This window comes from Pseudoflavonifractor sp. 60, assembly GCF_009911645.1.
Lineage (GTDB): Bacteria > Bacillota > Clostridia > Oscillospirales > Oscillospiraceae > Lawsonibacter.
Map to the genome: position 1 here is coordinate 55555 of NZ_QWKI01000001.1, position 57671 is coordinate 113225.

General features: G+C 58.8%; 56 protein-coding genes and 1 riboswitch (2 of these 57 only partly in view). Of the genes, 22 read left to right on the forward strand and 34 right to left on the reverse strand.

The genetic code is table 11. The annotated features are described in order from the left end of the window. Together queA and D1646_RS00320 are read right to left on the reverse strand one after the other, a co-directional pair. A protein-coding gene (gene queA / locus D1646_RS00315) for a tRNA preQ1(34) S-adenosylmethionine ribosyltransferase-isomerase QueA (protein WP_160634501.1) crosses the window boundary here: on the reverse strand, positions 1-341 show its beginning. It extends 691 nt beyond the left edge of the window; only the first 341 of its 1032 coding nucleotides appear in the window; it begins with the start codon at positions 339-341; its stop codon lies beyond the left edge, outside the window. A 17-nt stretch (positions 342-358) separates the two neighbouring features. Next, entirely contained in the window at positions 359-2137 is a 1779-nt protein-coding gene (locus D1646_RS00320) for a SpoIID/LytB domain-containing protein (protein ID WP_160634502.1), read from the reverse strand. A 72-nt stretch (positions 2138-2209) separates the two neighbouring features. Next, a riboswitch (Lysine riboswitch) is annotated at positions 2210-2391 on the forward strand. Positions 2392-2555: 164 nt separating this feature from the next. On the opposite strand from D1646_RS00320, the gene asd reads away from it, so the two are divergent. The 5 genes from asd (at position 2556) to D1646_RS00345 (ending at position 6902) form a co-directional block, all read left to right on the forward strand. After that, positions 2556-3653 carry an aspartate-semialdehyde dehydrogenase gene (asd, locus tag D1646_RS00325; protein ID WP_160634503.1) on the forward strand — a complete coding sequence of 366 codons (1098 nt, stop codon included), beginning with the start codon at positions 2556-2558 and terminating at the stop codon, positions 3651-3653. Between the two features lie 60 nt (positions 3654-3713). Further along, on the forward strand, positions 3714-4601 hold the full coding sequence (gene dapA, locus D1646_RS00330) for a 4-hydroxy-tetrahydrodipicolinate synthase (protein ID WP_160634504.1): 888 nt from the start codon (positions 3714-3716) through the stop codon (positions 4599-4601). Between the two features lie 42 nt (positions 4602-4643). Next, positions 4644-5399 carry a 4-hydroxy-tetrahydrodipicolinate reductase gene (gene dapB / locus D1646_RS00335; protein ID WP_160634505.1) on the forward strand — a complete coding sequence of 252 codons (756 nt, stop codon included), beginning with the start codon at positions 4644-4646 and terminating at the stop codon, positions 5397-5399. Positions 5400-5520: 121 nt separating this feature from the next. Beyond that, entirely contained in the window at positions 5521-6105 is a 585-nt protein-coding gene (locus D1646_RS00340; protein WP_160634506.1) for a helix-turn-helix domain-containing protein, read from the forward strand. A 53-nt stretch (positions 6106-6158) separates the two neighbouring features. Further along, positions 6159-6902, forward strand: a complete 744-nt coding sequence (locus tag D1646_RS00345; RefSeq protein ID WP_160634507.1) for a tRNA threonylcarbamoyladenosine dehydratase — start codon at positions 6159-6161, stop codon at positions 6900-6902. Positions 6903-7108: 206 nt separating this feature from the next. Here the strand turns inward: D1646_RS00345 and radA are convergent, their stop codons facing one another. Continuing rightward, on the reverse strand, positions 7109-8479 hold the full coding sequence (gene radA, locus D1646_RS00350; protein WP_160634508.1) for a DNA repair protein RadA: 1371 nt from the start codon (positions 8477-8479) through the stop codon (positions 7109-7111). A 71-nt stretch (positions 8480-8550) separates the two neighbouring features. Beyond that, a complete protein-coding gene (locus D1646_RS00355) occupies positions 8551-9261 on the reverse strand; it encodes an N-acetylmuramoyl-L-alanine amidase (RefSeq protein ID WP_160634509.1) in 711 nt (236 codons plus the stop codon). Positions 9262-9407: 146 nt separating this feature from the next. Here D1646_RS00355 and D1646_RS00360 point away from each other — a divergent pair, with 146 nt between their 5' ends. Together D1646_RS00360 and D1646_RS00365 are read left to right on the forward strand one after the other, a co-directional pair. Further along, complete coding sequence (locus tag D1646_RS00360; RefSeq protein ID WP_243153959.1) at positions 9408-9941, forward strand: spore coat protein CotJB; 534 nt, start codon at positions 9408-9410, stop codon at positions 9939-9941. A gap of 1 nt (position 9942) precedes the next feature. Further along, complete coding sequence (locus D1646_RS00365; RefSeq protein ID WP_160634510.1) at positions 9943-10572, forward strand: manganese catalase family protein; 630 nt, start codon at positions 9943-9945, stop codon at positions 10570-10572. Positions 10573-10709: 137 nt separating this feature from the next. Here D1646_RS00365 and D1646_RS00370 read toward each other — a convergent pair whose 3' ends face one another. The 15 genes from D1646_RS00370 to D1646_RS00435 all read right to left on the reverse strand — a co-directional run bounded on the left by D1646_RS00370 (position 10710) and on the right by D1646_RS00435 (position 24091). After that, complete coding sequence (locus D1646_RS00370; protein ID WP_160634511.1) at positions 10710-11423, reverse strand: ABC transporter ATP-binding protein; 714 nt, start codon at positions 11421-11423, stop codon at positions 10710-10712. Next, positions 11416-12258 (reverse strand): ABC transporter ATP-binding protein, encoded by an 843-nt coding sequence (locus D1646_RS00375; protein ID WP_160634512.1) that lies wholly within the window; start codon positions 12256-12258, stop codon positions 11416-11418. Before D1646_RS00375 ends, D1646_RS00370 begins: the two co-directional genes overlap by 8 nt. Then, the gene (locus tag D1646_RS00380) at positions 12255-13457 is read right to left on the reverse strand and encodes a branched-chain amino acid ABC transporter permease (protein WP_160634513.1); all 1203 of its coding nucleotides are present in this window, start codon (positions 13455-13457) and stop codon (positions 12255-12257) included. Before D1646_RS00380 ends, D1646_RS00375 begins: the two co-directional genes overlap by 4 nt. Before the next feature lie 15 nt (positions 13458-13472). Next, a complete protein-coding gene (locus tag D1646_RS00385; protein WP_160634514.1) occupies positions 13473-14348 on the reverse strand; it encodes a branched-chain amino acid ABC transporter permease in 876 nt (291 codons plus the stop codon). Between the two features lie 144 nt (positions 14349-14492). Then, positions 14493-15713, reverse strand: a complete 1221-nt coding sequence (locus D1646_RS00390; protein ID WP_160634515.1) for an ABC transporter substrate-binding protein — start codon at positions 15711-15713, stop codon at positions 14493-14495. A gap of 320 nt (positions 15714-16033) precedes the next feature. Continuing rightward, a complete protein-coding gene (locus D1646_RS00395) occupies positions 16034-16888 on the reverse strand; it encodes an SPASM domain-containing protein (protein WP_160634516.1) in 855 nt (284 codons plus the stop codon). Positions 16889-16938: 50 nt separating this feature from the next. After that, positions 16939-17436 (reverse strand): amidase domain-containing protein, encoded by a 498-nt coding sequence (locus tag D1646_RS00400; RefSeq protein ID WP_160634517.1) that lies wholly within the window; start codon positions 17434-17436, stop codon positions 16939-16941. A 56-nt stretch (positions 17437-17492) separates the two neighbouring features. Beyond that, the gene (locus tag D1646_RS00405; protein WP_160634518.1) at positions 17493-18266 is read right to left on the reverse strand and encodes a helix-turn-helix transcriptional regulator; all 774 of its coding nucleotides are present in this window, start codon (positions 18264-18266) and stop codon (positions 17493-17495) included. After that, on the reverse strand, positions 18263-18388 hold the full coding sequence (locus tag D1646_RS23590) for a hypothetical protein (protein WP_279279898.1): 126 nt from the start codon (positions 18386-18388) through the stop codon (positions 18263-18265). Before D1646_RS23590 ends, D1646_RS00405 begins: the two co-directional genes overlap by 4 nt. Positions 18389-18562: 174 nt before the next feature. Next, the gene (locus D1646_RS00410; RefSeq protein WP_160634519.1) at positions 18563-19405 is read right to left on the reverse strand and encodes an AraC family transcriptional regulator; all 843 of its coding nucleotides are present in this window, start codon (positions 19403-19405) and stop codon (positions 18563-18565) included. A 106-nt stretch (positions 19406-19511) separates the two neighbouring features. After that, positions 19512-20924 (reverse strand): hypothetical protein, encoded by a 1413-nt coding sequence (locus D1646_RS00415; protein WP_160634520.1) that lies wholly within the window; start codon positions 20922-20924, stop codon positions 19512-19514. 65 nt (positions 20925-20989) lie between these two features. After that, positions 20990-21955, reverse strand: a complete 966-nt coding sequence (fba, locus tag D1646_RS00420; RefSeq protein WP_160634521.1) for a class II fructose-1,6-bisphosphate aldolase — start codon at positions 21953-21955, stop codon at positions 20990-20992. Between the two features lie 132 nt (positions 21956-22087). After that, the gene (locus tag D1646_RS00425; protein ID WP_160634522.1) at positions 22088-22795 is read right to left on the reverse strand and encodes an SMI1/KNR4 family protein; all 708 of its coding nucleotides are present in this window, start codon (positions 22793-22795) and stop codon (positions 22088-22090) included. Continuing rightward, the gene (locus D1646_RS00430; protein WP_160634523.1) at positions 22795-23196 is read right to left on the reverse strand and encodes an immunity 22 family protein; all 402 of its coding nucleotides are present in this window, start codon (positions 23194-23196) and stop codon (positions 22795-22797) included. The genes D1646_RS00425 and D1646_RS00430 overlap by 1 nt, the downstream gene beginning before the upstream one ends. Positions 23197-23218: 22 nt before the next feature. Beyond that, positions 23219-24091: a hypothetical protein gene (locus tag D1646_RS00435; RefSeq protein ID WP_160634524.1), complete on the reverse strand. Its 873-nt coding sequence runs from the start codon at positions 24089-24091 to the stop codon at positions 23219-23221. Positions 24092-24270: 179 nt separating this feature from the next. On the opposite strand from D1646_RS00435, the gene D1646_RS00440 reads away from it, so the two are divergent. From D1646_RS00440 to aroD, 9 genes are all read left to right on the forward strand, one after another. After that, positions 24271-25512, forward strand: a complete 1242-nt coding sequence (locus tag D1646_RS00440; protein WP_160634525.1) for a 6-phosphofructokinase — start codon at positions 24271-24273, stop codon at positions 25510-25512. Between the two features lie 382 nt (positions 25513-25894). After that, positions 25895-26908 (forward strand): 3-deoxy-7-phosphoheptulonate synthase, encoded by a 1014-nt coding sequence (aroF, locus tag D1646_RS00445; protein ID WP_160634526.1) that lies wholly within the window; start codon positions 25895-25897, stop codon positions 26906-26908. Between the two features lie 3 nt (positions 26909-26911). Further along, complete coding sequence (locus D1646_RS00450; RefSeq protein WP_160634527.1) at positions 26912-27748, forward strand: prephenate dehydrogenase; 837 nt, start codon at positions 26912-26914, stop codon at positions 27746-27748. A gap of 44 nt (positions 27749-27792) precedes the next feature. Beyond that, entirely contained in the window at positions 27793-28875 is a 1083-nt protein-coding gene (aroB, locus tag D1646_RS00455; protein WP_160634528.1) for a 3-dehydroquinate synthase, read from the forward strand. A 2-nt stretch (positions 28876-28877) separates the two neighbouring features. After that, positions 28878-30047, forward strand: coding sequence for a 3-phosphoshikimate 1-carboxyvinyltransferase (locus D1646_RS00460; protein WP_160634529.1), 1170 nt, complete (start codon positions 28878-28880; stop codon positions 30045-30047). Continuing rightward, positions 30037-31128: a chorismate synthase gene (aroC, locus tag D1646_RS00465; RefSeq protein WP_160634530.1), complete on the forward strand. Its 1092-nt coding sequence runs from the start codon at positions 30037-30039 to the stop codon at positions 31126-31128. The genes D1646_RS00460 and aroC overlap by 11 nt, the downstream gene beginning before the upstream one ends. Next, positions 31115-32251 (forward strand): bifunctional chorismate mutase/prephenate dehydratase, encoded by a 1137-nt coding sequence (locus tag D1646_RS00470; RefSeq protein WP_160634531.1) that lies wholly within the window; start codon positions 31115-31117, stop codon positions 32249-32251. Before aroC ends, D1646_RS00470 begins: the two co-directional genes overlap by 14 nt. Before the next feature lie 3 nt (positions 32252-32254). Beyond that, on the forward strand, positions 32255-33517 hold the full coding sequence (locus D1646_RS00475; protein WP_160634532.1) for a shikimate kinase: 1263 nt from the start codon (positions 32255-32257) through the stop codon (positions 33515-33517). A 36-nt stretch (positions 33518-33553) separates the two neighbouring features. Further along, positions 33554-34333, forward strand: a complete 780-nt coding sequence (gene aroD / locus D1646_RS00480; protein WP_201754495.1) for a type I 3-dehydroquinate dehydratase — start codon at positions 33554-33556, stop codon at positions 34331-34333. Positions 34334-34400: 67 nt separating this feature from the next. On the opposite strand, the gene gltX is transcribed toward aroD, so the two are convergent. Continuing rightward, positions 34401-35885 (reverse strand): glutamate--tRNA ligase, encoded by a 1485-nt coding sequence (gene gltX / locus D1646_RS00485; protein ID WP_160634533.1) that lies wholly within the window; start codon positions 35883-35885, stop codon positions 34401-34403. A gap of 131 nt (positions 35886-36016) precedes the next feature. On the opposite strand from gltX, the gene D1646_RS00490 reads away from it, so the two are divergent. Together D1646_RS00490 and D1646_RS00495 are read left to right on the forward strand one after the other, a co-directional pair. After that, positions 36017-36691 carry a hypothetical protein gene (locus D1646_RS00490; protein ID WP_160634534.1) on the forward strand — a complete coding sequence of 225 codons (675 nt, stop codon included), beginning with the start codon at positions 36017-36019 and terminating at the stop codon, positions 36689-36691. Positions 36692-36810: 119 nt separating this feature from the next. After that, complete coding sequence (locus D1646_RS00495) at positions 36811-38610, forward strand: CvpA family protein (protein WP_243153960.1); 1800 nt, start codon at positions 36811-36813, stop codon at positions 38608-38610. Between the two features lie 40 nt (positions 38611-38650). Here the strand turns inward: D1646_RS00495 and D1646_RS00500 are convergent, their stop codons facing one another. The 12 genes from D1646_RS00500 to D1646_RS00555 form a co-directional block, all read right to left on the reverse strand. Further along, entirely contained in the window at positions 38651-38899 is a 249-nt protein-coding gene (locus D1646_RS00500) for a GIY-YIG nuclease family protein (protein ID WP_160634535.1), read from the reverse strand. A gap of 289 nt (positions 38900-39188) precedes the next feature. Further along, complete coding sequence (locus D1646_RS00505; protein ID WP_160634536.1) at positions 39189-40886, reverse strand: M28 family peptidase; 1698 nt, start codon at positions 40884-40886, stop codon at positions 39189-39191. A gap of 14 nt (positions 40887-40900) precedes the next feature. Beyond that, entirely contained in the window at positions 40901-41998 is a 1098-nt protein-coding gene (locus D1646_RS00510; protein WP_160634537.1) for an enolase C-terminal domain-like protein, read from the reverse strand. A 29-nt stretch (positions 41999-42027) separates the two neighbouring features. Next, the gene (locus tag D1646_RS00515) at positions 42028-43701 is read right to left on the reverse strand and encodes a M28 family metallopeptidase (RefSeq protein ID WP_243153965.1); all 1674 of its coding nucleotides are present in this window, start codon (positions 43699-43701) and stop codon (positions 42028-42030) included. A 73-nt stretch (positions 43702-43774) separates the two neighbouring features. Beyond that, the gene (locus D1646_RS00520) at positions 43775-45355 is read right to left on the reverse strand and encodes an ABC transporter substrate-binding protein (RefSeq protein ID WP_160634539.1); all 1581 of its coding nucleotides are present in this window, start codon (positions 45353-45355) and stop codon (positions 43775-43777) included. Positions 45356-45396: 41 nt separating this feature from the next. Continuing rightward, positions 45397-46374, reverse strand: coding sequence for an oligopeptide/dipeptide ABC transporter ATP-binding protein (locus D1646_RS00525; protein WP_160634540.1), 978 nt, complete (start codon positions 46372-46374; stop codon positions 45397-45399). Next, positions 46371-47345, reverse strand: a complete 975-nt coding sequence (locus tag D1646_RS00530; protein WP_160634541.1) for an ABC transporter ATP-binding protein — start codon at positions 47343-47345, stop codon at positions 46371-46373. Before D1646_RS00530 ends, D1646_RS00525 begins: the two co-directional genes overlap by 4 nt. 13 nt (positions 47346-47358) lie before the next feature. Next, the gene (locus D1646_RS00535; protein WP_243153961.1) at positions 47359-48294 is read right to left on the reverse strand and encodes an ABC transporter permease; all 936 of its coding nucleotides are present in this window, start codon (positions 48292-48294) and stop codon (positions 47359-47361) included. Then, a complete protein-coding gene (locus D1646_RS00540) occupies positions 48291-49253 on the reverse strand; it encodes an ABC transporter permease (RefSeq protein ID WP_160634542.1) in 963 nt (320 codons plus the stop codon). Before D1646_RS00540 ends, D1646_RS00535 begins: the two co-directional genes overlap by 4 nt. Positions 49254-49255: 2 nt before the next feature. Next, complete coding sequence (locus D1646_RS00545; protein WP_160634543.1) at positions 49256-50449, reverse strand: M20 family metallopeptidase; 1194 nt, start codon at positions 50447-50449, stop codon at positions 49256-49258. 476 nt (positions 50450-50925) lie between these two features. After that, positions 50926-51861 carry a LysR family transcriptional regulator gene (locus D1646_RS00550; protein ID WP_160634544.1) on the reverse strand — a complete coding sequence of 312 codons (936 nt, stop codon included), beginning with the start codon at positions 51859-51861 and terminating at the stop codon, positions 50926-50928. Positions 51862-52171: 310 nt separating this feature from the next. Continuing rightward, a complete protein-coding gene (locus D1646_RS00555) occupies positions 52172-52756 on the reverse strand; it encodes a hypothetical protein (protein WP_160634545.1) in 585 nt (194 codons plus the stop codon). Positions 52757-52918: 162 nt separating this feature from the next. On the opposite strand from D1646_RS00555, the gene trpS reads away from it, so the two are divergent. From trpS to D1646_RS00575, 4 genes are read left to right on the forward strand one after another with little or no spacing between them, the layout of a single operon-like run. Next, positions 52919-53917: a tryptophan--tRNA ligase gene (gene trpS / locus D1646_RS00560; RefSeq protein ID WP_160634546.1), complete on the forward strand. Its 999-nt coding sequence runs from the start codon at positions 52919-52921 to the stop codon at positions 53915-53917. 30 nt (positions 53918-53947) lie between these two features. Next, positions 53948-55102 carry an MraY family glycosyltransferase gene (locus D1646_RS00565; protein WP_160634547.1) on the forward strand — a complete coding sequence of 385 codons (1155 nt, stop codon included), beginning with the start codon at positions 53948-53950 and terminating at the stop codon, positions 55100-55102. Then, positions 55099-56247, forward strand: coding sequence for a UDP-N-acetylglucosamine 2-epimerase (non-hydrolyzing) (gene wecB / locus D1646_RS00570; RefSeq protein WP_160634548.1), 1149 nt, complete (start codon positions 55099-55101; stop codon positions 56245-56247). The genes D1646_RS00565 and wecB overlap by 4 nt, the downstream gene beginning before the upstream one ends. Before the next feature lie 27 nt (positions 56248-56274). Next, positions 56275-57036: a hypothetical protein gene (locus tag D1646_RS00575; protein ID WP_160634549.1), complete on the forward strand. Its 762-nt coding sequence runs from the start codon at positions 56275-56277 to the stop codon at positions 57034-57036. 6 nt (positions 57037-57042) lie between these two features. Here D1646_RS00575 and D1646_RS00580 read toward each other — a convergent pair whose 3' ends face one another. Together D1646_RS00580 and D1646_RS00585 are read right to left on the reverse strand one after the other, a co-directional pair. After that, positions 57043-57360, reverse strand: a complete 318-nt coding sequence (locus D1646_RS00580) for a hypothetical protein (RefSeq protein WP_160634550.1) — start codon at positions 57358-57360, stop codon at positions 57043-57045. Beyond that, on the reverse strand, positions 57353-57671 hold the 3' portion of the coding sequence (locus D1646_RS00585) for a hypothetical protein (protein WP_160634551.1). The gene runs 80 nt beyond the window's last position; only the last 319 of its 399 coding nucleotides appear in the window; the start codon falls outside the window, past its right edge; its stop codon occupies positions 57353-57355. The genes D1646_RS00580 and D1646_RS00585 overlap by 8 nt, the downstream gene beginning before the upstream one ends.

Sequence of the window (57671 nt, forward strand, 5' to 3'; positions counted from 1 at the left end):
AGCTGTCCGTCTCCAAAAGACACCTGGACTCCCGGTTTCAGCTTGCGTCCAGGACGGACCAGGCACTCCCACAGGTTGTCCCCCTTGTCGGAGAGGAGGAGCACCTCGCAGGCGCCGCCGGTGGGACGGTGGCCGATGAGCCGGGCGGGCAGGACCCGGGAGTCGTTGAGGACCAGGCAGTCCCCAGGCCGCAGGAGGCTGGGCAGGTCGTAAAAATGCCGGTGGGCCGTGACTCCGGTGGTCTTGTCCAATGTGAGCAGACGGGAGGCGTCCCGCCGCTTTAAAGGGGTCTGGGCAATGAGCTCTTCGGGGAGCTGAAAATCAAAGTCAGAAGTTTTCAAGGGAATACATCCTTTATTTAGTAGTGTGTAACTTGGGTACCAGGAAAATAGAAGGTGACAATCTCGTCATAGGCAAAACCACGGCGGGCCATTGCGTTGGCGCCGTACTGGCTCATGCCCACCTGGTGGCCCCAACCGCCGCCGTTGAAGGTGTATGTACTGCCGGAGACGGTCACTGTCCCGCCCACCGGCTGGGTGACCGAGGACGTTCCTCCGCCGGTCTCCCCCGGTGTCTCCGTCTCCAGCTTGGACACTGTTCCAGCGCCAGAAATAGCATAGACTTCTCCGCTTACTTGAGATACCGTTCCAGTGCCAGAAATAATATATTTACCCTCCAGACTGTCTGCTCCGCCAGAGGGCTGGTCCTCAGGGACCGTCGGTGTTCCGGTTCCCGCTCCATTGACCGTAAAGCGGATGGACCTGACGTCAAATCTGCTGCGGATGTAACTGGCGCTGATGGTGTTGCTTTGGCCGTTGGCCCAGTGGACCACTACTTGAATCACATTGCCCAAGGGAGAATAGGTCAGATCCAGCCGGTCCACCGAGGTGCTGGTACCCAGGCCGCTCTTTTGCAGCTGCTTGGTCAGCTGGGCGGTGGTGTAAGTTACGGTCCAGGGGGACATGGCGTTGCGGTCGTCCAGGTCAGCCTCGTAGGGGTCCACAACCCCCCGGAGATAGGGGTACTCGTTGACGGTGTCCGTTCCCCAGATGTTTTTGGCGTCTTCGCTGGCCCCGCCAAAGCTGGAGACATAAAAGACATCTGCGACCCTACCGTTGTATTTGACCACCATCCCAGCCGTCTCGTCCACTGCACGCATACTGGTCTCGCTGGGGCCGTAGTCCTCCTTTCCGCTGCCCATGCCGTGGTAGACCTGGCAGTAGTCAGAGGGACAGATATCAAACCCATAGTCGTTGTGCTTTCCCAAATTGCCCATCACATAGGTGCGAGCGCAGACGGCCTGGGCTTTCAGCGCCTCCAGGGGCCAGTCCCGGCCCATCTCATAACAGACCACACCGTTGATATAGTCCTCCAGCTCCAGCACATTGACTACCGACAGATTTCCGCCGGTGCGCCGGAAGTACTGAAAGCCCCCCCGGTACTTGTACCCGGCGAACCAGGTGCGCACATCCGCCGCCCCGGTGACGTCGGGCAGAATGCCCAGCTTGCCCGAGGCGCCGCAGTCGTACTGGAACAGGATCTGATTACTGCCCGTTCTGACCACGTTCATCCCATAGGCGCTGGTCCACACCACCTGAGCCCCCTCAGGCAGACCGGCCAGCGCGGCCTGGGCCTCCGCATTGGTGCCGTAGGCCCCCACCCGTACCTGATATGCCCCGTCGATCCAGGCCGGAAATCCGCCGCTGTAGCGGTTAGCCTCCGCCTGAACGGTGTCATAGGTGTAGCTGCCGGGGATTTGAACATGGTAGCATCCCACCAGAACATTGCTGGTGATGGAGGAGTAGTAGCCCTGCTTCCCCCCCGAGGTGCCCCAATACAGGTTTTGGGTCTTGAGTACTGCCACCTGGATGACGCTGGGGTCGGTGCGGGCCAGCTCCACAAAGTTCAGGCTGCTGTCAAAATAGCCGAAGCGGTAGCCGCTGCCGTGCCCCTCGCTGTTGTTGCTTTCCAGGTAGGCGGCCTCCAGCTCCCCGGTGGGGACGTGGCTGTTGGAAGAGGCCAGCCCAACCCGTATAACCACCTCGCCGTTCTGGTTGAGGGTTGCCGCACTGGCACAGGTGACGCTGAGACACACCGCCAGGACGGTGGCGGTAAGCTGTATCAATCTTTTGCCCATAATATACTCCATTTCTCCGGTTTCTTCTATGTTTATTCTATTGACAACCCATCAGAGGCCGTGGTACGATATCAAAAAGATAGAGGTTGCGGCTTACATCAGTAAGCATGGTCAGGGTACCGGTCCCCGTTTCAGCCATGCCGAAAGGGAGGGCCGCCGAAGGGTCTGTCCCGCCGGCAGGACGGGTCCTGGTCGTCTGGTGAACAATCAGCCGACTGTCATCAGTACGAAACTGATGGAGCGCTGTCTGTTTTTGTGGATATTTTGCCGGGGCCTCCTCCGACATTATAGTACAAAATCAGCCGCTTGAAAAGCCGCTGATTTATTTTTTTCAATGATCTAAGAATTTGCAACGGAAATCATCTATTTTTGCACCAGGACATAGAATGAACCTGGACAGATTATGGAGGGAATCAAAATGGAAAAATATAAAGTAGGCATTATCGGCGCCACCGGCATGGTGGGTCAGCGCTTTGTTACACTGATGGAGAACCACCCTTGGTTCCAGCTTACCGCTCTGGCAGCCAGTCCCCGCTCCGCTGGAAAGCCCTATGAACAGGCGGTTTCCCACCGCTGGGCCATGAAGTCCCCCATTCCGGAGGAGGCCAAAAATTTGGTTGTCATGGACGCCCAGGCCGATGTGGAGAAGATCGCCGGCATGGTGGACTTTGTCTTCTGCGCAGTGGACATGAAGAAAGAGGAGATCAAGGCCCTGGAGGAGCGCTACGCCAAGGCCGAATGCCCTGTGGTGTCCAACAACTCTGCCAACCGCTGGACGGAGGACGTGCCCATGGTGGTTCCTGAGCTGAACCCCCAGCACATTGAGATCATCCACGCTCAGCGCAAGCGTCTGGGTACCAAACGAGGCTTTATTGCGGTGAAGTCCAACTGCTCCATCCAGAGCTACACTCCCCTGCTCACCCCCCTGATGAAGGCGGGCTATGAGATTGACAGCGTCCTGGCCTGTACCTACCAGGCCATCTCCGGCGCGGGCAAGACCTTTGAGCGCTGGCCTGAGATGGTGGACAACCTGATCCCCTACATCGGCGGCGAGGAGGAGAAGAGTGAGCAGGAGCCCCTAAAGGTCTGGGGTCACATTGAGGGCGGCAGGATCGTCAAGGCCGCTGGTCCCGCCATCACGACCCAATGCCTGCGGGTCCCTGTGTCCGACGGCCATACCGCCGCCGTGTTTGTCCGCTTCAAGGAGGGTAAGAGGCCCACTGAGGAGCAGATCAAGGAGATTTGGAAGAGCTTCAAGGGCCGGGCCCAGGAGCTGGAGCTTCCTTCCGCCCCCAAGCAGTTCATCCACTACTTTGAGGATCCCGACCGGCCCCAGGCCCACACCGAGCGGGAGTTGGAGGGCGGCATGGCTATCTCCGCCGGACGCCTCCGCCCCGACACCCAGTACGACTATAAGTTTGTCGGCCTGAGCCACAATACCCTCCGGGGAGCCGCCGGCGGCGGTGTCCTGCTGGCCGAGCTGCTGTGCGCCGAGGGGTATATCGACCGCAAATAAGATGTTCATCTCCCCTGCGGGTGATGTTGAGTATTGCTATATAGGAAAGGATGCTGATCTATGAGAACACCTGTCTTTACCGGTTCCTGCCCCGCCCTGGTAACCCCCTTCGACGAAAACGGAACCATCAACTACGACGCCTTCGGCAAGCTGATCGACGCCCAGATTGAGGCCGGTGTGGACGCCGTCTGTGTCTGCGGCACCACTGGCGAGTCGGCCACCATGTCCATCCGGGAGCACATCGCTGCGGTGGAGTTCTGCGTTAAGCGGGTTGACCACCGGGTGAAGGTCATTGCCGGCGCGGGAAGCAACGACACCTCCGCCGCCGTCTACCTCTCCCAGCACGCTCAGGACTCCGGGGCCGACGCCCTGCTCCACGTAACCCCCTACTACAACAAGGCCAGCCAAACCGGCCTTATCAAGCACTACGAATACATCGCTGACCGCACCGAGCTGCCTATTATCCTGTACAACGTGCCCGGGCGCACCGGCGTGTCCTTCACCGCCGACACCTACAAGGTCCTCTCCGCAAATCCCAAAATCAACGGCGTGAAGGAGGCCAGCGGCAATTTCTCCCTGCTGGCCCACACCCGCTGCCTCTGCCCTGACGACTTCTACATCTGGTCGGGCAACGACGACCAAGTGGTCCCCATGATGTCCCTGGGAGCCAAGGGCGTTATCTCGGTGGCCTCCAACATCATCCCTGAGGTAATGGTAAAGATGAGCCATCTGTGCCTGGAAAACGACTTTGCCGCCGCCTCCCAGCTCCAGATCAAGTATATGGACCTGATCGACGCCCTCTTCTGTGAGGTCAACCCCATTCCCATCAAGGCCGCTATGAACCTGATGGGCATGGAAGCCGGCTCTCTGCGCCTGCCCCTGTGCGATATCTCTGAAAAGAATTTGGCCGTTCTCCGTGCCTCCATGGAGCGGATGGGCCTGCTGTAATCTGCTTTTCTCCCAAAGTCCCTATGAAACGAGGAATCAATTATGCTAAAGATAATCATCTCCGGCTGCAATGGCCACATGGGCAGAGTGGTCGAGGCGCTGTGTCAGGCTGACCCTGCTGTGGAGGTCTGCGCCGGATTTGACGTGATGGGAAGCGCTGACCGGGATTTTTCTGTGTACACCTCCCCCGCCCAGTTCACCGGCGAGGCGGACGCAGTGATCGATTTTTCCTCCCCTGCCGCCCTGGACGGCCTGTTGGAATTTGCGAAAGAGCGGCATATCCCTCTGGTGCTGGCCACCACCGGCTACTCTCCGGAGCAGGTAGCTCAGGTGGGCGCCGCCGCACTGGAGGTTCCCATTTTTCGGTCCGCCAATATGTCCCTGGGTATCAACGTACTGCTGGAGCTGGTGAAAAAGGCCGCCGCTGTTCTGGGAGACAGCTGCGATATTGAGATTGTGGAGCGCCACCACCGCCGCAAGGTGGACGCCCCCTCCGGCACCGCCCTGATGATCGCCGATGCGGCGGCGGAAAGCTGTGGCCACGAGACGGAGTATGTCTTTGAGCGCCACTCGGTACGTCAACCCCGGGACAAGAAGGAGATCGGCATCTCCGCCCTCCGCGGGGGCACCATCGTGGGCGAGCACGAGATCATTTTTGCCGGTCACGACGAGGTGATGGAGATCAAGCACACCGCCTATTCCCGGGAAATCTTCGCCCAGGGAGCGGTGGAGGCCGCCAAGTTCATCGCCAGTGTGGAAAAACCCGGCCTGTACGACATGAGCTGTCTTGTAAAATGAGCAAAACCGCCTCTGATTATTTTAGCAGAGGCGGTTTTCTCTCCCTGCGTCAGCAAACTCTACGGAGCGGCGATTGCTTTTTCTTTGGAAATCCGTTATTCTCTTTCCAGGAGGTGAGGACATGGACCAAGTAAAAATTGGAAAGCTCATCCGCGCCCTGCGCACCCAGAAGGGGTTGACCCAAAAGGCTCTGGCTGAGGCTGTGGGTGTGGGCGACAAGGCGGTAAGCAAATGGGAGCGCGGCCTTGGCTGCCCGGACCTGTCCCTCCTTCCAGAACTGTCAAGGGCTCTGGATGTAGGACTGGAGGCGCTGCTCTCTGGCGAACTAGATGCCAATGGCCCGGAAAGAGGAAATATGAAGAAATTACACTTTTATGTATGTCCCCATTGCGGCAATTTTATAACTGCCGCCAGCGAGGCGAGCGTGACCTGCTGTGGAAAGACGCTCCACCCCTTAGAATCCCAGAAGGCTGCGGGAGAAGAAAAGCTGTCGGTAGAGAAAATCGACGACAGTTGGTTTCTCTCCTCTCCCCACCCCATGACAAAGGAGCACTATATTTCCTTTGCAGCCCTGCTCACAGGAGATACGCTGTTCCTGCGGCGTCTCTATCCTGAATGGGACTTTCAGACACGCATTCCCTGTCTTGGACATGGGAGCTTGTTGTGGTACTGCACCCGGCATAGGCTGTTCCAACAGAACATTTAGCTTCGCATTTCTTTATTTGGAAGAAATGGCATATTTGAAGGAGTCGATTCAAAATGTCTGACCAATTCATCCGAACCCGGCTGCTGGTGGGAGATGGACCTTTGGAGCGGCTAAAAAGGGCAAGGGTCGCTGTCTTCGGCGTAGGCGGCGTGGGCGGCTACGCCGTTGAGGCTCTAGCGCGGTCAGGTATAGGTGCTTTACACCTTTACGACGACGACACCGTGTCCGAAAGCAATCTGAACCGGCAGATTGCCGCCCTCCACTCCACCTTGGGCCAGCCCAAAGCAGAGGTAATGGCCCGGCGGGTTCAGGATATCAATCCAGACTGCCAGGTCAAGGCCGTTCAGTTGTTTTACCTCCCCCAAACCGCCAGTCAGGTGGACTTGTCCCAATACGACTACGTGGTGGACTGCATCGACACAGTAACCGCGAAATTGGAACTGGTGACAAGGTGTAACGCCTTACAGGCAAAAATCATCAGCGCCATGGGGACAGGCAACAAATTTGACCCCTCTGCTCTAGTGGTCACCGACATCTCCAAGACTCAGGGCTGTCCTCTGGCCCGCACCATGCGCAAGGAACTGCGCAGGCGGGGAATCAACCACCTGAAAGTGGTCTACTCCACTGAGCTGCCAACTCATCCTCTGCGGCCCGCTGAATCGGAGACCCCAGAGACTTCCAAGACGCGCCCTGGCTCCACCGCCCGCCGGGATACGCCGGGCTCTACCCCCTTTGTTCCCGCCGCCGCCGGTCTGCTGCTGGCTGCCGAGGTGACCCGAGAAATTGGCTTAGCTTAAAAAATGATACCGTGCCTGCTGGCACGGTATTTTTTCGCATTTCCAGGAGACACTAGCGTTTTGAGAGGAGAGATATTACAATGAGCCTCATTGCCTGCACTGATCCATGTGTGTATCAAAAGGACGGCTACTGCTCTCTGTCCCGGGCCGCCTCCTCCGGTGAGTTGGGACACTCCGGGTGTGTCAACTTTGTTCCGGTGCGCGGTTCACAGCAAAGCGGCCATAGCTTCCCGGATGTTGGTGACCCGGATCAGCTCTAGCCCATCAGGAACGGTCAGTTTTCCCTGGCTTCTCCTTGGAATCATACACTTTGTAAAGCCTAAACGCTTTACCTCTGCCAGCCTCTGTCCCAGTGCGCTGGCCGCCCGCAGTTCACCGGTGAGACCCACTTCACCGATGGCTGCCAAGTCGTGGGGAACGGGTTTATCACGGAAACTGGAGGCCAGCGCCAAAATAGCAGCTAAATCGGCGGCCGGCTCCTCCAGATACAGTCCGCCAATCACGTTAATGTAGGCGTCGCAGTTCCCCACCATCAGACCGCCCCGCTTCTCCAGCACCGCCAGCAGCAGCATAGAGCGGCTGTAGTCAAAGCCGTTGCTAACCCGCCGGGGATTTCCCAGACTGGAGGGCACCACCAGCGCCTGGATTTCCGCCAGTACCGGCCTGGCGCCCTCCATCACACAGGTGACACAGGTCCCCGGCGTTCCAGTGGGGCGTCCGGCCAGCATAGCTTCGGAGGGATTGGGTACCTCAGTGAGACCGCCATCCTCCATCTCGAAGACGCCGATTTCATTGGTGGCCCCAAACCGGTTCTTGGCCGCCCGGAGAATGCGGTAGGCCATATGCCGCTCCCCCTCAAAGTAGAGAACACAGTCCACCATATGCTCCAGCACCTTGGGGCCGGCTATAGACCCCTCCTTATTCACATGGCCAATGACAAAAACAGTTATATTTTCCCCTTTGGCAAGTTGCATTAGTGTCAAGGTGCATTCCTTTACTTGGCTTACGCTGCCTGGGGCGGAAGCCACATCCCCGTGATAGAGGGTCTGAATGGAGTCCACAATGAGTACGTCGGGCTGGAGCTGGTGGACCGCATCTGTCATATTTTCCAGATTGGTCTCCGCCAGCAGATACAGCCCCTCACCACGCACCCTCAGCCGCTCTGCCCGCAGCTTGATCTGCCGCTCCGACTCTTCCCCGGATACATACAGAACCTTGGCAAAACGGCACAGATTGTCGCAAATTTGCAGCATGAGGGTTGATTTGCCAATACCCGGCGCACCGCCTACCAGCACCAGGGACCCCTTCACTGCGCCGCCGCCCAGTACCCGGTCCAGCTCCCCCATACCGGTGGCAAATCGCAGTTCGTCGGTGGTCTCTACCTCCTTCATGGGCTTAGGACGGTTTACCGCAATCCCCAGGGCAGAACCTCCCTTCGCCGGCGCAGTCCGCTTGGGCGCTTTCTCCGCCGGACGCTCTTCGATGGTGTTCCACGCCCGGCACATGGGACACTGCCCCTGCCACTTGGGAAACTCATTGCCGCACTGGGTACAGTAAAACAGAGTTTTCGATTTCATCTTTTTTCCTCTATCTTATGTAATTTGGTTCTCCTGCATATTGTACCAGCACTGACGAAAAATGTAAAGAACTAGCTTGCAGTTTCCCCCGCAGTCAGCCAGGCGGCGGCAATGACGGCGGCCAATTGACGCTGATAGCTGTCGTCCCGCAGAAGGGCCTCCTCCTCTGGATTGGTGAGAAATCCGCACTCAATGAGGATAGCCGGACAGGTAACATGGTTCATAATGTAGACTGTATCCGGGATTTGTTTGACCGCCCTCTCGTTATCTTGCTGGAGGGCGGCTTTAATGCTGCTCTGAACATGCTCCGCCAGTTCCCTGGAGTGCTCAGTGGGGGCGTAAAAGACATGAGCGCCGTGGTATTTGCCGCTGGGATAGGTGTTCTGGTGGATGCTCAGCAGGGTGCCTCCCTCAACCCCCTCCACAGCCGCCACACGATTTTTCAGGTCGGACCGCTTCTTCTCCCGGAGGGTCTCCGCGCTGCTGTCGTGAAGGGAGATATCCTCCTCCCGGAGCAGGATGGGGTCCACTCCATACAGCCCCAGCACATCCCGCAGCTTCAGTACAATGGCCAGGTTGATCTGGCTCTCTGGTGTGCCGGTGAGGGAAACTGCGCCTCCGTCCTCTCCCCCGTGGCCCGCGTCCAGCACCAGCGGTCTGGTCTGCCGGACCGCCGCCGGTTCCATGGCCGTCTCCATCAGATGGTTCAGCCTGCCCAAAGCCAGAGCCAGCAAAATCATCGTTCCCAGCAGCGCCCCGGCAAGCAGGACTCCTTTTTTCATATGACCACCTCCTCCTTATCCTATGGAGGCGGCGGATTTGGTATGCGTGTACCCATTGGGCGGCAGGCTCATAGAATGGACTGAGGGGGACTCTGTGCGCTCCCCGCGCCCGTCCTCCTTTTATTGAATGAAGGAGGGAATTTCCCTTGTTGATTGAAGGTAACGGCTCCCGACCCGTGAGCGGAACTCTGAACGGAACCGCAAACGGGACTATGAACGGGACCAATAATGGGTCACAAACTACACAGGCCAGCTGTCCAGACGCCAACGGTACGCTTCCGTGCTGTGCGGGCCTGGCGGTGCCCTATGTGCCCTTCCAGCAGAACAACCCCCAAAAATATTCCCAGTCCGAGGCGCTGAGCAACGGAACCCTCTTCCCCGGGTTGAATCTGCCCTTCCGCCTGGCTGTGGATGGCTCCACCCTGCCCTCCACCCCACTGGCTGAGCTCCAGGCTTTGGAGTTTGTGGTGCTGGAGCTGAACCTCTACCTGGACACCCACAAGGATGATACCGAGGCGTTCCGTCTGTTCCAGCAGTTTTCCGCCATGGAAAAAGCGGCCAGAGCAGCCTATGAGGCAAAATACGGTCCCATAACTCAGCAGACCGCCGCCACTGGCGACAGCTATCAGTGGCTGTCCGACCCATGGCCCTGGAATTACGGGCAGAATGAGGTGAATTAGAATGTTTCATTATGAAAAAAAACTGCAATTCCCGGTGAAAATTACCACCCCAAACCCAAAGCTGGCCGCCTTTATCATTAGCCAGTACGGTGGACCTGACGGCGAGCTGGGGGCCTCCATGCGCTACCTCTCCCAGCGTTACTCTATGCCCTTTGCCGAGGCCAAGGGATTGCTTACCGACATCGGTACAGAAGAACTGGGCCATATGGAAATGGTGGCCGCCATTGTCCATCAGCTGACCCGGGACCTCTCCGATGAGGAAGTCCGTGCCAACCCCACCTTCGCCCCCTACTTTGTGGACCACACCACCGGTGTCTACCCCACCGCAGCCTCCGGCTTCCCCTGGACCGCTGCCTCTATTCAGTCTACCGGCGATGTCATCGCTGATTTGACTGAGGACTTGGCGGCAGAACAGAAAGCTCGACTTACCTATGACAATATTTTGCGGCTGTCCGATGACCCAGATGTAAACAATGTGATCCGTTTCCTGCGTGAGCGGGAGATTGTTCACTTCCAGCGCTTTGGCGAATGTATCCGCCTGTGCAAGGAGAAGATGGACGCCCCCAACATTTATCTTTCCAATCCGGCCTTTGACAAGACTCAGCCCGCCAACACCAGATCCCGGGGCTGAACACAAAAAGGAACTGCAAAAACAAGCTCAGGGCCGCTCCAATGAGAGCGGCCCTGGGTTGATGCAGTTCATCCAAAAAATATGGGGCGATCTCTTTTGGAGGCTGCCCCATATATTTTCTGTGGGCTTTCCCCCACTCATTTTTTGTGCTTGCCCAGATAGGCCTCTTTGACCTTCTCGTCAGCCAGCAGCTCTGCGCCGGTCCCGGACAGCGTGATATTCCCTGTTTCCAGCACGTAAGCCAAGTCTGCAATCTTCAGCGCCATATTGGCGTTCTGCTCAATCAAAAGAATGGTGACCCCCTGCTTGTTGATTTCTCTTATGATGGAAAAGATATCCTGAACCACCAGGGGAGCCAGTCCCAGAGAAGGCTCATCCAGCATCATCAGCTTAGGACGGGACATAAGAGCCCGTCCCACCGCCAGCATCTGCTGTTCTCCGCCGGACAGAGTGCCCGCCAGCTGCCAGCTGCGTTCCTCCAGCCGTGGAAAGAGGGAGTATACCCACTGAATATCCTTTTCGATCTCCCCCTTATCCTTGCGGAGATAGGCGCCGATTTTTAAATTCTCCAGCACCGACATATCAGGAAATACCCGCCGTCCCTCCGGACTCATGGCAATGCCAGCACTGATGATTCGGTCGATGGGTTTGCCCAGCAGCTCCTCTCCATTCCATTGGATGGAGCCCGACTGAGCTTTCACCAGGCCGGTGATGGTGCGCAGCGTGGTAGATTTGCCCGCCCCGTTGGCGCCAATCAGGGTTACAATCTTGCCGTCGGGGACCTCCAGAGAGATGCCCCGCAGGGCCTGAATGCCGCCGTAGGCCACATGGAGATTTTCAATTTTAAGCATCTTCTGCAACCCCCAAATAGGCGTCAATGACGCGCTGATTATTCTGAATTTCCTCCGGTGTACCTTTGGCGATCAGCTTGCCGAAGTCCAGCACATAGATACGGTCGGAAATGTCCATCACCAAGTCCATGTGGTGCTCAATGAGGAATACGGTCAGGTGGAAGCTGTCCCGAATTTCCCCGATGAAGGCGGTCAGCTCGTTGGTCTCCTGGGGGTTCATGCCGGCGGCGGGCTCGTCCAGCAGCAGCAGCTTGGGGTCGGTGGCCAGGGCCCGGGCGATCTCTAGCCGGCGCTGCTTGCCGTAGGGCAGCGAGGTGGCCAGCTCGTCCTTCACGTCGTACAGCCCCACCGTCTCCAAAAGCTCCGCAACCCGCTCCCGCTGCTCCTGCTCCTCCTTGTGGTTCATGCGGAGGGATGCGGCCAAAAAATTGGTATGGGTACGGCAGTGCATGGCGATAAGCACATTTTCGAACACCGACTGGCTCTTCCACAGCCGGATATTCTGGAAGGTGCGGGCCATCCCCATCTGCGTAATCTTGTCAGGAGTGGGGGCCAGCACCTGGGTGTACTCCCCTCCGTGCTCCCCTTTGTAGAGCTTCTTCATTCTGCCCTGGGGGTGGTTCTCCACAATCTTCTTCCCCTGAAACCACACCGCCCCGTTGGTGGGCTGGTATACGCCGGTGACCACATTGAAGGCGGTGGTCTTGCCCGCGCCGTTGGGGCCGATAAGGGCCACAATCTCCCCCTCGTTGATCTCAAGGTTCAGATTGTCCACGGCCACCACACCGCCAAACTGCATAGTGGCGTTTTCCACCTTTAAAATGTTCTCGCTCATTTGGCTGCCTCCTTCCTGGTACGCCTTTTCAGCAGGTCGGGCAGCTCCTTGTCGCCCATAATGCCCTTACGGAAGAAGAGCACGATAATCATAATGATAATGGAGAATACCACCATCCGGAAGCCGGCCCGCAGGAAGGGCAGCTTGACTCCGCCAATGACGGTCTCACTGTCCAGAAAGCGCAGCCACCATTCGGAACAGGCCACATAGAGGAAGGTGGCCAGGACGCTGCCGGAGATGGAGCCGATGCCGCCGATGACCACAATCAGCAAAATCTCATAGGTCATAGTGGTGGTGTACACCTTGGCCTGGGCGTTGGTGACAAACATGGCGAACATGGCCCCGCTGACCCCGGCGAAGAAGGCGGAGGTGCAGAAGGAGAGCATTTTGTGCTTGGCCAGATTGATGCCCATGGCCTCGGCGGCGGTCTCATCCTCCCGAATCGCCTTGAAGGCCCGGCCATAGGTGGAGTTGATCAGCAGGCAGATCATGGCGATACAGATGGTCGAGATCAGGAACGGGAAGAAGGTGGCCAGCCGCAGAACCACCTTGCCGCTGGCGTCGGTGATGTTGAAGCTGGAAAAGGTGGGAAAGCTCTTTATCATGTTCGCGCCGTTGGTGACGGGGCCCAGAGCCTGCCACTGGAACACGGCCTTAATGATCTCTGCGAAGCCCAGGGTTGCAATGGCCAGGTAGTCGCTCTTCAGGCGGAGAACCGGCAAGCCAATGAAATAGGCAAACATGGCGGCCACACAACCGGCCAGTATCATGGCAATCATTACGCCCAGCCCCATGCTGACCGCTCCCCCGACCCCCTCGGTGCCGAAGATGGAGCCAAACATATCCTGGAAGGAGAAGTTGACAGCGGAGCCGCCGTAGAGGTAGTACACTGCCGCCCGGTCAGCCACAGGAACGGACAGGATGGCGTAGGTATAGGCGCCCAGCAGCATGAAGCCCGCCTGCCCCAGGGAAAACAGGCCGGTAAAGCCGTTAAGCAGGTTCATGGACACTGCCGCCAGTGAGTAGACCGCCCCCTTCTTCAGCACGGCAAAGAGCTGGCTGGTGGGCTTCAGCACATTGGGCACGCTGTCCTGAGGAAGCATCACGCAGATATTTTCCAGCAGGATGATGCCGCACAACATGACCACGCAGGCCAGCAGGGCCATATATGCGCCCTTTTTATTCTTCTGTTGTACCATAAAAACGCCCCTCCCTTACACTTTGTCGGTGACTTTTTCACCGAAGAGTCCGGTGGGTTTCAGCACCAGAATGAGAATCAGCAGCGCAAAGGTACCGGCGTCGGAGAAAACGGTAAACTCTGTGCTTTTGATGACATTTTCACAGATGCCAATGATGAAAGCGCCCACCACCGCCCCAGGGATGGAGCCAATACCGCCCACCACTGCCGCCACAAAGGCCCGCAGTCCGGGCAGTGCGCCGGCGGTGGGGGTGATGGCCTGGAAGTTGGTGAAGTAGAGCATGGAGCCCACTGCCGCCAGGGCGGAGCCGATGATAAAGGTAATGGAGATGATGGTATTGATGCGGATACCCATAAGCTGAGCGGTTTCAAAGTCCTTGGCCACAGCCCGCATAGCCATTCCTGTCTTGGTGTGGTTAATCAGCTGGGTCAGGGCAACCACCAAAAGCAGCACCAGGAACGGTGTGAGAATGGTAACCCACTTGGTAGAGGTACCGGCGATTTTCACCGTATCCGACAGGAAGGGAATCACCGGGTAGGTCATAGGCTGTCCGCCGGTGATATAGGTGGCGGTATTTTGGATTAAATAGCTGACACCGATGGCGGAGATCATTACCGACATTCTGGGGGCGGAGCGCAGAGGCTTGTAGGCGGCGCGTTCGATACAGAAGCCCAGCAGCACAGTGAACACCAGCACCAGGGGCATGGACAGGTAGAGGGGCATACTGGCGGTCAGGTAGATGCCCAGCAGACCCGCCACCATAAACACATCGCCGTGGGCGAAGTTAATCAGCCGCAGGATACCGTACACCATGGTATAGCCGATGGCGATCAGCGCATACTGCCCGCCCACGGAGATTCCGGAGATCAACACGGAAATGGCAAATTCCAAAGCGGGGTCCTCCCTTGCATAGTTTTTTAAACAAATTGGGCTGTCTTGAAAAGGGCCGGGTGCGACCCCTTTCAAGGCAGCCCATCCGGTTTTCCCCGGCGGAGTACAATGCTCCGCCGGGGAAATATGGGGGTGATTGTTTGCTTAGCCGGCCTGCTGAACGGTCTCCAACTCCCAGGCCCCGGTGTTGGTGGAGTGCTTGATATAGGCAGTGTCGCGGACGGCGTCGCCGCCGTCGTCAAAGGCGATGTCGCCAGACACGCCGGTGTAAGTGACGCTGCCCAGCGCGGCCTTGATGGCGGCGGGGTCGGCGGAACCAGCGGCCTTAATTGCCTCCAGAGCCACATAGTAGGCATCGTAGCCCATAGCGGTCACAGCGGCGATGGTGTCATTGCCGCCGTTGGCGTCCTTGGCAGTGGAGTTGCTGTTGATATAGTTCTTGATGCCCTCGTCAAAGGCGGGAGCGCCGCCCTCCTGATAGAAGGTGGAGACGTACAGCTGAATACTGGTGCCGTTGGCGGCATCCAGAACCATGTTGTCATCCAGGGTGTCGGAGCCCAGGAAGGGAGCGGTGATGCCCAGGGACTCGGCCTGGGTTATGATCTGGGTTGCGTAGGCGATGGACACAGGGGTAAAAATGACGTCTACGTTCTCAGCCTTGGCCTTGTTCAGGTAGGAGTTGAAGTCGGAGTTGTTGGTGGGGAAGGAGTCCTTGATGACCTTGCCGCCGTTGGCGGTAAAGATCTGCTCAAAGAAGGCAATAAGGCCCTGGTCATACTCGTTGCCCGTCTCGCCCAGGCAGTAGGCGGTCTTTGCCCGGAACTTGTCCATGGCGAAATTGGCCAGCACCTGAGCCTGGAAGTTGTCCAGGAAGCAGATACGGAAGTAGTGGTCGTTGCCGGCGGTGACATTGGGGTTGGTGCAGGTCACACCCATAGCGGCGATCCCGGCCTCTTTAAAGGTGTCGCTGGCGGCCATGGACACGCCGGAGCCGTAGGAGCCCAGGACGATGGCCACATTCTGCGCCACCAGATCAGCGGCGGCGGAGGGGGCCTTGTCGGTGGTGGAGCCGTTGTCGGAGAGGACCAGCTGGACGGTATAGGTCTCGCCGCCTACCTCTACCGTGGGAGTCTCGGAGTTGGCGAACTGCATACCCAGAGTCTCCTTCTTGCCGCCGGAAGCGGAGTCGCCGGAGGCGGGCTCAAAGACGCCGATCTTAATCACCTTGTCACCGGCGGGAGCGGGATTGCTGGCACCGGAGGCGTTGCTGCCGCCTCCATTGCTTGAAGCGCCGTTGCCGCCACCGCAGGCGGCCAGGCTCAGGACCATTGCAGAGGCCAGAGCCAGGGAAAGAAGTTTTTTCATTTTATTCCTCCTAATCTTACGAGGACCTTCCGGTCCAGGGTAATATGAAGATTTTACGGGATTTTTCTCTGCTTTTCAAGGCTCATAATTCACAGAAAGTTTTCCTATCCGCCCCGGCTTCAGCCCATTTCAGACCATTTCACTGTTACAAGTGTCCACTGTATATGGACGCGTCCAAAATTATCTCCTATTATTGCGGTCACTTGTCCACTAGACAAGGACATCCCTCTTGGTTATTTTGCCGAAGTCCCCCCGACTCTATTTCGCCTTTTTACTCCTTTTTTGCATAAATTTTCCACTTCCAGCCGGCCGCCTACCCGCTATCTCTGAAAACGCCTGGCAAATCCACACCGGCGGCACAGCTTCTCTTGTGCCCTGCCCTGGGAAAAGCCGTCGTAGATGGCTCGGGCTCGGGGACTGTTCAAGATTTCCTCCAAAGTCTGTTCTTGCAGATTGCCCAGAGGAATGTCTCCCTCGTGGTCCAGACAGCAGGGTACCACTGTCCCGTCACACAATACCCCCACCTGGTCCCGCAGGCCATAACAAAAGGTGGGGCTGTCCTCCTCCGGCGTGGACAAGTCGGGCCAGTCGAATTTCTCCCCCCACTCCAGAAATACGTTGGGAGCCAGCGTTGTGCCCCGGCGGCCCTCCTTCCAGGGTTTGGGAAAAGATGCCTCCAAAGCCGCCAGGATAACTTCATTCTGAGCATTGGCCCCCCAAGTGTCTGCTCCGTCCAGGTTCCACAGCCGCAGAGCGCACTTCTTTCCGGCAGCAGAGGCGTTTCTTCCAAAGCAGATACATTGCTTTAGATAGTCCTCCAACCCCTCTCCCTCGTTGCCCTCGAAGGAGTGGAGGGAAATGCTGACCTTCTCCACCGCCGGGCTGGCATAGAGCAGTTCTCCCCGCCGGGAAAGCAGGGTACCGTTGGTGGTGACCATAACCCGAAATCGGAGCTCCCCTGCCAGGTCCAGCAGCCCGGCCAGTTCAGGGTGCAGCAGGGGTTCCCCCATAAGATGGAGGTACAAATATTCTGTGTGGGGCCGCAGTTTTTCCCCATAACGCTTAAAATCCATGACCGAGAGCAGACCTGCCGGACGCCGGGTCCCAGGGCAAAATGCGCAATTCAGATTACATTGGTTGGTAATCTCCAAATAGGCCTTTTTCAGTTGCCGCACTGGCTTCCCCTCCCTTTTGTACCACATCCTACCACATAAGCTCCCCCCGGTCAATGATTAGCCCCCAGGATGTGGAGAAACCGGGCCTGTGCGATGGGGTAAGTAGACAGGGGCCGGTAGTCGGCGTCCTCCGTGTGTGCGGCTACTAGGATATTGTCCAGAGAGATGGGACTGCCCACCGCCACAATCACTGGGTTGTGGGCGAAGGGACCTGGCACAAAGCGCAATTGGACAAAATCGCCGGGCTGGACCTCCTCCATGGAGGTCTCCACGCCCACCGGACCGGGCCCCTCCTTCTTGCGGGTCAGGAAATTGTAGAAAAAAGGGACCCCTGTCCAGGCGGGGGCGCGGCTGTACTGGCTGTTGTAGTACCAGCCAAAGGTGGGGGTGTAGTTCATCACGCCGGTACCGGCATAGAGACACTGGGAGGCGAAGTTGGTACAGTCGCCCCCCAGTTCATCAAAGTTGTAAAAATCAGGATTCCGATGGTAGGCCCAGCGGTGCGCGTAGGACACCGCCGCCTGGCGGTCGTAGGGCTGAAGTGTCATAGGGAAAACCTCCTTGTTTCCCCTATTCTATGCGGTTTGACAAGGGAAAGTGCTTGTCAGCCTAACACCCACTGGATCAGGTTCCGGACCCACCCCCACATGTGGGGAAACTCCTGTTTCACCAGACCCCAGGTCTCCTCTACCGTATAGCCGCTCCCCGGCAGGATGGAAAACCAACCCGACGCCTCATTCGTTCCAACCCCAATATGTCCGTAGGCAGAGCCGCCAATGGCAAGACCGCCGGACCATGCGCCCCCGCCTACGGCCAGATAGTTGGAGAAGGCGCCGCCGCCCATGGCAAGCCACTGTCCCACAGCGCATCCGCCTACTGCAAAGCCGCCTATAGCCAGACCGCCCAGAGCCGCCAGCCCTACACTGACGCCGCCAACGGCCAAGAGCACTCCCGCGCTGACTCCACCCAGAGAGATCAGTCCTAGGGAACTACCGCCAATGGCCACCGCTCCTACAGCGAAGTTTCCAATCGCAATGACGCCTCTGGCCAGCTGGGGACCAACACCCAGACGGATGTGGATCAGCGGCAGGCCAAATACCTTTACAGGACTGATATACTCATAATACACGCCCAGGAACCGGATGCCGGAGCTTTGATAAGAGACAGTCTGAAAGTTCTCCTCCTCCAGCCCCACCAGCTGGTCGATGGACATTTGGAACAGCCTGGACAGCTCCATCAGCTTCCCCAGCTCTGGTGTACTCTGACCCATTTCCCACTTGGACACCGTCTGCCGGGTCACACCAATTTTACTGCCCAGCTCCTCCTGAGACCAACCCCGCTGCTTGCGCAGGGTCATTAAGTGTTCCGCAAAATTCATGGGATATCCCCCTTAAAATTGATATTATGATTTTCTCTTTTTTGCCCAGCAGCTTTGTTGATCCACAGGTCAAGAAAGATGTCTGCAATATCTGCAAGCATATCAATTATAAAGTCAAACATATGATTACCTCCTAAGGGTCCACCCCCTCTATGCTTCTAACATAGCAGATTTTTCTCCCTGGCGTCAACCCAATGCCCTTGGAAATTTGTCAACTAAAATTAACATAGACGAAAAAGCCCCAGCGGACAAGTCCGCCAGGGCCATTAGGTCAACAAAAACTAGATTTTATTTACCTATTTCTTCTGAATGGGCAGCCAAACTTGAAATGCGGCTTTTTCTGCTCCAGGCTGCGATAGATAGACCTCAATATCCGGCGCCTGGGCCCACTCGTAGCCTGAGTCGGGCAGCCACTCGGTCACAATACGCCGCTCCAACTCCTGAATCGCCATGGGCGCAGGGCCCTCCCCGGAAAACACCGCCCATAGCGCGGCGGGGACGGTCCACTCGCTCATCCCCTCGGAAACCGGCGCGTCAGAAGCCACTGAAATAAAGTAAAAATTCTCCTCCAGATGACAAGTGGAAACACCTAACACCCCTTGCAACTGAGGGCCCATCAGGGGAATCAGTTCTCCCAGCCGGGGGCCCGTCTCCGCCCAAAACTTCGGAACCACCTGAAAGCTCTCCTCCTGCTCCGCAGGAATCGGGACCCGGAACCCGATAATCCGAAAGGCGTCCCGCTGCACAATTTGATACTCCATTTCAACATCTCCTTTGAGCACAAATTTGAAGCGAATACGCGGAAAGACTTTTAGATTTACACCATCTTGTTTTGCAAGGGATGGCGCCACTCCGTGAACTGCTTGAAAGGCCCGGTTGAATGCGGTGGGAGAGTCGTAGCCATAGCGCAGGGCCACATCCAGGACCCTCTCCCCTCCCCGCAGTTCTGCGGCAGCCCAGGTCATGCGGCGGCGGCGGATGTACTCCTTCAGCGGAACCCCGGCCAGATAGGAGAACATCCTCTGAAAGTGGTAGGCGGAGCACCCGGCAAGCCGCCCCAGTTCCTCCGTCCGAATATCCCCATCCAGATTCGCCTCCAGATAGTCCAACGCCTCATTCCAGTTTTGTAACCCATCCATGGTACTCACTCCTTTTCCTCAGGATACCCGATGTTGGTTCCATTGTCCTCTCATTTTCCAGACGGCTTTAACGAGCTTGAAAATCGCGGAACAGCTGCCGCAATCTTCAAAATTCCCCATAGGGCACAAATTGGAAGCTCACATCCCAGGGCTCCTCCCGATAAACCAGATAGCAGATATCCCCCTTCACTGCCTGCTCATTGACCGCCCAGCCAGGAAAGGGCACCAGCGGAAGGGTCATCTCCTTCACTCCCTGGGCCGCTTGAGCCCGGGCGCTGTCCAGCCGCTGGTGGTACACCGCAAAATTGGCGCCATAGACTCCGATCAGCACCACACAGGCCAGCAATCCAGGGACCCAGGCCAGCCGCAGAAACGAAACGCCTCCCACCTCCCGCCACAGCAGGGCGGCGATCACCACCAGTATCACGTAGCTGGGAAAGAGGTTTCGGGACTCCACCGGGGAGACCACCAGCAGCGGCCCGTTGAGGGCACACAGAGCCAGTACCCCGGCGACCACCTGGAACCGGGTCCGCCCGCCCTGCCACAGCGCCAGCATGACGACCCAGAGCCCTGCCAGGAGGCAGGCCAGCAGCAGGCGTTTTGTCGTATAGCTCCCATAGCCCCGGACGCAGTCCCGCAGGGTGTCGGCGATGCACACCAGATGGATGGGGGCCAGCACTGCCGCCCAGGGCTTCCAGGCACTCCCCTGCCGCCGCAGCAGCAACACCAGCAGTACGCTGATAAGTGCTGTCACCGCCGCCGGGCGGATTAGGGCGTCGGTCATAATGACGGTAAGGTTGCGCTGAATCAGCTCCAGCCCCATGGTCCGGGTGTCGCTGTTCACTTGGGCGTAGCCGGGGCTGGTAAACATCACCAAGGTCCCCAGAACCGCCCCCAGCCCAGCGGCCAGGGCGGCTGTCCGGCGGCTCTGGTCCCGGAGAAGTATGCAAAGGAAAAATACTATACAGCTTAGGCACAACAGGATGGTCACCGGCTCCAGAAAGAGACAGCAGCACAGCGTGAGCAAAAAACAGGCCCAGGGCGCGGGCCGCTCTCGGTTCAGCAGCTCCAGCAGAATCAAAATACCAATCATAGGCAAAAGGTAATTCACAAACCCCGCCCCCCAGGAGTAGACCTGCTGCCAGATACCTCTGGGGGCCAGGACCACCAGGGAGAAGGCCAGGGCGACGCCCCCCTCCCCCCTGTCCGAGAACCGGCGTCCCAGCAGCAGGGTCAGCCCCGCCAGCGCCCCTCCAAACAGCAGTCCCCGCAGGAAGCCGAAGGGAGTAAAGTACAGCTTGCCCTGGAGTACGCCCAAAAAATTACCTAGATACCGTCCATTGGCGGGTACCCCTACCACGGGCATTCCCTCTGTAATAGGCCGTGTGAGCAGCATATCCCGCAGGGAGGCGAAGTGCCAGTAAACAAAATAGCAGTCGTCACATTCAGGAACAAAGAGCAGCCCCAGCAAGAAAAAGAATCCCAGCAGCAAAACCGGACGCAGGCGGCAGCGTTTCATATGCCTTTCCTCCTATTAGAAAAAGGTTCCCGCCCCTTGCGGAGCGGGAATCAAAAGTTTTAAAATCAGGCCTTGCCGTCGCAGCCCAACACGTTGATGAGCTTGTGCTTGACCAGCTCCTTGATGTTGGCGCGGGCGGGCTTGAGATACTCGCGGGGGTCGAACTTGTCGGGGTGCTCGTTGAAGAACTGGCGGATGGTGCCAGTCATGGCCAGACGCAGGTCGGAGTCGATGTTGATCTTACACACGGCGCTGCGGGCGGCCTGGCGCAGCTGCTCCTCGGGGATGCCAACGGCGTCGGGCATCTTGCCGCCGTTCTCGTTAATCATCTTCACGAAGTTCTGAGGCACGGAGGAGGAGCCATGGAGCACGATGGGGAAGCCGGGCAGACGCTTGACCACCTCGTCCAGGATGTCGAAGCGCAAGGGCGGGGGAACCAGCTCGCCCTTCTCGTTGCGGGTACACTGGGCGGCGGTGAACTTGTAAGCGCCGTGGCTGGTGCCGATGGCAATGGCCAGAGAGTCGCAGCCGGTCTTGGAGACGAACTCCTCCACCTCTTCCGGACGGGTATAGGAGGAATCCTCAGCGGAGACCTGGACCTCGTCCTCCACGCCGGCCAGGCTGCCCAGCTCGGCCTCTACCACCACGCCGTGGTCGTGAGCGTACTCAACCACCTTCTTGGTGATTTCGATGTTCTCAGCGAAGGGCTTGGAGGAAGCGTCGATCATGACGGAAGTAAAGCCGCCGTCTACGCAGGACTTACAGGTCTCAAAGCTGTCGCCGTGGTCCAGGTGAAGGCAGATGGGCAGGCCGGTCTCAATGATGGCGGACTCCACCAGCTTCACCAAGTAGGTGTGGTTGGCATAGGCGCGGGCACCCTTGGAAACCTGAAGAATCAGGGGGGCGTTGACCTCCTTGGCAGCCTCGGTAATGCCCTGGACGATCTCCATGTTGTTGACGTTGAAAGCGCCGATGGCGTAACCGCCGTTATAGGCCTTCTTAAACATCTCGGTAGTAGTAACAAGGGGCATGGGAATAACCTCCTTATAATTAAGTCTCTTATATTCTACCACATTTTCTTCAAATTGCAACTGCCCAGCGGAAAAAATCTCCAGCCGGACGGGCTGTGCTTTTGTGGAATCTGTGAGGGAAGGGATATATCGTCAGGCGAAATATTCCGCCTCCAGCTCTTCTTTTGTTGGAAATCTGGCCTCGTCCTCGTCCAAATAGTCCCCGGTACACACAAAGCGGAGGAAATCATAGAAATTGTTGCAGATATAGAGCTCGTTCGACTCCATATACCTGCGCACCTCCTCCCTGCTGTTCCAGGTCACCCCGCCAACGATCATCATATCGTAGACGCCCTCCTCGTGGATGGTGACGATGCCGCCGGAGACCAGGTCCAAATAGGTCCAATAGCCATATACCTCCCCCAGCCGGATAAAACCGGCCTCTAAAAAGCAGGGGCACTCCTCCCGGGCCGCCTGCTCCCGTTTGAGCGTCTTTAAAAACTCTGCCCCGGTATTTCCCTGGATCATGTGCCATTCGAACTCCACGGTGGGGCCGATATCCTGGTCGGGCCGGTCCACATAGCCGCTGTATTCCCGGGAATAGGTCTTGGGCCAGGAGCAGGCAAAGGAGTCCCCGCAGAAGGAGACCAGCACAATGAGGTCACCGGGAATTTTGCAGCTCTGCAAAAAATCACGGTAGGGTGCGGGCAGGGCGTAACCCAGTCCCGCCTCAATGTCCGCCAGATCCTGTTCTGTGAGGGAGGAGTTTTCCAGCGGCTCCCTCCAGAGCTGCGGCTCCCGCTCCTTTAAGATGTCCAAATACTGCTTTGCCACGGTCATATGTCCCTCCAGCCTTTCCATCAGTCTTCCTCGTAGGGAACCACACCTAAAAAGGTCACCGGGGCGTTGGGATTGTAAGCCCCTTCTTCCGCCTCATATTCAAAATTATAGACCAGAATCACTCCATTGCAGGGTTTTTCCAGCCCCTTGGGGAGGAGCTCTTTCAGCCCCTCCCCTATGGTCAGCCCCTCAGAAAAGGGAAAAACCAGCGCCTCCACATCGGTGGTGGGGGCCACCATGCCCCGCTCCCAAAAATCGGGGTCGAAGGGCCAGACGTCCTCCCCGCCGAAAAAATCGTGATTAAAGGCGGAAATTTGGGGCTCTCGCTCATCGTCATACCCCTCTTCCGCGGCATAGGCCATCAGGGCCTCCTCATCTTCAAAAACGCCGGCCCACACAGAGACCATACCTTCCTGTTCCATTTTCTGGCACCTCCATCAAATTTTAATCAACCGTCCAGGGCCTTTCTTCCAAAATATTCGGCCACCGCTCCCGCTGCATATCATTAAAAAGGTAGAGCAGGGCGGTTACAGCAAATTTCCGGGCGTAGGTTTCGTCATACCCCTTCTTCCCTCTCTGGAGCGCGGCGGCCAGCTCCTCAATCCAGGCGTTGAGGACGGGCGGCAGCGTTCCATAGCAGAAGTCGTGAAAAAACACCGTCTGAGAGGGGGCGGAAAAGACGTGCTTCTGTCCCCCATACTTCGCCTTGTACTCCTCCGCCAGCTGGTCCACACAGCGGTACACCTCCCAGACGTCCTCCTGGCTCAGCTCGCCCATGTGCTCCCCCAGGAAGCGCCGGACAGGCCGCAGCTCCCGGCACTCCCGGTCCAGAAAGCCCTGCTGCTTGTCCCAGGACTGCTGAATCTCCCCAAGGTGCTCCCGGTACCACTCCTCCAGCTGCTCCAGCGCCCCGCGCAGGCTGTCTGGATTGTTGTCCGCCAGGAACCAGGGGGACTCCACCTGGAACTTGGGCGACAGCTGGGCCAGCTGGCCGTAACGGATGTTGTTCAGCACCTTTCCGGTACACTGGGCCGCGCCCCAGTCGTATTTGAGGTAGCTGACTAAAATGCCGCCCAACTGCAAGTAAATCTTCTCCTGCGCAAAGGCCCGGCGCACCTCCAGACGGCAGAAGCTCCCCTCAGGGCGCTCCTTGACAAAGCGGTAGACCGAACCCTTCAGCTCGCCATACTTGGGGTCAAAGGCGATGTAGTAGTTATCCTGCTTCAGTCCAGGCAGGGGCAGGGTCACCTGAAATCCCTCAAACCGCACCTGGACAAAGTCAATGATGTCCTTTCGGCAGCTGATACAGCGTATCATACCGGAAGTCCTCCTCTTTTTTCCTCAATTATATCACGTCAGTTCGACTGATACAAGCCATTTTCCCCACCGCGACTCGTCGATTTCCCCGTTTACAACAGGGGAATTTTTTGGTATAATACTTCCGTTACGAGCAATTACCCTTTTGCAAAGGATATTTTGAATTGGAGGTAATCAACATGAGCAACACACTGAAGGGCGCCCTCATCATCGGCCAGTCCGGCGGCCCCACTTCCGTCATCAACGCCAGCGCCTATGGCGTCATCCGCACCGCGCTGGACAATCCGGACATTACCGCCGTCTACGGCGCGGCCCACGGCATCAAGGGCGTGCTCAATGACAAGCTTTACGACATGGGCCAGGAGGACGCCAAGGAGCTGGAGCTGCTGCTCAACACCCCCTCCTCCGAGCTGGGCTCCTGCCGCTACAAGATCGCCGACCCCGACGCCGACGACACCGACTACAAGCGCATTCTGGAGATCTTTAAGAAGTACGATGTGCGCTACTTCTTCTACAACGGCGGCAACGACTCCATGGACACCTGCAACAAAATCTCCAAGTATATGCAGAAGGTGGGCTATGAGTGCCGCATCATGGGCGTGCCCAAGACCATCGACAACGACCTGTTCGGCACCGACCACTGCCCCGGCTTCGCCTCCGCCGCCAAATATATCGCCACCTCCTGCGCCGAGGTGTACAAGGACGCCCGGGTGTACGACACCGGCATGGTGACCGTCATTGAGATCATGGGCCGTCACGCCGGCTGGCTGGCCGGAGCCGCCGCTCTGGCCGGTGTGGTGGGCTGCGCCCCCGACCTGGTCTACCTGCCCGAGGTGGACTTCGATATGGACAAGTTCCTGGCCGATGTGGACCGCATCTACAAGGAGAAGGGCAACTGTATCGCCGCCGTCTCCGAGGGCATCCACTACGCCAACGGCACCTTCGTCTCCGAGGCCAAGACCTCCGCCACTGACGGCTTCGGCCACGCTCAGTTGGGCGGCCTGGCGGCTCTGCTGGCCAACGTGGTCAAGGAGCGCACCGGCGCCAAGGTCCGGGGCATCGAGCTGTCCCTGCTCCAGCGCTGCGGCGCCCACGTGGCCTCCCGCACCGACATCGACGAGTCCTTCCTGGCCGGCAAGACCGCTGTGGAGACCGCCGTGGCCGGCGAGACCGACAAGATGGTGGGCTTCGTCTGCACCCGCGAAGGCGGTCAGTACAAGTGCGAGACCAAGCTGTTCAACCTATCTGAAGTGGCCAACTTCGAGAAGAAGGTCCCCCTGGAGTGGATCAACGCTGAGCACAACGGCGTGACTCAGGCCTTCATCGACTACGCTCTGCCCCTGATTCAGGGCGACGCTCAGGCTCCCACCGAGAACTCCCTCCCCCGCTTCGCCCGTCTGAAAAAGGTCCTGGCCAAGTAAGCTCCAAATTCGATGCCCACCTCAGCCGAGGTGGGCACTTTTTTTGTATCGGGAAAAATATTTTCGTCTAACCGTCTTTTATCACAAATAAATTAAAAATTTTCCTTTTATTTTGTAAGAAATGCCATTCACTTTTTCCGGGTAAAGTGGTATCCTGTATACATCAATCATACAAGAGGGATTTTACAATGTCCAACAAGAACCGCAGCTTCAGCTTTGCATACCGTTACTTTAGCTTTACCTATTTTATGGGCAAGGCTTATTTCGGTTTGGCTGAATCTGTGGGGAAGTGAATTGGGTTTGGGAGAACCCTTTGACGGACCGCAGCCGAACCGGCTGCGGTTTTTTGTATGCTTTTTCAAGATTTTAGGAGGAATTTATTATGATTGTCATTCTCAAGCGCGACCACAATCCTGACCAGCTGGAGGGATTGGTCTCCTGGCTCCAGGAGAAAGGAATCACCATCCACACCAGTATCGGCGAGGCCAACACCATCCTGGGCCTGGTGGGCGACACCTCCAAGCTGGACATTGACCTGATCGCCGCCCTGGACATTGTGGAGGATGTGAAGCGGGTCCAGGAGCCCTACAAAAACGCCAATCGGAAGTTCCACCCCGAGGACACCGTGATCCAGGTGCGGGACACCCAGATTGGCGGAGGAAATCTGACCATTATGGCCGGGCCCTGCTCTGTGGAGTCGGAGGAGCAGGTGGTGGCCATTGCCAAGGCGGTGAAGGCCAGCGGTGCAACCATGCTCCGGGGCGGCGCTTTCAAGCCCCGCACCTCCCCCTACGCCTTCCAGGGGCTGGGCCAGAACGGTCTGGAGTTTTTGAAGACCGCCCGGGCAGAGACCGGCCTGCCCATCGTCACAGAGGTGATGGACGTGGCCCAACTGTCCCTGTTTCTGGATGTGGACGTCATCCAGGTGGGGGCCCGGAATATGCAGAACTTCGACCTGCTCAGGGCGCTGGGCCACCAGGAGAAGCCTGTGATGATTAAGCGGGGGATGTCCGCCACCTATGAGGAGTGGCTGATGAGCGCCGAATATGTAATGGCTGGTGGCAACGAGAATGTGATCCTCTGCGAGCGGGGCATCCGCACCTTTGAGAGCTATACCCGCAACACCCTGGACCTGGCCGCCATCCCCGTTTTGAAGAAGCTGACCCACCTGCCCGTCATTGTGGACCCCAGCCACGCCACTGGAAAGTACTGGCTGGTGGACTCCCTGGCGATGGGGGCGGTGGCCGCCGGGACGGACGGCTTGCAGATTGAGGTCCACAACGACCCCGCCCACGCCCTGTGCGACGGGCCCCAGTCCCTGAAGCCGGAGGCTTTCGACCTGCTGGCCAGGAAGCTGCTGGCCCTGCACACCGCTGTGAAAGCACTGGAGGAATAAGCGATGAAAGTTGGAATTGTAGGTCTGGGCCTGATGGGCGGTTCCATGGCCAAAAGTGTAAAAAACCGCACCAGCCACACCGTCTACGGCATTGATTTGGACCAGGAGACCATGCTGCTGGCCCGCCTGTGCGGAGCTATTGACGCCCCCCTCACGGAGGAGACCCTGCCCCAGTGCGATCTGGTGCTGGTGGCCATCCGCCCCCAGGCTGCCGTGGACTGGGTACGCGCCCACGCCGCTCAGATTGGAAAATCTGCCATCCTGGTGGATTTGTGCGGGGTGAAGCGGGTTGTGGTGGAGCAGATCACCCCCATTGCGGAGGAACAGGGCTTCGCCTACATCGGCGGACACCCCATGGCGGGCCGGGAACGGGGAGGCTTCACCTCCTCCTCCGACGACCTGTATGTGGGGGCCTCCATGATCCTCACCCCGGACAAGCGCACCGATATGAAGCTGCTGGAGACCCTTCAGACCTTCTTCCTGGATGTGGGCTTCGCCAAGCTCACCTTCTCCCAGCCGGAGGAGCACGACCGGATCATCGCTTTCACCTCCCAGTTGGCCCACATCGTGTCCAGCGCCTATGTGAAATCCCCTGAGGCTCAGCGCCGCCGGGGCTTCTCCGCCGGGAGCTTCCGGGATATGACCCGTGTGGCCCGACTGGACGAGGATATGTGGACTGAGCTGTTTCTGGACGACGCCGACTATCTGACCAAGGAGCTGGGTATCCTCATCGGCCACCTGGAGGACTACCGCGCCGCCCTGGAGGCCCGAGACGCCCAGCAGCTCCACGACCTGCTGAAAGAGGGCCGGGAGCTGAAAGCCACCGCTGGCGGCAACTAAACCCAGTTCTGTACGGGGTGCGCCCCGCGAAAGGAGCATTTTCTATGTCCATTCAAACCCTCCGGGTCCACACCGCTCCGGAGTACACGGTCACCATTGGGCCCGGCCTGTTAAAGGAGTGCGGCCCCCGGCTGAGAGAGGCGGTGCCCCTGTGTCACATGGCGGTGGTCACCGACAGCACTGTGGCCCCGCTGTACCTGGAAACGGTGAAGACCAGCCTCCAGGAGGCGGGCTACCAGGTCAGCGCCTATATCTTCCCCGCCGGGGAGGCTCACAAAAATCTCGACACCCTGTCCAGCATTCTGGAGTTTCTGGCAGAAGAGCACCTCACCCGCACCGACTGCGTGGCCGCACTGGGAGGCGGCGTCACCGGGGATATGGCAGGGCTGGCCGCCGCCCTCTACCTGCGGGGGATAAAATATGTCCAGCTGCCCACCACCCTGCTGTCCGCCGTGGACTCCTCGGTGGGGGGCAAGACCGCCATCGACCTGTCCGCCGGGAAGAACCTGGCTGGGGCCTTCCTTCAGCCCGCAGCCGTCCTCTGCGACACCGACTGCCTGGAGACCCTCCCCTCTGCCGTCTTCGCCGACGGTGCTGCTGAGGCCATTAAAACCGCTGTGCTGGCAGACCCGGGGCTATTCAACAGTCTGGAGGATGGGATGATTCCGGCGCTGGACCCGGCGGCCTTGATTGCGGGCTGCGTTTCCTACAAGGCCGGCGTGGTGGAGCGGGACGAGAAGGAGCAGGGGGAGCGGAAGCTGCTCAACCTGGGCCACACCGTGGGCCACGCTATTGAGAAATGCAGCAATTTCACCATCCCCCACGGCCACGCCGTGGCGGCGGGACTGGCCATCATAGCCCGGGCTTCCAAGCGGCTGGGCTGGACACTGGAGGACGGGATCAATGCCTGGACAGCGGACCGCATATGCTCCACCCTGAGTCTCACGGGCCTGCCCATCTCCACCGAATACTCCGCCGGCGCCCTGGCCCAAGCCGCTCTTTCCGACAAAAAGCGGGCGGGGGACTCTATCACCATTGTGGTCCCCAGGACAATCGGGGACTGCGTGCTGAAAAAAATCCACGTCACGGAGTTGGAAGCAATAATCCGGACGGGGCTGGAGGTCTGAGTATGGATATCCGCATCACCCCCGGACCCCTGGAGGGGACGGTCACCCCGCCCCCCAGCAAGTCGATAGCCCACCGGGCCATTCTGGCCCAGCTGCTGGCGGGCGGCGGTACTATCTCCACCCTGGAGACATCCCAGGATATTGAGGCCACCCAACGCTGTGCCGCCGCACTGAACGCACAGGGGCCGGAGCTGCCTCTGCTGGACTGCGGCGAGTCCGGCTCCACCCTCCGGTTTCTCATTCCCATTGCGCTGGTCCTCCGGGGGAGAGGCCGCTTTACCGGCCGAGGCCGTCTGATGGAGCGGCCTCAGAAGCCCTATTTCGACATCTTCGACGAGAGGGGCATCTTTTACGAACAGAAGGACGGCGTCCTCACCGTTCAGGGCAAGCTAACGCCGGGAGAATACCGTCTCCCTGGCAACGTGTCCAGCCAGTTTATCACCGGACTGCTCTATGCCCTGCCTCTGCTGGACGGGGACAGCGAGATTGTTCTCACTTCCAGGCTGGAGTCCAAAGGGTATGTGAACATGACGCTGGCGGTGCTGAAGGATTTTGGAATCAAGGCGGAGAACTGGGAGTATCAGCGGCTCCTGGTTCCGGGTGGCCAGCGGTTCCAGGCCAGAGACACCACCATTGAGGCCGACTGGTCCCAGGCGGCGTTCTGGATGGCGGCGGGCTCGCTGGGCAATCCGGTATTGACGGACGGAGTAAATGTGCGCTCTGTCCAGGGGGACCGGGTGATGGATGAACACTTTGCCAGTTTTGCCTGGGGAACGGGACAAAGGGTGGAGATTGACGTCTCCGACTGTCCCGACCTGCTCCCACCCCTGGCGGTGATGGCGGCCTTCCACGACGGGACCACCTGCCTGACCAACGCCGCCCGCCTGCGGCTGAAGGAGAGCGACCGGCTGACCGCCGTGACCTGTATGCTCCGCGCCCTGGGGGGACAGGCGGAGGAGGGGCCCGACTGGCTGACCATCCCCGGAACCCAGTTTTTGAAGGGCGGCACGGTGGATGGGGCCAACGACCATCGAATTGTCATGGCGGCGGCCATTGCCGCTACCCGCTGTACCGGCCCGGTTACTATCCTGGGTGCGGAGGCGGTGAACAAATCTTACCCCACATTCTGGGAGGAATATAAACGGTTGGGAGGGGAATTTGATGTCCTCTGAATTTGGAAAACTGTTAAAGGTCTCCGTCTTCGGCCAGTCCCATGGGAAGGCCATCGGCGTCAACATCGACGGCCTGCCCGCCGGGGAGGAGATCGACCTGAAGGAGCTCCAGCGCTTTCTGGACCGCCGCCGTCCGGGGAAAAGCCCCCTGTCTACCGCCCGGAGTGAGGCCGATGTGCCGGAAATTTTGTCCGGGCTGGAGGGCGGCGTGACCTGCGGCGCCCCCCTGTGCGCCGTCATCCGCAACAGCGACCAGCACTCCAAGGATTACGCAGAGCTGGCCGACGCCCCCCGCCCCGGCCACGCCGACTACACCGCTTGGGTCAAGTGGAAGGGGCACGCCGATATGCGGGGGGGCGGACACTTTTCCGGCAGGCTCACTGCTCCCCTGTGCATTGCCGGGGGGATCGCCAAGCAGATTTTGGTCCGGCGGGGGGTCTATGTGGGGGCCCACCTGTATTCGGTGGGGAATTATCTGGACGCGCCTCTTCCGGAGTATCCCACTCCGAAGCTGTTTGAGTCCGTCGCCGCAAAGCCCTTCCCGGTTTTGAACGACAAGAACGGGGAACTCATGCAGAATCTCATTGAGAGGGCCAGACAGGAACTGGACTCGGTGGGGGGCATCGTTGAGTGCGCCGCCATTGGCCTGCCTGCCGGACTGGGCGACCCCATGTTTGATGGAATCGAAAACCGGCTGGCGGCGGCGCTGTTCGGCATCCCGGCGGTGAAAGGCGTGGAGTTTGGCAAGGGCTTTACCGCCGCCTATCTCCACGGCTCACAGAATAACGATCCCTTTGCTGTGAGGGACGGCAGGATCGTGACCGAAACCAACCATGCCGGGGGAATTTTGGGGGGCATCACCACCGGAATGCCTATTGTCCTGCGGGCTGCCATAAAGCCCACACCGTCCATCGCCAGGGAGCAGCAGACGGTCAGCCTGTCCAGGCAGGAAAACACCGAACTGCAAATTCACGGCCGCCACGACCCCTGTATCGCCCCCCGGGCCGTTCCGGTGGTGGAAGCCGTCACAGCCTGTGTGCTGTTAGATTTACTGTTGGAGGGAAACCATGGAACTTTCTGAAATTCGTACTAAGATCGACGCGGTAGATGACCAGCTCTTGACCCTCTTCCTGGAGCGCATGGCCCTGAGCGAGGAGGTGGCGTCCTACAAGCTCCAGCGCGGTCAGCCCATCCTCAACAAGCAGCGGGAGCGGGAGATTTTAGCAAAAGTCACCCAGCGCACCGGAGACAAGGAGCGCTACGCCTACCACCTGTTCTCGACCCTCTTCGAGCTGTCCCGTTCACGCCAGGCGGAGCTGATCTCCTCCCCCACCAAGGTGGGAGCCCGGGTGAAGGCCGCCCTGGCCTCCAACAGCGAGGTCTTCCCCCAGACCGGCACGGTGGCCTGTCAGGGCGTGGAGGGGGCCAACTCCCAGGTGGCCTGCGACCGGCTGTTCCCCCGTGGCAACCTGGTCTACGTAAAGAGCTTTGACGCGGTGGTGGCCGCCGTGGAGTCCGGCCTGTGTAAATTCGGTGTGCTGCCCATTGAGAACAGCTCCAACGGCTCCGTGCGCAAGGTGTACCAGTTGCTCCTGGAGCATGACCTGTCGGTGGTCCGGGCAACCCGCCTGTGCATCCGCCACGAGCTGCTGGCCCTGCCTGGCGTGAAGCTGGAGGAGATCACCGAAATCCATTCCCACGAGCAGGCCATTGGACAGTGCTCCCAGTTCCTGGGCGGACTGAAGGACGTGAAGGTGGTCCCCTGCGCCAACACCGCAATGGCCGCCAAGATGGTAGCGGAGCGGGGCAGCCGGAACGTGGCCGCTATCTCCTCCCACCCCTGCGCCACGCTGTACGGCCTGGAGTGCATCAACGACCACATTCAGGACAGCGACAACAACTACACCCGCTTCCTCTGTGTGGCCAAGGAGCCGGTGATCTATGCCGGAGCAAATAAAATCAGTCTGACCCTGGCCTTTGAGAACAGGCCCGGCGCGCTGTATGAGATCGTATCCAAGCTGGCCGCTATGGATATCAACATGACCAAGCTGGAATCCTGCCCGGTGGCGGGAAGCGACTTTGAGTTCATCTTTTTCCTGGAGCTGGAGGCCTCCGTTAAGGCGTCCGGCGTGCTGTCCATGCTGGAGGAGATGGAACGCTGCTGCGCCCAGTTCCAATTTTTGGGCAACTACGCGGAGGTGTGACAAATGGAAGAGAAAATTTACGGCCTTCTGGGCCGCAAGCTGGGACACAGCTGGTCCGTCCCCATCCACAAGTCCCTGGGATGTGACAGCTACCGCCTGATCGAGCTGGAGCCCGACGAGCTAGGGCCGTTCCTGGCTCAAAAGAACATCGGCGGTTTGAACGTCACCATCCCCTACAAGCGGGATGTGATGCCCTACTGCGACGTCATCGACGAGGGAGCCCAGGCCATCGGCAGTGTGAACACTCTGGTCCGGAAAGAGGACGGCAAGCTGTACGGCTACAACACCGACATCTATGGCTTTTTGTACATGGCACAGCGGGCCGGAATTTCCTTCGACAAGAAAAAGGTAATGGTGCTGGGCAGCGGCGGCGCCTCCCTCACCGTCCAGGCCGCCGCCCGGCAGGGGGGCGGCCGGGAGGTGGTGGTGGTCTCCCGAACCGGCCCCACCAACTATGGCAACCTGGAGCGCCACGACGATGCGGAGATTCTGGTCAACGCAACTCCGGTGGGGATGTGGCCCGACCTGGGCAGTCAGCCGGTGGACCTGAAGCGCCTGCCCGAGCTGGAGGCGGTCATGGACCTGATCTATAACCCGCCCCGCACCGACCTGCTGCTCCAGGCGGAAAAGCTGGGGCTGCGCCGGGCCGGAGGTCTGTCCATGCTGGTGAACCAAGCGGTGGTGGCGGAGGAGCGGTTTTTCAACCGGGAAATCTCCGACAGCGAGACCGAGCGTATCCTCAACGACTTACAGCAGGAACGGGCCAATCTGGTTCTGGTGGGGATGCCGGGCTGCGGCAAGACCACTGTGGGCATGGAGCTGGCTCGCCTGTCCCATCGGCCCTTCGTGGATCTGGACGACGAGATCGTTCGCCTGGCTGGCAAGTCCATTCCGGAAATCTTCCGGCGGCACGGCGAGCCCGCTTTCCGGGCCCTGGAGCGCAAGGTGCTGGCTGACGTGTGCAGCAAGAGCGGGCAAATCATCGCCACCGGCGGCGGTGCAATTCTTCGGAAAGACAACCGCATTGTGATGCGCCGCACCGGACGGGTCTACTTCATGCGCCGGGACCTGGACCAGCTGGCCGTCATCGGACGTCCTCTGTCAGTAAAGGGCACCATGAAGGAGATGTACCACTTCCGTCTGCCCCTGTACACCGAGGTGGGCGATATCGCGGTGGACAACAACACCACGCCGGAGGAAACCGCCCAAAAAATCTGGGGAGATTTTTGCAAAAACTCCGGCAACGACTACTTGATCCGGTTGTGACCCGGACCGACAAAACGAAAAAGGAGATTACCGACTATGGGAACGATCCGGACTGTAACGCTGCGTAATTTAGAGATTGGGGCTGGGGTGCCCAAAATCATTGTGCCCATTGTGGCAGAAACCGCCGAGGGAATTTTGGACAAGGCCCGTGAGATTATGGGCTACACCTTTGACTTCGTGGAGTGGCGGGTTGACTTCTACGAGGACGCGCTGGATACGCCCAAGCTGCTGTCAACCCTGAAAGCCCTGCGCACCATTTTGGGAGAAAAGCCCATTTTGGTCACCGCCCGGACCAAGGCGGAGGGCGGCGCGCTGGACATTGACATGGACGTCTACACCGCCCTGAACACCGCCGTTGCCCAGTCCGGCGAAGCGGACATCATTGATGTGCAGATCTTTTCCGGCGACGAGACGGTGCGCAAAAACATCGACGCCATCCACGCCGCCGGCTGCCGGGTCGTTGGCTCCTACCACAGCTTCGAAGGCACTCCAGACAAGGCCGACCTGATCCAACGGATGTGCAAGGCTCAGGATATGGGGGCGGATATCCCCAAGGTGGCTGTCATGCCCCACACCCCCGCCGATATTATAACCCTGCTGGACGCAACCCAGGAGATGCACAACAAATACGCAGACCGGCCCATCATCACCATGAGCATGGGCAGCGGGGTCATCAGCCGCCTCTGCGGAGAGTGCTTCGGCTCCGCCGCCACCTTCGGCATGATCGGCCAGGCCTCCGCCCCCGGACAAATCCCCACACAGCAGCTGACTGAGGTGCTGTCCATCCTCCACCAGGCCCTGGTCCCCCAGGCCTGAGCGGCAAAAAACGGAGTCAAAGTGGAAGAAAACGCCCCTTCCTCTTTGACTCCGCAATTTTTTGTCCTTACAGCTTGTCCAGCCCCAGCTTCAGCCGGCGCAAGGTCTCCTCCCTGCCCAGGATACGGCAGATCTCCACTGCGCCGCCGGGGGTCACCGCCTGACCGGCTGCGGCGATTCGTACCGGCCACATGAGGGTTGCATTCTTGACCTCCAACTGCTCCGCCAGGGCCACCAGCCCGCCGTGAATGGCATCCTGGGTCCACTCCGTCACACCCTCCAGCATGGGAATGGCCGCCTCCAGCATGGCCTTGGACACCTCCGGATTGGTTTTGGACTTCTTGTTGGTAAACAATTCCGTGCTGTACTCGGGCAGCTCCTGGAAGAAGGCCACCTTCTCCGGGATGTCGGTGAGCTTCTCGCACCGGGCCTGGAGGAGGGCAGCAATCTCAAAAGCCGACAGGCGTTTATCCTTTACAGTGCTTCTGATATAGGGCTCCGCTGCCCTGGCAAACTCCTCAGGGGACATAGCACGAAGGTAAATTGCATTAAAGTGAATCAGCTTGTCAAGGTCAAAGATGGCGGGAGACTTGGACATACCCGCCAGGTCGAAAGCCTTTGCCAGCTCCTCCAGGGAAAAAACCTCTTGCTCAGCGATGTCCCCTCGGGGGGACCAGCCCAGCAGGGCCACATAGTTCAAGATGGCATCGGTGAGGAAGCCTTGGTCCTTCAAATCCTCATAGGAGGGGTCGCCGTGGCGTTTGGACATTTTATTTTGGGCGTCCCGCATGACCGGGGAGCAGTGGACATAGGTGGGCACCTCCCAGCCAAAGCCCTGGTACAGCAGATTGTATTTGGGGGCGGAGGACAGGTACTCGCTGCCCCGGACCACGTGGGTGATCCCCATCAGATGGTCGTCAATCACGTTGGCAAAGTTGTAGGTGGGCATTCCGTCCCGCTTGATGAGCACCTGGTCGTCCAGGGTCTTGTTCTCCACAGTGATATCGCCGAAAATAGCGTCATGGAAGGTGGTGGTCCCCTCCCGGGGGATCTTCTGACGGATGACGTAGGGCTCTCCCCTGTCCACACGGGCCTGGGCCTCCTCCAGAGGAAGGGCACGGCAGGGGTCCTCTGCCCGGTTGAAGTCGCCAGCGTCCTCCTCGTTCTCTGTCTTCTCGCAGAAGCAGTAGTAGGCCTGGCCCTTCTCCACCAGCAGCCGGGCGTATTTTCCATAGGTGTCCCGCCGCTCCGACTGAATGTAGGGCGCCACAGGCCCACCCACGTCGGGGCCCTCGTCGTGGTCCAGGCGGCACTCGGCCAGGGTTCGGTAGATGACCTCGGTGGCCCCTTCAATCAGACGGCCCTGGTCGGTGTCCTCAATGCGCAAAATGAAGGTCCCCCCGGCGTTCCGGGCAATCAGCCAGGTGTACAGCGCCGTGCGCAGATTGCCCACGTGCATATAGCCGGTGGGGGACGGTGCAAACCGGGTGCGCACCTTACCCCGGGGAATTTTGGCCTCCATCTCCTCAAAATACTTCATGTCTAAAGCCATGCTTCTCTCCTCCAGTACAAAGGTTTTTATTATTATAGTGAATTTTACGCCGTTTGGCAAGTGCGGGTTGTCAAAATCTTCTCAATGTGGTATCATTGAACTACAGTTCTATTTGAGGGGAGGCGCCTCCCTTGCTTCTGATTCAAGAGATCGACCTCACTTGGGCCAAAAATGAGCGGGGCGGCAGCGGCGCTCAGGCACGCCGGCAATTCCCGGAAGCCTATCCAATGGACCCGCTGCCGGCGCAGACTGATGTGGCGGTGCAATACCTCGGCTTCTATCAGAAGGGAGAACATTTTTTGGACGCCGCGCAGGAGGCGCGCTGGTCTCTGGAGCGGTTCCTGCCCAAAATCGGCTTTACTCCGGCGCAAGTTCAACGGGAAATTCAGCAGCGGCTGTCCTGGATCAGGAATAACCGGCTCCGAATCCTTCCCCGTATCAAGGATTTAAATCTGACCAACCTGTCCATCCGCCCTGTCCTGGAGGGCATTTCCGTCTCCTTCTTTTACGACAGCCAGCGCAGCGGAATGCCCTATCGCCGGGGACACAACCAGGACTTTCATAATCCGAACGCGCCTCTGTACGGCAAAGACTGCCTGAACGAGACCGCCTTTGTGCTGGCTCCAGGGCAGTATGGACGGATCATCTGGAACGAGCGCAAAACCGATTACGATGACAGAACATGGTATTATCAGCTGCACATCTGCAATTTGCTGCATCTCTCTGGGGAGACCCCGCTCCAGGAGGACATTTTTCTCTCCAGCGGGCCGGATTTTATATACAAGCAGCTTGCTGTTTTATATTAGGCCCGATGCGGACATTGGCAAAATTTAATCTTCCATTCATTGCTTTTTGAGGCAAAAGCGTATAAACTAACAGCTACACTTTGGCATCCATCCATATGGAAAAGAGAGGAGACCTTATTTTGAAAAAACAACGGACTCGAAAACCCATGGGCCGCGCCGGCAGTCTGCTGGTCAGTCTGCTGATTACGGCGGCGGTGGGCTTTGCGTATTTCTATGTGTCCCTGCCCGCCATCAATCCCCAGTCCGGCGACTTCTACAGATTCCTGCTGCTGCTGTGCGTGGTGTACACCGTCTGTGTCTTTGTGCTGTCCGCAAAGCCCTTGGACCAGGGGGAATACTCCGTGGTACGCACCCCAAGGGAGAGGATTATGGAGTGGTTCCGGTTCGTCAAAAAGAGCTGCCTGCCAGTGCTGCTCCTCTTCGCAGCCATTGTTGCTGTGGCGGTTGTGGGCCAGATCATCTCCATGCCCATCTTCCGGGCCGCCGCCTACCGGGACCTGCTCACCGTCCAGACCGGCGACTTCGCCACCGACATCGCCGAAATCTCCTTCAGCGAAATCCCCACCCTGGACCGGGCCTCCGCCGAGTATCTGGGCGACCGGCAGATGGGTACTCTCAGCGACATGGTCAGCCAGTTTGAATATTCCGGCGACTCCACCCAGATCAACTACCAGGGTCGGCCGGTGCGGGTGGCCCCCATCGCCTACGCCGACCTGATTAAGTGGTTCACCAACCGGGCCAACGGCCTGCCCGCCTACGTGGTGGTGGACATGGTCACCCAGCAAGCCACCGTGACCCGGCTGAGCGAGGGGATGAAGTACTCCTTCTCCGAGCCGCTGAACCGGAACATTATGCGCCACCTCCGCTTCCAGTACCCCACCATGATGTTCGCAACCCCGGAGTTTGAAATTGACGAAACGGGCCGTCCCTGGTGGATCGCCCCCCGGGTTGTGAAGCGCATCGGTCTCTTCGGCGGCACCGACATCCAGGGCGCGGTACTGGTGGACGCCATTACCGGCGAGAGCACCTACCATGAGGAGGTCCCCAACTGGGTTGACACCCTCTATGTCCCTGAGCTCATCATGCAGCAGTACGACTTCCACGGCACCCTGGTCAACGGCTTTATCAACTCCATCCTGGGCCAGCGGGACGTGACCCAGACCACCAGCGGCTACAACTATATCGCCATGAACGACGACGTGTATATGTATACCGGCGTCACCTCAGCCAACGCCGACCAGTCCAACCTGGGCTTCCTCCTCACCAACCAGCGCACCAAGGAGACTCACTTCTACACCGCCCCCGGAGCCACCGAGGAGGCCGCCAAGCTCTCCGCCCAGGGCGTGGTCCAGGACCTGGGCTATATCGCCACTTTCCCCCTGCTGCTGAACATCGCCGGGGAACCCACCTACTTCATCCCTCTGAAGGACGCCACCAATCTGGTGAAGACCTACGCTATGGTCAACGTGGCCCAGTATCAAATCGTGGCCACCGGCGATACCGTCTCTGCCTGTGAGCAGAAATATATCCAGATGCTGGCCGATAAGGGGGTCACCGTGGAAGAGCAGTTGCCTTATGAGCAGGTCAACGGAACCATCACCGAGATCCGCTCCGCTGTCATTGAGGGTACCACCAACTACTATGTCCGTCTGGAGGGCGACACATCAGAGGACGGATACTATGGATTCAGCGCCAGTGAAGTACCTTGGGCTATCCTGCTGAACGTGGGCGACAAGGTGACGATCAGCTACTACCCTGCGGCAGGCGGTATCTGTCAGCCCGCTTTTGAGGTGGAACGCCTCACCGCCGCCCCAGGTCAGGGAACCGCTCCTTTCCTCCCCAACAACGATTTCCAGGCCTCCCTGGACGCTCTCAACGGCCCTCCGGTGACCACCGGTACCGGCCTCCCCAATCCCTGATAAACACAGCAGGACCCTCCACCAAGCACGGAGGGTCCTGCTATATTTGTTCCAGAATCAAACGCTCCTTCTGCTGCTTTGTCAGCTTTTTGAGGGCGTTCTCCCGTTTCAGAGCGGCAGACTTGTCGGGGACCGCCTCCTGATAGACCAGCTCCAGCGGCCCCCTCCCCCGGGTGTACTTGGCCCCCTTCCCTGCCCGGTGGGCGGCCAGACGGCGGGAAACATTGTCGGTGATTCCGGTATACAGGGTTCCGTCCCCACAGCGAAGGATGTAGACGTACCAAATCATATCAAATTCCTATGTCCTCCCCACCGCTGAGATGAAAACGCAGCCCGTCCAAATCTCTGTAGGAAGTGTACTCTGCTGCACAAAGCTTGGGATAATCGCCGTTTAGTTCTCACTAGAGGTGTCAATTCCTCGTCCATCAAGATGCGGCAGCAGCCGACGATGGAAAGGTGTTGGACCCTGCTCCTCTATCGGGCCAAGGCGCTCTCTCTGCCCTGCTTTTACAGAAAGCATTGTACTACCACCGCTGTCCAAAATCAACCCAAATAAATGGCGACAGGGCCCCTCCGCGCTACGACAGCATACGCTCCATCTCCTCCGCCAGCTCCGCCATCTGGCCCTTGATTCGGTTGCAGGCCCGCCGGAACTGGGTCATCTCAAACACATACAGCTCCTCCGGGGTGTTCTCCCATCGCTTCCCCTGAGCCCCGGCCAGAACGCCGAAGGGCTGATAGGGTGTTGAGCGGTCATGCTGGTAGGGGCTTCCACTGGTGTAGACCAGGCGGACCAGTTCACCGGCAACCCGCTTGATAATCCGGTCGCTCTCCCGCGCCGTCATGCTACTCAGCTTCTCCTCCAGGCGGCCGCACAGGGGGACCAGCGCCCGCACTCGGTCAATGGTGCTGGACAGCTCAAAATCCTCACTCAAACCGGCCTGGATATCCCTCAGGAATTCCTCCATCTGTTCCAGAAATTGTCCCATCCGCACCGGCAGGATTTGGGCGTTCAAAATGAGACAGGCCAGCTTTCCGTTGAGGCGGGCGTCCCGCAGGAGGATGTCCCGGTCCAGCTTGTCAATGGTGTCCTGGTCGGTGTGCCACCAGGGACCACCACTGGGGCAGGGCGACACCCGGTCCTCGTCCCGGGGCTCATATTTGAACATGATGTCGATGGGGATGCGAACCCCCCAAAAACTCTGGTCTCCGCCCCGGATCATGGGGATGTAAGGCTTCGCCTGGGCGTCTGTAAACTCCTGAATCAGCCCGGCAGTCAGTTCCTCCCCCTCCATGCAGGTGGTTCTGGCCCTGATCTGTTTGGCCAGCTTGCAGCCGGTCAGGTCCAGATTGATGTTGGCCACACAGTTTCGGTTCAGCTCCTCCCAGTGGCGGTCGCAGTACCAGGCCGAACCGGCGTACCGGGCGTCGGAGTGACCCGACCACCAGGCAATGCGCACCCCTCGCTTCAGGTGCTCCCGGTGGTTCCAAAAGGCCCGGGCCAGCTCCAGCAGAATGGCATCACTGCCAGCGTTGTCGGTAATCCCCTCGTACCAGGAGTCGTAGTGGCCATTCAGCAGCACAAAGCTCTCGCTCGCCCCAGGAATGTGGACCACCGGCATCCGGCTCCTCCGTACCCGTGTATCCATTTTTACCGTCAGTCTTCCGCGGACCCTCCCCTGATCCAGCCAGCGGATCAGCACCTCCCCGTCCTCCAGAGAGATGCCCGCCGAGGGAATACACCCTAAAAACCGGTGTTCCCCGCTGCACGGCGTCCCCCAGGAGGCGCTGATATTGTCATGGTGGATATAGCCCCCCGGACTCCTGCTGATGTGGAGGACACCTCTTCCTCCCGCTCTGCTCACCCGCTCCGCAAAGGCCCCCCCGCTGGAACGGGTGAGTACAATCTTATCCCGAAAGGCAGCGAAGCGCACCTCGTTCTCCTTGTCAGAGCTCCCTTCCGGCCACCTGTCGTAAATCAGTTCCCCCTCCATCCTCTCCGCCTCTCCGCTGAACACGTCGCCGATCAGGCGGATGGGGGTCTCCCCTGGCAGGACCAACTCCGCCGCCAGGGGGAGGCTGGTGTAAGCACAGTACTCCTCTGTGGTATAGGGAATCCCCGATTGGTCCAGTTCCCCGGTGAGATAGTCCACAAACCGCTCTCCCTGGGGAGTCCCCGTATACCGGTGCCAGCCGCCGATGGTTTGTACGCTGGCCTCCATCCGGTCCAGGTCCAGTTCCCCCTCGATTCTCTGATATAATGTTATACTGTCCATTTCTGTGTTCCTCCTTACCGCTGTACCTCCATCGAGTAGTCGCACATTCCCCAAACACCAATGCCCGGTTCACCGCCAGCACGCAGATACATCCCCTCCAGCTCGTGGCAGGTCTGCCCCTGGTCCGGCTGGGTTGCGAAGGTGGTCAGGTCACAGGCCGCCTGGACGTTGGGGAGGGCGCTGGCCAGATGCAGGCAGGCGGAACAGCCAACATGGGTATCGTAGGTGCTGGCCACCACCACCTGCATCCCCGCCGCCTCTGCAGCCCCGGCAATGCGCATAGCGGGGTAGAGACCCCCGCATTTGCACAGTTTGATGGTCACCGCGTCCGCCGCGCCGTACAGGGCGTACTCCATTGCCTCTCGCACCGAGTTCACCGCCTCGTCCGCCAGAATGGGAACACCGAACTCCTTTCGCAGCCTGCCCATTCCCTCCAGGTCCCACCGGGGCAGCAGCTGCTCGTAAAATTCCAGTCCGCAGTCCTCTGTCTTCCGGATCAGACGGACCGCCTCCTGGTAGGAGAAACCGCAGTTTCCATCAATCCGTATCTTGGCCTCCGGCCCCGCCCTGCGGCGAACCGCTGAAATGCGCTCCGCGCAGGCGTCCACATCGCCGCCCACCTTCAGCTTCAGGTTTAGAAAGCCCTGGGCCACATAGTTTTGGGTCATCTCCTCCGCCTCCCGAGTTGAGACAATCCCGATGTGCCGGTTGATGGGGACCCTGTCCCAGCACTTTCCCCCCAGCAGGGTACTGAGGGGCGTTTGCAGCGTCTTGGCCGCCAGGTCATACATGGCGCAGTCCACCGCCGACTTGGCCCCACAGTTGGCCGCGATGGTCTCATCCATCTTCCGGTGGGCGGCGGCAATGTCGAAGCAGTCCACCCCCACCAGAGCCGGCAGCAGGACCTCCTCCAGAATGAGGCGGACCGTTTCAGCGGTCTCTCCGGTAAACTGGCTCAGGGGGGTCGCCTCGCCATAGCCAACCCACCCCTCCTCGTCCCGCAGCGCCACCAGGGCATGGGTGCGCTCTTGCTTCGCTTTGCCGTAGGACGTGGTGAGCACTACATGGGGACGGGTCACGCAGGTCACCGTATAACTTACGATTTTCGCCATTTCAGATTCCTCCCAACCGGCAGAGCCGGTCACAGCGCCCGCTGGAGCAGCCGGATGGCTTGGAGCAGGCTGTGGTTGATATAGTTGACCGCCCGCACCAGGGACAGACGGATGGCCATTTTCTCCCGCTGCTCCGTCCCCTCCGCCGTCAGCGCCCGGATGGGCGACAGGGAAGGCATGGGGTCCACCGGCATAGCAGGCTCCGTCCCATAGAGGTTGCCCCGGGTGAAGTCCAGGGGGACCAGAATGCGGCCCAGGCGCAGCATGGTCTCGTTGCGGGCCTCGTCGTCCAGCTCCGTCCCGTCAAACTGCCGGCAGAGCGCCAGCAGCTGTCTGGCACGCTGGAGCGGCTTGGTCAAATCGAACTCCTCCCCGGCCAGCTCCGCCCAGTCCTCCAGCCGCTGGACAATGTCCTCCGCTGTGCGGGTATAGTAAAGCGGCAGCCGGTCTTCCGTCAGGAAGGTCATCACATATTCACACAAAATTTTCGCGTCCCGCAGCAGGTTTTCCGGGTCGATTTTGTCCACGGTGTCCTGGGGCGTGTGCCAGCCGGGACCCAGCTCCGCGTTCCCCCGGGGGTAGCCCATGCGGCCATCGGGCAGCAGCACCTTTTTCTGCCGGGAGAAGGAGGCAAAGGCATTGGAAAGCCCCACGTTCCAGAAGCTCTGGTCCCCCAGACGGCCGCAGCGAACCCCCTCGAAGGTCTGCCCCGTCTGCTCCCTGACAATCTCCACCGCCAGGTCCCTGGTCTCCGGCATGACGATGGAGTGGGCAATATCGTCCGCTCCCACTCCGCCTGCACTGTCAGTGTTGATGTTGATGACGCAGTTCTCGTGCAGGTCCTCCCAGAAGTGGTCAGCATACCAGGCGGACCCGGCGTAGCGCCCGTGGGAGTGACCGGAGAAGTACACAACCCGGAAGTTCCGCTTCAGCTCCCCCTGATGCTCCCGGACCAGCCGGGCCGCCTCCAGCTGTATGGCGTTGCTGGTGCCGTTGTCAATGGCCCCGAAGTACCAGGAATCCAGGTGTCCCGTGAACTGAACGAAACGCTCCATCTCCGCCGGAGCCCTCAGCTCGCCGATCAGGAGGGGAATCTTCCGCCAGGAGGTGTCCGTCACCGTGGTCAGCTCCCCCAGCATCTGCTGACCCTCCAGCAGCTTCTCCACAATGGGATCCGCGTCGCTGTCCACCACCGAGGCCACCGGAATTTGGGGGAACAGGTCCCAGTCTGCGGGGGTTGGACTGCCCCAGCAGCCGGAGGGGATACACTCCCGAATCACCGCCTCCTGGATAAAAATGACGCCCACCGCCCCCGCCTTCTGGGCGGCAGCCACCGGCCCGAACACCGCCCGGCCCCGGGTCAGAACAATCTTTCCTGCGCAGTCTGTCCTCCCCATATCCCCCTCCCCGGGGCAGTAGACCAGAGAGGCCGCCGCATGGGCGCTGGGGACCATGGAGTGGGTCTGGGCCTGGACCTCCTCCCCGTTGACGCGCAGCCGGCAGCGCACCGGCAGGCTGATGTAGGTGTCGCAGGAGAGCAGTTGGGTCGCATAGCCGTAGTCCTCCAGCCGCTGTTTCAGATAGCGGAAAGCCTCCAGCTCCTCCTCCGAGCCGGACAGCCGTTCCCAGGACGCAATCTTTTGGACCGTCTCCAGCATATTTTCCGTGGAAATCTCCTCCCGGACCACCGAAAAGGTATTCATCACAAACGCGCCTCCTTTAAAAATGGCGCGGACGCCCACCTCCGGGGCAGGCGTCCGGCAAGGTCACTCTGCTTTACTGATAGACAGCCACACTGGCGTACTGGTGGGCGCCCAGGGGATTGAGATGGAAGCCCTCCACATTGCTGTTCAGACCCATAAGGATCTCCTCATAGAAGAAGGCAACCTGGGGGACGTCCTCCGCCATCAGGTCGTAGAACTCATCATAGACCAGCTGGCGCTTGGCCACGTCGGTCTCCGCCCGGGCCCGGGAAATCAGATCATTCATCTTATCATTGAAATAGATCTGTCCGTAGGTGTCGGGCAGCAGCTTCTGCATGATGAAGTCCACGTCGCCGCAGATATTGTTGTAGAAGGAGAAGCGGATGGGTACCTCCTGGCCGCTGTAGACCATCTCGTCAATGGCGTTGGAGTCCAGGGAGATCAGATTGACATTGATGTTGATGGCTTTCATCTGGTCCTGGAAGATGGTGGCAAGCTCCTCGTAGGGCTGGCCGGTGCGGACATAGACGTCCAGGTCAAAGCCGTTGGGGTAGCCGGCCTGGGCCAGCAGGTCCTTGGCGGTGTCCGGATTATACAGATTACCCCGGTCCTTGGACGCGTTGTATCCGGCAGTGGGAGGCGTACTGTACAGGGAGCCCACCTGGCCGTAGCCAGACATAGCGGCGTCCACCATGGCCTGCTTGTCAATGGCATACTCCATCGCCTGACGCACCAGCTTGTTGCTGGTGGGGCCCTGGGAGTCGCACTTAAAATACAGGCCGTAGTACTTATAGCCTGTCTCATGGATCAGGGTCAAATTGGGGGCCTCATCAACCCGGACGGCGTCGTTGGACAGCACGTCGCAGATGATGTCCACCTCGCCGTTTTCCAGCATAATGGTCCGCTGAGTCCCTTCGGGAATAACCTTGAAGATCAGGTTCTCCGTCTTGGCCTTCTCACCCCAGTAGTCCCCAAAGGCCTTCAGGGTTATGGAGTCGGCAATCATGCGGGAGTCAAAGGCGTAGGGGCCGGTACCCACCGGGTGCTGGGCAAAGTCCTCTCCGTACTGCTCCACTGCCGCCTTGGAAACTACCACTGCCGCAGGGTAGGTCAAAGCCTGGATGATCTGGGCGTAGGGCATTTTGATGTGCATGGTGACAGCGTAGTCGCCGTCGGCCTCAACGCTCTCGATATAGTCCACATAGCTGGAGGCAATACCTGTCATAATCCGCTCAAAAGAGCACACTACATCGGCGGAAGTCATAGTATTTCCGTCGTGGAATTTTACGCCCTCCCGCAGAGTGAAGTGCCAGGTGGTCTCATCCAACTGCTCCCACTGGGTAGCCAGACAGGGAACTACCTCTCCCGTCTCAGGGTCCAGACGGACCAGGCCCTCAAAAATCTGGCCGTAGACGGTGAAGGACTTCTGATTGATGGCCAGAGAGGGATCCAGAGAGGCCACGTCCTCGTTCTTAGCCACGATCAGAGTGTCCTTCTGGACGCGGCTGCCCCCTCCGCTGCCGCCGGCATTGCCGCCGCCGCCGTTGTTCCCGCCGTTTCCGCAGCCCGCCAGGGCACAGGTTAACAGCATAGCCGCCGCGAGAATTGCATATTTCAGGCGCTTCACCTTCAGATACTTCGGATGCCTTTTCATAATAAACCTCCATCTAATTGTATTTTGACAAGCCTTCCGGCCTAATCAACGGCTTCTCCCACCATATGGCAGGCCACCACATGGCCCGGCTCCACCTCTCGCAGTGCGCACCCCGTCTGGCTGCACTCCGGTGTGGCGTACACACAGCGCTTGGCGAAGCGGCACCCCGGGCCCACATTAATGGGAGAGGTGAGCTCCCCTTTCAGCTGAATGCGGTCCATCCGCTGGTCTGGATCGGGAATGGGGATGGCGGACAGCAGGGCCTTTGTGTAGGGGTGGCAGGGATGTTTAAAAATCTGCGCGGGGGTCCCCATCTCCACCATCTGGCCCAGATACATGACCATAATGTTGGTGGACAGGTGCTTTACCACCGACAAATCATGGGTTATGAACATATAAGTCAGGCCAAGATGCTCCTGGAGGTCCTGCATCAGGTTGAGGACCTGGGCCTGAATGGACACGTCCAGGGCGGACACCGGCTCGTCGCACACAATAAACCGGGGGTTCAGCGCCAGGGCTCGGGCGATGCCGATACGCTGGCGGCGGCCTCCGTCCAACTCGTGGGGATAGGTGTTGACCAGCCGACGGGCCAGTCCCACCAGGTCCATCATCTCCAACGTCTTCTTCTCCAGCCCAGCCCGGTCACTGGCCTTGTACATCCCCTGGATAATCAGCGGGGCCTGGATGGCCTGGCTCACTGTCAGCCGGGGGTTCAGCGATTCGTAGGGGTCCTGGAAGATGATCTGCATATCCTTGCGCTTGTCCTTCATCTGACGCCTGTTCAGCTTCAGGATGTCCTCCCCATCGAAGAAGACCGTGCCGTCCGTGGGTTCGTGGAGGCGGAGAATAGCCCGTCCCAGAGTTGACTTGCCGCAGCCCGACTCACCCACCACCCCCAGGGTATCCCCCTCCAGAATGGAGAAGTTGATGTCGTCCACCGCGTAGAGCAGTCCCCGGGGCGTGGGGAAGTACTTTTTCAGGTGCTCCGTCCGGATCAGCTCTTTCTTTTCACCCTTCATGTCAGACTTCCTCCCTTCTCCAACCGGAAGCAGCGGGCCGTGTGAATGCCCTCCACCGGGTAAAGCCCCGGGTGTTCCCTCCGGCACCGGTCATCTGCAAACTGACAGCGCGTACAAAACTTACATCCCGCCGGGAGCTGGGTGGGGTCTGGCATCATACCGGGGATGGGGATCAACCGCTTCACATCCGCATTGACCTGGGGAATGGAGGTGAACAGTCCCCTGGTATAGGGGTGGGACATACGTTTAAAAACGTCTCGCACCGTGCCGTACTCCACAATTTCCCCAGCGTAAATCACCGCCACATGGTCGCAGTTCTGGGCCACAACCCCCAGGTCGTGGGTTATCAGCAGCATAGAGGTGTTCAGCTTCTCCTTCAGCGCCTGCATCATCTCCAGCACCTGGGCCTGAATGGTCACGTCCAGGGCGGTGGTGGGCTCGTCGGCGATGAGCAGCTTGGGGTCGCAGGCCAGGGCAATGGCAATCACAACCCGCTGCTTCATGCCGCCGGAGAACTGGTGGGGATACTCCCCTACCCGCTGGGCCGGAATGCCCACCAGCTCCAGCATCTCCTCCGCCCGGCGCATGGCCTCCGCCTTGGAGCAGTGCCGGTGGTTCTCCACCGCCTCGGCAATCTGTTCCCCCACCGTCAGCACCGGATTCAGTGAGGTCATGGGATCCTGGAAGATCATGGCGATATGGGCGCCCCGGATCTTGCGCATCTCCTGGTCACTGGCCTGGAGCAGGTCCTGGTCCTGGTAGATAATTTTTCCGGAATGAATCCGGCCGGTACGCTGGGGCAGCAGGCGCATGATGCACTTGGCCATGGTGGTCTTGCTGGCCCCTGTCTCCCCCACCAGTCCCAGGGTCTCCCCCTGATGGAGCTCCAAATCCACGTGGTTCAGCGCGTGGACCACACCCTCGTCGGTGGCATAGTCCACCTGGAGGTCCTTAATCTCTAAAAAAGCCATAGTTCAACCCCCCTCAGTTCTTCAGCTTGGGGTCCAGCGCGTCGCGCAGACCGTCGCCCACCAGGTTCAGGGACAGCACGGTAAGCATGATGACCAGACCGGGGATGATGGAGATGTGCCAGGCGTCCCGCATATAGGTACGGGCGGCGTTGAGGATGGAGCCCCACTCCGGTGCGGGCGCCTCCACGCCAATTCCCAGAAAGCTCAGGCCGGCGATGTTCAAAATCGCAGTGCCCACGTTGAGAGAGGCCTGGACAATGATGGGAGCCAAGCAGTTGGGAATCACATATTTAAAGATAATGAGGGCATCGCCGGCCCCCACCGCCCGGGCCGCTTCCACAAACTCCCGGTCCTTCACCGACATAACCGAGGCCCGCACAATCCGCGCCAGCCGGGGAATCTGGGGCACCGAGATGGACAGCAGCAGGTTGAAGGTTCCCGTCCCCAGGGCAGAGACGATGGCAATGGCCATAACCATGGAGGGAATGGAGAGGAATATGTCCATCACACGCATAATCAGGTTGTCAATCCAGCCGCTGTAGAAGCCGGCCACAGCCCCCAGCACACCGCCGCAGATCAGGGCGAAGAGGATGGAGACAATGCCGATAAACAGGGAGTACCGCGTCCCCCAGATCAGGCGGAACAGGATATCCCGCCCGTACTCGTCGCAGCCGAAGATGTGCTCCAGACTGGGACCAGCCAGCTTCATGGACAGGTTCTGCTTGATGACATACTGGTCATAAATGGCGTTGTGGGTTGCCCAGTCAATAATCAGCGTGGCAATGGCCACCGCCACCAAAAACAGAATGACTACCAGCCCTACCGTGGCCAGCCGGTCCTTGCGGAACCTCCGCCACGCGTCCGCCCACAGCCCGCGGCTCTGGACACCGGTTACAATCGCGTCCACCGGCTTTTCACACATCGCCGCGCTTGTCTTTTTTTCGCTCATTTTGCGCGCCCCCTTCCCTGTTTATACTGCGCCTTAATCCGCGGGTCCACAAAGGCATAGAGCAGGTCCACCAGCAGGTTGACCACCGTGAACATGACGGACAGTGTAACCACGCAGCCCAGCACACTGGGAATGTCCTTCAACTTGATGGCCTCAATCACATAGCGGCCGATGCCGGGCCAGGCAAACACCGTCTCGGTGAGCACGGAGCCCCCCAGCAGCACGCCGAAGTTCAGCCCCACCGCAGTAATCACGGGAATCAGGGCGTTGCGCAGCATATGGCGCACAGTAATGGTGGATTCCGACACCCCCTTGGCTCTGGCTGTGTCCACATAGTCCTGACGGATGGTCTCCAGCATGGAGGAGCGGGTGGTGCGGGCCGCCATAGCCGTGCTGTGCAGGCTGAGGGTTATGGCAGGCAGGACCAGAGAACGGAGGACGCCGAAGAAACCGCGCCCCATGCCGGATGCGGGGAAAATCCCCAGGTGCAGGCTGAACACCAGCACCAGCACCAGGCCAATCCAGAAAGCGGGAGAGGCCGCACCAAACAGACACAGCACCATGGACACATTGTCAAACAGGCTGTACTGCTTTTTGGCCGCCAGCACTCCAATAGGGATTCCGATGATGACCGACAGAAGAATTCCCGTCCCCGCCAGCAGGAAGGTGTTGGGCAGCCGCTGCATGATTTGGTCGGATACGGCAGTATGGTAGGTGTAGGACTGGCCCATGTCTCCGTGGAGCAGGTCCCAGATATAGCGCCCATAGCGCACCAGGAAGGGGTCGTCCAATCCCAGCTCCTCGTGGAGCTGGGCCACCGTCTCCTCTGTCGCCGCGTCCCCCAGAATGACCCGGGCCGGGTCCACATCGGACAGGTCCATGATGAAATACACCACCAGAATGGTGCCCAGCATCACCGGGATCAGCATGACCAGACGTTTTAAAATGTATCTCCACATACTCAAGCCTCCTGTTCCAGCTGCGCTTTTCGCTCCTTAAACTCTTTCTGAATCGCCTCCATCAGCTCCGGCTTCTCAATCAGCTCACAACAGGTCCCTGCCAGCACCTTCGCCCCTACGATAATCGCGTTGTGTCCGGTCTCCGCTTTCCCGTTGTCCAAAAACTGCTGGGAGTGGGAGGCGGCATCTTTGGGAACAAAGCACACCCGAATGCAGGACCCAGGCATCATTTGCATGACGTTTCCCAAATCAGTGGAGCCGGTTTTCTCCCTGGGCGCCTCACTGAAGCCGGGGGCATTGATCTCCTTGGCGCACCGAAGCAGCACCTGATTGAGTTGGAGCACAGGAATCTTGCTGGCCATCCGGGAACGGACTATAATCTCTGCCTCTGTGTCCGTCATCAGCGCCGCGCCCCGGACAATGTTTTCAAAACGCTTAAAAATTTTCTCCAGGGTGTATGTATTGTAGGAGCGGAGAATAAAGGAACCCTGTGCCCGGTCAGGCACCACGTTGGCAGGCAGACCATAGGTGTCTGTGACGGTGTAGTGCATCCTGGTATCCTCCCGCACGTGCTCCCGGAGAAACTCGACCCCCTGGAAGGTGAGCAGCAGGGCGTCCAGCGCACTGCGCCCCAGGTCCGGATTGATGGCCGCATGGGCGCTGGTCCCTTTGAAGTGGACGTCCACATGGTAGTTGGCCATGGATTTCACATCGCAGGTGGTGGTGGGACTGCCGTGCATCATCAGCGCCACGTCAATATCCTGGAAGCAGCCATCCTGAATCATGGTGATTTTTCCGGAGAGATTTTCCTCCGCCGGGGTCCCGTAGACCACCAATTTGAAGGGCGCCCGGAGGCCTGCCTCTTTCACCGCGTTAGCGGCAGCAATGATACAGGGCCCCTGAAGATGGTGGCCGCAGGCGTGTCCAATACCGGGGAGGGCGTCGTACTCGCACAGCAGACCGATGGAGGGACCGCCTGTCCCCTGCTCATAGACCGCCCGGAAGGCGGTAGGCAGGCTGCCCAGACCACGTTCCACTGCAAAGCCGTACTCCTCCAGCCAATCCTCCAGCAGTGCGCTGGCGTACACCTCCTTTGTCCCCACCTCAGGGTGGTCGAAAATGTCATCTCCCATCCGCCAGAGCTCCTGCTTCATAGCGTCAATTGTCTCATACATGGTCTGCTTGTCCCCATCCATGGCAACTGTTTCTCCTCTCTGTATTTGTCACAGGGATATTTGTCTGTGACTTGTTTTACCGTACTGCTGTATAAAATTTTACTCCAGAATCGGAGCTTTTCCAACTATTTATAACTTATACCAGGTATAAATTGAATTTGTTATATCCTCTTTTTTCATAATCGCCCCAAACATTCTCCAAAACCCGTGAATTTCGCCGGAGGAGTATCTTTTCTTCCACATCTATAAAGAGTCCTATTTTCGTCAAAATTATCTATTAGCCCTTTGTTCTCAGCTTTTTTCGAGTCGAACCGCACAGAAAGTACTGCTGTTGTTGATTCAGACCCGCTATATATAAGAAATACTTATGAAGTCCATTAGATTTATATATGAATTTTCTGCTCTAAAATCCTTCATATTTGTGTTCCAGCCAAAAAATCAGAGCGGGACCTGTCCGCTCTCCCATGCGAACAGGCCCCACTCCAATTGATATTGTCTTACAGCATTCGTTTCTCAAAAATCTCCTTCACCACATCCCGAACGATTCCCACCACACAGGATATCTGCCGGCTGTCCGCCATGTCCTCGTGGTAGATTGCGTAGAGCGGCCGCTCCTCGATTGGCATACCCACCGCAAAAAATTCGGGCTGTTTCAGATACTGGAACTGCACGGCAAAGCTCTCCCGAGTAAATCCAATCCCGAAGCCCTCTGCCGCCAACTGGGTCGCTGTATCAATATGCCCTATTTCTACCACTTTCTTGGGCACAATTCCCGCTTTTTTCAGAATGTGATCGCAGTCTATCCGCAGACTCTGGCCAACCTTGGGCAGGACGACCGTCCGCTCCTCCAGACACTTCATGTCCATCCAGCGGTAAGGACAGTCCGGCAGATAGGTCCCCTTCTCTACCAGCGCGTCCCGCTTACTCATCACCAGCAACACCTTTTCGTTAATCAGGGTGTCCCGCACCGCGTCTCGAATCCCAAGGTACTCATTGTGAATCAGCAGGTCCAGCTTCCGGCGCTGAAACAGATTTTTCAGCTCCTCATCAATGCCCACCTCGAACTCCAAATCAACCTTTGGGTACGCCTCCTGAAACTGGCGGGTGATCTCCACCACCAGGTAGGGAGCCCGACGGCGCTGCAATCCAATGCGCAGCCGGCCCTGAACCCCTTGAAGGATGTCCTCCACCTCCTGGAGGTACTCCTTTTTCATGGCGAGCATCCGTCTCGCTTTTTCCACATAGAGCTCTCCTGCGTAGGTGAGCTGTAAATTTTTCCCCTTCCGGTCAAATAACTCGACACCTAAAGACCGCTCCACGCCGCTGATGTAGGAGCTCAGCGCAGGCTGTGTGATAAAAAGCTGTTTTGCTGCCTTGGTAATCGAGCCAAACTGCGCCAAGGTGCAAATATATTCCTGTTCTTTCAAATTCAAGCTCTCTCCCCCTTTTTCCCGAAACTCACAAGAAGCAAACGCTGCTTCGGGATCTTAATAGCTTGTGGACGGGATTGGACCCACAACTGCATACGGTTCTCAGGAAAACGACTTGATAAACCCCTGCTGAGCGCATTCTAATTTCGCGCTGTGGGCCATCATTGGGGGACGCCCTTCACTTACAGCCTCTTTGTGGGAAAGCCCTTATAATTCACATGTGAATTATTATACAGACCGTCTCCTGGGATTGCAAGCACTATTTTCGAATTGCATCTTAGCACAAGCCACTGATAAATCAATCAATTTTCTCCTAATTCCAGGAAATCTGATCTGTGATATCCGCACCGCTTCGGTTGAACAATGTAAATGTCTCCCAGTCTATGTAGGTATTCTCGCCCAAGGATGTCAACTCCGTATAGACCAGAAAATGATCTCCCTCCGGAACCGCCAGGGTATATTCCTGGCCGCCTACCTCCACCTTCAGGCTGCTAATTCCAAAATAAGTATTCCGCCCGCCTATTACAAAATAGTCCTGTTGGTCAGATGACACCACTGTATCCCGGAAATTGCCGTCTCCCCAGCCCACATGGTCGATCTTATATCGCTCATTGGGCCCCTGCTCCAAAAAAATCATGCCCAAACTGGGTTCTCCTGCCTGTAACAGCTCCATCAGCACATATCTTTCCTTCCCCAGGCTGACCGAGTCATAGATCCTGATCTCCTCCGCTGTGGGGCTGGCTGTTTTGTGCTGCAAAAACCGCGCCGTCTGCTCTGCCAGGTTGCTGTTGTCCGGCTGGACTGTGTAATTGGTCTGAATGCTAATGAAACCCACGCACAAAATCACACCAGCCAGAGCCGCACACAATATGACAGCCCTCACTACGCTTTTTTTCATGTTCTTCCCTCCTAAATCCATCTAATTCTATATTATATTGTATCACACATTCTTTTGTGTTACAAGCGCAATTTTTGTTGCCTTTCTCTTCTTTTGGTGGTACAATGTAGTGATATTATATCGGCGTTGAAAGCAACGCCTGAAACAAAGGAGCAAACGCACATGGATGAAAAGAAGGTAATGCTCTCCGGCATTCAGCCCAGCGGCGACCTGCACCTGGGCAACTACCTGGGCGCCATCAAAAACTGGGCGGCCCGAGCCGAGGAGTTTGACTGCTACTACTTCATGGCGGACATGCACACCATCACCGTCCGCCAGACCCCCGCTGATCTGCGCCGCCGCACCCTGGAGCAGCTGGCCCAGTACATCGCCTGCGGCTTGGACCCGGAGAAAAACACCCTGTTTATCCAATCCCACGTCCCTCAGCACGCCGAGCTGGGCTGGGTTCTCAACTGCTATACCATGTTCGGTGAGCTGTCCCGCATGACCCAGTTTAAGGACAAGTCCGCCAAGCACAAGGACAATATAAACGGCGGTCTGTTTACCTACCCTGCCCTGATGGCGGCAGATATCCTTCTCTATCAACCAGACTTTGTTCCCGTGGGCGAGGACCAGAAGCAGCACGTGGAGTTGACACGGAACATTGTTCAGCGGTTCAACGGCATCTATGACGACGTATTCAAAATGCCGGAGCCCTACATTCCCAAGGCGGGGGCCCGGGTTATGGGACTGACTGCGCCTGACAGCAAAATGTCCAAATCCATTCCCGAGGGCTGTGTCTTCCTGATGGAGAAGCCGGAGGACATTCAGCGCAAGTTTAAACGGGCCATCACCGACAGCGACACCGAACATCCAGTCCGCTACGACCCGGCCAACAAGCCAGGCGTAGCCAATCTGATGAACATCTACTCTGCTATCACTGGAAAGAGCTTCCAGGAGATTGAGACGGAGTTTGCCGGTCAGGGCTACGGCAAGTTTAAGCCCGCTGTGGGCGAGGCGGTTATTGAAACCCTGCGGCCCATCCGCGAGGAGGCCTCCCGCATTCTGGCGGACAAGGCCTATCTGGAAAGTGTGTACAAGGCCGGCGCGGAGAAGGCCTCCTACGTGGCCAACAAGACCCTGCGCAAAGTATATAAAAAAGTGGGTTTCGTCCCCCGGTAATCCTCCAGAGACAAAAAGGGGTTTAAAACTATGCCGATCCAACTTCCTTCTGTAGGGCTGGCGCTGGCCGCCCTGCTCACCGCCGCCCTGGTGGCCGTCATCTCCACCCCGGTGGTCCGCTCTCTGGCCTTCCGTGTGGGCGCAGTGGACGTCCCCCGGGATACCCGCCGGATGCACGACCACCCAATCCCCCGCATGGGCGGACTGGCCATCTTCTTTGGCTTTATCCTCAGTGTGCTGATCTTCCTCCCCCTTACCTCCGAGCTGCGGGGAATGCTGCTGGGCGGCGTGATTATTGTCATCCTGGGAATCTTTGACGACATTTTCGCCCTGCCCGCCCTGCCTAAGCTTCTGGTTCAGATTGGGGCGGCCCTCATCGCTGTACTGGAGGGCAACCGCATCGAGTTTTTATCCAACCCCAACATTTTCAGCAGCAGCCCTTACTGGGAGCTGGGCTGGCTGTCCGTCCCCATTACGGTGCTGTGGATTGTGGCTATCACCAATTCGGTGAACCTGATTGACGGCCTGGACGGTCTGGCCTGCGGCGTGTCCACCATCAGCTCTATGACGCTGCTGGTCATTGCCCTGATTGTGGCGGAGCCCGATGTAGCAATCCTGATGGCCGCCCTCTCGGGGGCCTGTATCGGATTTTTGCCTTACAATCTGAATCCAGCCAAGATTTTTATGGGCGATACTGGCTCTACCTTCCTGGGCTTTATCTTGGCCGCAGTGTCCATCCAGGGCTTGTTCAAGTTCTATGCCATTATCTCCTTCGCCGTCCCCTTCCTGATGCTGGGCCTGCCCATCTTCGACACCTGCTTTGCCATTCTGCGCCGAGTGTCCCATGGTCAGTCCCCCATGCAGCCCGACCGGGGACACATCCATCACCGGCTCATTGACATGGGCTTTACCCAGAAGCAGGCGGTGGCGGTACTCTATATTATCAGTGCCATTCTGGGCCTGTCCGCCGTGGTGCTGACCACCATCGGCGTGGTGCGGGCCATGCTTTTCATGCTGGCCCTGTTTGTGGCCGGCGCGGTGGCGGGCAAGCTGTATTTGGACCACAATAATGGGGACGGCAGCCCTCCCCCATCCATCGGCGGCAGCCGGGTGGCCAAGCCCCGGCACACACAGCCCACCAATTCCGAAAACTTTTTTGGCGAGGAGGACCAGTCCGACAAATGAGTAAAATTAGGGTTATGACTGTATTTGGAACCCGCCCGGAGGCCATCAAAATGGCGCCTCTGGCGCTGGAGTTGGCAAACCGCCCCCAGTTCCAGGCTCTGTGCTGTGTTACTGCCCAGCACCGGGAGATGCTGGACTCGGTGCTGAACATCTTCTCTCTGACTCCCGACTACGACCTGAACATTATGGAGCCCCGGCAAACCCTGTCCACCATTACCTCCAAGTGCCTCACCGGCATGGACAGGGTACTGGAGGAGGCCAAGCCCGACCTGGTACTGGTCCACGGGGACACCTCCACCACCTTCGCCGGAGCCCTGGCCGCCTTCTACCACAAGATCCCTGTGGGGCATGTGGAGGCCGGCCTGCGCACCTATGACAAGTGGTCCCCCTACCCTGAGGAGATCAACCGAAAGCTGGTGGGGGCTATTGCCGACCTCCATTTCTGCCCCACTGCCAGCAACCGGGACAACCTGGCCCGAGAGGCCATCACTCAGAACGTATTTGTGACAGGCAATACTGTTATTGACGCCCTCCACACAACGGTAATCAAGGACTCCACCTTTCTTGAACCCGTTCTCAACGAGCTGGATTATGGAAGTCGAAAGGTGATCCTGGTCACTTGTCACCGGCGGGAGAACTATGGCCAGCCCATGACAAATATTATGACCGCACTGCGCCGTGTTGCAGACGCATTCCCGGAAACGGAGCTGGTCTATCCCGTCCATCTGTCCCCGGTGGTGCAGGAGGCGGCCCACAAGTATCTGGACGGCCACCCCCGCATCCATCTCATCGCCCCTCTGGACGTGCGGGAGATGCACAATCTGATGGCCCGGTGCTGCCTGGTAATGACCGACTCGGGCGGTCTTCAGGAGGAAGCCCCCGCCCTGGACAAGCCGGTGCTTGTCCTGCGGAAGGAGACGGAACGCCCCGAGGCGGTTCAGGCCGGCACGGTGCGTCTGGCGGGGATCGAGGAGGAGACCATCTTCCAAATGGCCTCCCAGCTGCTGTCCGACCGGTCTGAATATGAAAAAATGGCTCACGCCGCCAACCCCTACGGGGACGGTCAGGCCTGCCGCCGCATCACCGACGCCATTGCCTGGCACTTTGGGGTGCGCACCGCTCCACCGGATGAGTTTCAGGGCTAAGCACAGAACAGGTAAGGGGGAACATCTTTGGAACAAAAGAACCGGCTGCTGATTGCCGCTGCCATTGTGATCCTCATTGCAGGGGCCATGCTCACCAGCTTTGGCCGCAGTTTGTTTGTACGCAACACCCCTCAGGTAGTGCTCCCCTCCTCCAGCTCCAGTCCGGCCAAGCCCTCCGACTCCAGCGGCCCGGAGCAGACTTACCAGCGGGTTGAAGTAGCCCCTCAGACTGTCACTGGCGTGGTGGCAACCCTGTCCCGCCCCACCAGCTACTATCGGGAGCTGATGGTGGAGACCTTCTGGGAGGGGGGCTCCTCCTCCTCCCAGGTCCAGGTCTGGGCAGACGGCGGCTGGTCCCACAGCCGTCAGGCTCTCCCATCCGGCGTGGTCCGCCACGACCTCACCGACGGCGGAGAGCTGTACTACTGGTATGAGGGGTCCCAGCAGTATGAGCGCGCTCCCGCAGACGAAAAATCCTCCGACCTGGCCCAGCACATCCCCACCTACGAGACAGTTCTGGAACTGGATCCCGACGAGATCCTCGCCGCCGGCTACGAAAACCGTGGGGACCTGCCCTGCGTACTGATCGAGGTTCAGCGCAGTCACTCCCAACAGCTCCAGCGCTTCTGGGTCAGCGTGGACAACGGCCTGCTGGTCTCCGCCGAGACAGAGGTGAATGGCAGCCTGATCTACCGCATGACTGCCTACTCCCCCATCCAGACCCCCTGTCCCAGCGACGGCTCCTTTGCCCTGCCCGACGGTGAGCGGCTGCACACCGTGGGGGACTAGCCTCTGCTACTCCTCCCCCAGCCCCATAAGGAGGGTCAGCCCCAGGGCAATGGCCAAGTCGATATCCTCCCCCTCTACCAGCAGATACAGCATAATCAGCAGCAGCAGGATATCTCCGCTGTCCAGATGAAGATTTTTCAGCGCCCCGGACAGGCCCCCCTCCTCCTTGCCGCCCAACAGACTGGCCAATCCATCCTTTCCTGTGAGGAAATCCGGCAGACGCAGGGGCTGTCCCCGCTGGGGTGCTCTGGGCGGCGGACTGGGGGTGGGCGGTCTCTCCACCGGAGTGTAGGACACATCTTCCGGTATGTAACGGTTATACACGCTCCCCCTCCTCTCCCCCCATGGCACTCATGGCGGCCCGGAGCAGCTTGACCATCCGGGTCATCTGAAGGGCCCGGTCCAGGCGGGCGCGCCGCGTCTCTCGCAGAAAGGGCTTGAGCGCATTGAGCAGGGCGGCACTGCGGTCCTCGGTACCCTGTACCTGGCGCAGAACATCCATCCCCACCTGGAGCATCTTGGGGTCAATCTGCCCCATGAGCGCGGACAAGTCGGTGGCGGGCGGTTCGGACGGTTCCGGCTGCGGGCCATCCAGTCCCTCCAGCGCGGATGCCGCCGGCTGGTCCCCGGACAGC

Bases quoted from the DNA above. Each gene is read 5' to 3' on its own strand.
- D1646_RS00320 (WP_160634502.1), bottom strand. From the start codon at position 2,137: ATGGGCAAAAGATTGATACAGCTTACCGCCACCGTCCTGGCGGTGTGT.
- asd (WP_160634503.1), top strand. From the start codon at position 2,556: ATGGAAAAATATAAAGTAGGCATTATCGGCGCCACCGGCATGGTGGGT.
- dapA (WP_160634504.1), top strand. From the start codon at position 3,714: ATGAGAACACCTGTCTTTACCGGTTCCTGCCCCGCCCTGGTAACCCCC.
- dapB (WP_160634505.1), top strand. From the start codon at position 4,644: ATGCTAAAGATAATCATCTCCGGCTGCAATGGCCACATGGGCAGAGTG.
- D1646_RS00340 (WP_160634506.1), top strand. From the start codon at position 5,521: ATGGACCAAGTAAAAATTGGAAAGCTCATCCGCGCCCTGCGCACCCAG.
- D1646_RS00345 (WP_160634507.1), top strand. From the start codon at position 6,159: ATGTCTGACCAATTCATCCGAACCCGGCTGCTGGTGGGAGATGGACCT.
- radA (WP_160634508.1), bottom strand. From the start codon at position 8,479: ATGAAATCGAAAACTCTGTTTTACTGTACCCAGTGCGGCAATGAGTTT.
- D1646_RS00355 (WP_160634509.1), bottom strand. From the start codon at position 9,261: ATGAAAAAAGGAGTCCTGCTTGCCGGGGCGCTGCTGGGAACGATGATT.
- D1646_RS00365 (WP_160634510.1), top strand. From the start codon at position 9,943: ATGTTTCATTATGAAAAAAAACTGCAATTCCCGGTGAAAATTACCACC.
- D1646_RS00370 (WP_160634511.1), bottom strand. From the start codon at position 11,423: ATGCTTAAAATTGAAAATCTCCATGTGGCCTACGGCGGCATTCAGGCC.
- D1646_RS00375 (WP_160634512.1), bottom strand. From the start codon at position 12,258: ATGAGCGAGAACATTTTAAAGGTGGAAAACGCCACTATGCAGTTTGGC.
- D1646_RS00380 (WP_160634513.1), bottom strand. From the start codon at position 13,457: ATGGTACAACAGAAGAATAAAAAGGGCGCATATATGGCCCTGCTGGCC.
- D1646_RS00390 (WP_160634515.1), bottom strand. From the start codon at position 15,713: ATGAAAAAACTTCTTTCCCTGGCTCTGGCCTCTGCAATGGTCCTGAGC.
- D1646_RS00400 (WP_160634517.1), bottom strand. From the start codon at position 17,436: ATGACACTTCAGCCCTACGACCGCCAGGCGGCGGTGTCCTACGCGCAC.
- D1646_RS00405 (WP_160634518.1), bottom strand. From the start codon at position 18,266: ATGAATTTTGCGGAACACTTAATGACCCTGCGCAAGCAGCGGGGTTGG.
- D1646_RS23590 (WP_279279898.1), bottom strand. From the start codon at position 18,388: ATGTTTGACTTTATAATTGATATGCTTGCAGATATTGCAGACATCTTT.
- D1646_RS00410 (WP_160634519.1), bottom strand. From the start codon at position 19,405: ATGGATGGGTTACAAAACTGGAATGAGGCGTTGGACTATCTGGAGGCG.
- D1646_RS00415 (WP_160634520.1), bottom strand. From the start codon at position 20,924: ATGAAACGCTGCCGCCTGCGTCCGGTTTTGCTGCTGGGATTCTTTTTC.
- fba (WP_160634521.1), bottom strand. From the start codon at position 21,955: ATGCCCCTTGTTACTACTACCGAGATGTTTAAGAAGGCCTATAACGGC.
- D1646_RS00425 (WP_160634522.1), bottom strand. From the start codon at position 22,795: ATGGAAAGGCTGGAGGGACATATGACCGTGGCAAAGCAGTATTTGGAC.
- D1646_RS00430 (WP_160634523.1), bottom strand. From the start codon at position 23,196: ATGGAACAGGAAGGTATGGTCTCTGTGTGGGCCGGCGTTTTTGAAGAT.
- D1646_RS00435 (WP_160634524.1), bottom strand. From the start codon at position 24,091: ATGATACGCTGTATCAGCTGCCGAAAGGACATCATTGACTTTGTCCAG.
- D1646_RS00440 (WP_160634525.1), top strand. From the start codon at position 24,271: ATGAGCAACACACTGAAGGGCGCCCTCATCATCGGCCAGTCCGGCGGC.
- aroF (WP_160634526.1), top strand. From the start codon at position 25,895: ATGATTGTCATTCTCAAGCGCGACCACAATCCTGACCAGCTGGAGGGA.
- D1646_RS00450 (WP_160634527.1), top strand. From the start codon at position 26,912: ATGAAAGTTGGAATTGTAGGTCTGGGCCTGATGGGCGGTTCCATGGCC.
- aroB (WP_160634528.1), top strand. From the start codon at position 27,793: ATGTCCATTCAAACCCTCCGGGTCCACACCGCTCCGGAGTACACGGTC.
- D1646_RS00460 (WP_160634529.1), top strand. From the start codon at position 28,878: ATGGATATCCGCATCACCCCCGGACCCCTGGAGGGGACGGTCACCCCG.
- aroC (WP_160634530.1), top strand. From the start codon at position 30,037: ATGTCCTCTGAATTTGGAAAACTGTTAAAGGTCTCCGTCTTCGGCCAG.
- D1646_RS00470 (WP_160634531.1), top strand. From the start codon at position 31,115: ATGGAACTTTCTGAAATTCGTACTAAGATCGACGCGGTAGATGACCAG.
- D1646_RS00475 (WP_160634532.1), top strand. From the start codon at position 32,255: ATGGAAGAGAAAATTTACGGCCTTCTGGGCCGCAAGCTGGGACACAGC.
- aroD (WP_201754495.1), top strand. From the start codon at position 33,554: ATGGGAACGATCCGGACTGTAACGCTGCGTAATTTAGAGATTGGGGCT.
- gltX (WP_160634533.1), bottom strand. From the start codon at position 35,885: ATGGCTTTAGACATGAAGTATTTTGAGGAGATGGAGGCCAAAATTCCC.
- D1646_RS00500 (WP_160634535.1), bottom strand. From the start codon at position 38,899: ATGATTTGGTACGTCTACATCCTTCGCTGTGGGGACGGAACCCTGTAT.
- D1646_RS00505 (WP_160634536.1), bottom strand. From the start codon at position 40,886: ATGGACAGTATAACATTATATCAGAGAATCGAGGGGGAACTGGACCTG.
- D1646_RS00510 (WP_160634537.1), bottom strand. From the start codon at position 41,998: ATGGCGAAAATCGTAAGTTATACGGTGACCTGCGTGACCCGTCCCCAT.
- D1646_RS00515 (WP_243153965.1), bottom strand. From the start codon at position 43,701: ATGAATACCTTTTCGGTGGTCCGGGAGGAGATTTCCACGGAAAATATG.
- D1646_RS00520 (WP_160634539.1), bottom strand. From the start codon at position 45,355: ATGAAAAGGCATCCGAAGTATCTGAAGGTGAAGCGCCTGAAATATGCA.
- D1646_RS00525 (WP_160634540.1), bottom strand. From the start codon at position 46,374: ATGAAGGGTGAAAAGAAAGAGCTGATCCGGACGGAGCACCTGAAAAAG.
- D1646_RS00530 (WP_160634541.1), bottom strand. From the start codon at position 47,345: ATGGCTTTTTTAGAGATTAAGGACCTCCAGGTGGACTATGCCACCGAC.
- D1646_RS00535 (WP_243153961.1), bottom strand. From the start codon at position 48,294: ATGAGCGAAAAAAAGACAAGCGCGGCGATGTGTGAAAAGCCGGTGGAC.
- D1646_RS00540 (WP_160634542.1), bottom strand. From the start codon at position 49,253: ATGTGGAGATACATTTTAAAACGTCTGGTCATGCTGATCCCGGTGATG.
- D1646_RS00545 (WP_160634543.1), bottom strand. From the start codon at position 50,449: ATGGATGGGGACAAGCAGACCATGTATGAGACAATTGACGCTATGAAG.
- D1646_RS00555 (WP_160634545.1), bottom strand. From the start codon at position 52,756: ATGAAAAAAAGCGTAGTGAGGGCTGTCATATTGTGTGCGGCTCTGGCT.
- trpS (WP_160634546.1), top strand. From the start codon at position 52,919: ATGGATGAAAAGAAGGTAATGCTCTCCGGCATTCAGCCCAGCGGCGAC.
- D1646_RS00565 (WP_160634547.1), top strand. From the start codon at position 53,948: ATGCCGATCCAACTTCCTTCTGTAGGGCTGGCGCTGGCCGCCCTGCTC.
- wecB (WP_160634548.1), top strand. From the start codon at position 55,099: ATGAGTAAAATTAGGGTTATGACTGTATTTGGAACCCGCCCGGAGGCC.